This window comes from Deltaproteobacteria bacterium, assembly GCA_016874775.1.
GTDB lineage: Bacteria > Desulfobacterota > Binatia > Bin18 > Bin18 > VGTJ01.
Genome location: VGTJ01000005.1, coordinates 1 through 57,671 on the forward strand (window position 1 = coordinate 1; position 57,671 = coordinate 57,671).

Below are 57,671 nucleotides of genomic sequence, written 5' to 3' on the forward strand. Positions count from 1 at the left end.
GATTCTTGTAGTGGCCAATGTTCTCGTTCTTCTTGGTGTCGACGGAAAGGGCCGGCTGCCCGGCCCGCTGCTGCGCCTTGACGCGGCGATTAATATGCTCGAACTGCGCATTGCGGTCCGGAGGCTTTGTCGCAAAGTTTAGATGAGGACGAGCGAAATCATCACTCATTGTTGTCTACGCGGCCAAGCCATAAAACTGCTCGGCTGGAGTTTGGGATACAGCTCCAGTGGGTGCGAGTTGTCCTTTGCGAATAGCGTGCATGACTTCGATGCCGGCGAGCGTACACCGCGCTGCCCAAAACGATTTGAAGCCTAACATCGGCCGCACCTTGCGTTTCACCACGCGATGATCTTGTTCCACGAGATTGTTGAGATACTTGCACTGTCGGATCTCGATCGTCGTCTTATGAATCTTATTGTAGTGGGTAATCGCTGCTGTATTGCTCCCACTCTGGTCAATAGTTATCTTCTCCGGGAGTCCTTGCGTCCGAATCGCCTTGTGTAAGAAGGCTTCGGCGGCGGCTCTATCTCGGTGTGGCGTCAACAGAAAATCCACCGTATGGCCCTCTTTGTCGACTGCGCGATAGAGATATTTCCACTGGCCTTTGATGCGCACGTAGGTCTCGTCCATCCGCCAGCTCTTCCCTACCGGCTGCTGCCGACGACGGAACTCTTTCTCTATTTCCGGGGCATACTTGCGGACCCAACGATTGAGCGTGGAGTGATCCACTGTTACGCCACGCTCCTGCATCATCTCTTCTAACTGGCGGTAACTGATCGGGTAAGCCACATACCAACGAACACCCCACAGGATAATTTCCTTCTCAAATTGACTGCCTTTGAAGTCGATCATGCCACCGCTCCTCCACCTCATGATAAGGCAAACAGCATAGCGGACTCCCTATCAAAGGAAAAGTTGCGACAGAACCAGTTGTTACGGTTGTTTATGGACGAGGCCTTAGTCGCTGAGCGTCCAAATTTAAAAAAAACCAAGGCCAATGACAATGGAATGAGAGTAGATTTGCATATTGTTGATCAAGAGAGTAAGATGATATTTACTTCTACTGAACAGAGGGTTATCTTTTTCTCATTGGGGGGCATATATAATGGCTGACGCTAATAGTGCAGTTGATAATGGAGTGAAACTACTTGGGGAAGTGGCATTTATTCCAGGAACCAGCTATTTATTGGACGGTGAAATCAAAACAGGAGCGCTCTACGCTGCGATAGGGGTTGCGAGCAAAATTTTGCTTGGCCCTCCGGCTGTCTTGCTGGTTGCGGCTGATTCATTTGCACGCTCGGTGACTGGCCAAGGCTTATTAGATCATTTCAAGAATCAAATCGCGCCTGAATCCGCGAGTAAGGAAGTAAAGAAGTAGCTCCTGTGAGCAGTGTTCTCCTGTTGGGTAGCTGTGTCACGTGGCAAAGGCGGCATAGGCACATCGTTTGTCACTGTTAGATAGAGATTCGCCATATTCCCGTTGCAATCATTTGCTACGCTGGCCGACGGTACGTTTCGCTCCGCTTGAGTGCGGTGCTAGGGGAGAAGTGCTTTGCAAGTGATCCAGAATTGAGGCGGTTGGTTTGCCGCCGAGATGCAGGATAGCGTGCACCTTACCGTCCCCGGCTCAGAGACACGAGGGAGATGGGCGAGGCGGTTCTGACAAGCAGCAGAGAAAATCACTATTTGCGCTCTATACGCAAAGCGGTAGGGGAACAGGTTGGGTGTCGTGGACCAACGCCGATGGTTTAAGCGGGCCGCAAAGAAAATCGCCCACCAGTCTTGCAACGCTTCCAGCTGTGGCAAACATCGAGTGCGCATGTAACGCCAGGGTTGGTTTCTCCTATCAGAGGACCAGCATCGCTTCCATCCTTTTTACGGCTACAAAGGACGCGACGACACATGGCAAACTCGGATCGAGCAACGCGAGAAGAAACCTATAAACAGGCATTACTTAAAGCGACGGATACGATTCGCCAACTGTTGGAGGAAAATGCGGCTCTGCAAAAACGGGAACCTGTTGCAGTAGTGGGCATGGCCTGCCGGTTTCCGGGTGGGGCGAACAGTCCAGAGCAGTATTGGCAGCTCTTACACGATAGGGTCGATGCAATCACTGATGTGCCAGCGACACGTTGGCCAGCGGAGACGTACTACGCCGCGGATCATGCTGCGCCTGGGAAGATGTATACGGTTCGCGGTGGTTTCCTCGACATTCCCGTCGAGGACTTTGATGCTGGCTTCTTTGGGATTTCACCACGCGAGGCGTGCGCCCTGGACCCCCAACATCGGTTGCTGTTGGAAATCAGTTGGGAAGCGTTGGAGCATGCCTGTCTTGACCCAACCCACTTGAAGAACAGCAAAACCGGGGTGTTCGTCGGCATATCCAGTGATGACTACGCTCAGGCGCACCGTCATTCCGGGCAGCCCGAACGTATTGACGCATACTCCATTACCGGCACGACGTTTAGCACCGCTGCGGGGCGCCTCTCCTACACGCTCGGGTTGCAGGGGCCATGTATAGCCTTGGACACTGCCTGTTCCTCCTCACTCGTCGCCCTTCATCTAGCCTGCCAGAGTTTACGAAGTAGAGAATCAAATCTAGCGCTTGCTGGTGGGGTGAACCTCATCCTCTCTCCGCAGTCACATATTTGTTTTTCTAAACTGCAAACGATCTCACCGGACGGCAAGTGTAAGTCCTTTGACGCATCTGCCGACGGCTATGTACGCGGAGAAGGCTGCGGTGTACTGGTCCTTAAGCGTCTGCGGGACGCGCTCAAAGACGGCAACCGTATTCTTGCGGTGGTGAGAGGGTCAGCGATTAACCAGGACGGGAAAACCAACGGACTTGCTGCGCCTAACGGCAACGCCCAACAGGCTGTTATCCGGCATGCCCTGGAAGACGCGGGGATCCAGCCTACGCAGGTTGACTATATCGAAGCACACGGAACCGGGACGGTTCTGGGTGATCCGATCGAAGTCGAAGCGCTCGGCGCGGTGTTCGGTCCCGGGCGGACCGAGCCGTTACGCCTGGGGACAGTGAAGACCAATATTGGTCATTTAGAACCCGCGGCAGGCGTAGCGGGCCTCATAAAGATTATCCTGTCCTTGCAGCATGAAGAGCTTGCACAGAACCTGCATTTTCACCGTCCTAATCCGTACATTGCCTGGGAGCGCTTACCGCTTCAAGTAGTTTCCGAGCGCTCCACCTGGAAGCGATCGGACCGACCACGGTTGGCGGGTGTCAGTTCCTTTGGCTTCAGTGGAACGAACGCTCATGTCATCGTCGAAGAAGCGCCAGCGCTTCCCCCTCACGTAGAGGCAAGAGAGTCAGACTCTTATCTGCTAAGCGTGTCAGCACGAGATGAACACGCGTTGCGAACGCTGGCCACGGAATATGTGACGCTCCTCTCTGGGGAAGCACGTGGGCCAGGCGCTATTGGTGATGTGTGTTTTGCGGCGAGTGTCGGTCGTCGTCATTGGCCTCAGCGTCTCGCGATCGAAGGAACAGACAAAAACGACCTGCATCGGAAGCTAACCTCTTTCCTCCAAAGCCGAGACGAACCAGGTATTATCACAGGGAGTTTCGAGGAGGAAAAAAGTCCAAACCTCGCGTTCTTGTTCACTGGTCAGGGGTCGCAATATCCAGGGATGGGGCGCGGGCTGTACCAGAGTCAGGCGATCTTCAAGCAGGCGATCGACCAATGCGATGCCTTGCTCCAGCCGTTCATCAAGACCTCCTTGGTGCAACTGCTGTTTGCTGGCGAAGCTGAGACCCTCAATCAAACGATCTACGCTCAGCCGACGCTATTTGCGCTCGAATACGCGCTGTTTCAGCTCTGGGAATCGTGGGGTATCAAGCCCAATGTGGTGATGGGCCACAGCGTGGGTGAGTACGTGGCGGCGTGCGTTGCTGGGGTCTTTAGCCTGGAAGATGGCATCCGGTTAATTGCCGAACGAGGCCGACTGATGCAGGCGCTGCCAAGCGGTGGAAGCATGGCCGCAGTGTTTGCCGCACCGGAGCTCGTCGCGGCAGTGGTGGCGCCGTATGGTGGTCGCATCGATATCGCCGCCTACAATGGCCCCCAACATGTTGTGATCTCAGGCGAGACCAAGGCTGTGCAGGAGGTTTGTACGGTCCTCGCAAGCAAAGGCATCAGGACTACCCTGTTGTCGGTGTCCCACGCCTTTCATTCTCACCTGATGGAACCAATGATGGCCGCGTATGAACAGATTGCCCGTCAGGTGGCCTTCTCCTTACCTCGCATCAAGCTGATCTCTAACCTGACCGGAGAGGCAGCCGGTGCGGAAATTGCGTCCCCGCACTATTGGGTGAACCATATTCGCCAGCCTGTGGCCTTTGCTGCCGGTATGAAGACACTCCTGCACGAGGGAATCCACGCATTTGTCGAGCTTGGCTCGCAACCCACGCTACTGAGCATGGGCCGCCATTGTATTGCGAAAGATGACACTGACAAGAGCAAGTGGCTGCCCAGCCTACGACCGCAGGTACCCGATCTGCAACTCATGTACCGTTCACTGGGAGCATTGTATGTGAGTGGTGCCCCCATGAACTGGTCCGGCGTGTATGGAGAGCGCAAATACCGCTGGACAACTCTGCCTTCGTACCCCTTCCAAAGGCAGCGGTATTGGATAGACAGCGTGCGGCCCACTGCCAGCCGCAGCCAGACCGGTCTCGGCGCGACCGAGCACCCCCTTCTTGGACGACGTCTCCGTCTGCCAGCCCTCACAAAAGGAGAGGTGCGTTACGAGCACGAGCTAGACAGCGGGAGTTTTGTGCGCGACCATCGCGTCTTTCAGCGTGCCATTCTTCCGGCTGCAGCGTACGTAGAGATGGCCCTGGCTGCCGCAAGCCGTAACTCAACGTCGTCTCGCTCGTCTGTCGTCCTGTGCTTGCAGGACGTGACGATCCAACAAGCCCTGGTGCTTGCGGAGGGTCAGAACCGGACGATTCAACTGGTTATGACTCCAGACACGGCGCCAGCCGCAGGATCGAGTGACCAGTTTCAAATTTATAGTCTGTGCGAAGATGAGACAGGGCAAGAGCCTACCTGGACATTGCATGCCAAGGGACACATCTCCCATTCAGCGTCTTCTACATCCCCTCCACGCACGGACCTGGAGGCCGCACAGGTTGAATGTGCGAACGAAATAGCGATCGTAGATTTTTACCAACAATGCCGTACGCGAGGGCTTGAGTACGGCCCTGACTTTCAAGCCCTGCAACGCTTGTGGCAGGGGAAGAGCCAGGCACTTGGTCTGATTCAATTGCCGGAAGGAGTGGTTGAAGAGGCGGCGCACTATCATATTCACCCGGTGTTACTTGACGCCTGCCTGCAAACCCTGCTGGTCACCTTCCCCGACAGCAGCAAGAACGAGACGTGGCTACCTATCGGATTGGAACGTTTCCAACTGTATCGCTCGCCCGGTACTCAGCTCTGGTGTCACGCGCGACTGCAGGTGGTCGAAGAAGCTGGTCAACCGCTCTTTCGGGCTGATCTGTGTCTGCTTGACGCGACTGGGGAGACAATTGCGGTGCTCGAGGGCCTCAGGGCGAAGAAGGCTGATCCAACGCTCCTCCTGGGCGACCAACCGGATCTTGAGAACTGGTTGTACGGCGTTGAGTGGCGTCCGCAAGGACTGTGTCATCCGCGGGAAAACGCGCCCCGGTTGCCTGCTCCCTCTGAGCTGCAAGAGGAACTGCGGCGCGAGATGGCGGCATTGGCCAACCAATTCCAGCTCGACGACTACGGCAAAGCATTGGCTGAGCTCGACAAACTGTGTGTGCTTTACGTTGTAGCAGCGCTGGGCGACATGGGCCACGTGTTTCGTCTTCGTGAGCAGTTCTCGACCGCAGAGCTAGCGGCACGCCTTGGGGTCGTACCGACACATCAACAACTTTTTAACCGCCTGTTAGCCATGTTAGTGGAGGAGGGGATCCTCCGTGCACACCAGACTGGTTGGGAAGTCCTTCGCGTGCCCGAAAGGCCTGCGCCGAAGCCCGTGTGGCAATCGTTACGTTCACGCTATCCACAGGTCGAGATAGAACTTGACCTTGTCCAGCGTTGCGCCGTTGCCCTGGCCGATGTCCTGCAGGGGCGCTGTGATCCGCTGTCGCAATTGTTATTCCCTGGAGGGGACGGGTCGGCAGTGGCTGCATTATATCGGCAGACCCCTGCGGCTGAGGCCGTGCATGCCGTCCTGCGTCAAGGCCTGTTAACCGCGCTCAACCGGCTGCCTCAGCGAAGCGGTTTGCGGATTGTCGAAATCGGTGCGGGGACTGGGGGGACAACTGCAGCGTTGCTCCCGCATCTGCCAGCGGCGCGGACTGAGTACGTCTTCACTGATATTTCCACCGCTTTTGCGACGCAAGCAGAAGCAACATTCGCAGACTATCCCTTCGTGCAGTACGCGACATTGGATATTGAAAAGGACCCGCACGCTCAAGGGTTTGCTCCCCAGGGTTACGACATCGTGGTCGCCGCCAACGTTCTCCATGCCACCGAGGATGTCGCGCAGACAGTGCAGCATATCCAGCGCTTACTCGCGCCTGGCGGCATGGTGCTCTTGCTCGAAGGAACAGCACCGCAGCGCTGGATCGACGTGGTGTTCGGCATGACGAGTGGCTGGTGGCGCTTTCGTGATACAGATCTGCGCCCCGCTCATCCTCTACTATCTGCGCCCCAGTGGTGCGAGGTCTTACGCACTCATGGTTTTCAACAAACTGTTAGCCTTGACTGTACGCCCATTCACCAGTCTGTGCTTGTGGCTCAGGCAGATAAGATACCCGACGAGCAACAGGAATCTGAGCATTGGTTGATTTTCGCTGATGCGGGCGAGATAGGTCACGAACTGAGAGAGCAGGTACGTGCGCGCGGATCGAGGTGTACGCTTGTCCGTCCAGGAAGCCACTACGAACCAACCACCGACGACGCCTTCACGATTGACCCCTATGAGCCTGCGCACTATCAGCAATTGTTCGCTGGTCTCGGCACTGCCACCTTACATCACTGTGTGTATCTCTGGGGTCTTGATACGACGCGGACCAGCGACACCACCGCTTCGCTGGTCGCTGCCGCGCGGATGGGCTGGGAGGGCACGCTACTTGTGGTGCAAGCCCTGGCGCACGCTCGTCTCGCTCCGCGACTCTCTATCGTTACTCGTGGAGCCATCTCGGTAGCAGGCGAAGCGCTGCCAGGAATAGCCCTGTCACCTGTCTGGGGCATGGGCAAAAGTATCGCCTTGGAACACCCGGAGTTACATTGTCTACGCATCGATCTCGCTGCAGAGCCACAAGCGGATGAAGTCTCTGCACTCATGGCAGAGCTGTCGCAAGGTGTCTCACAACAGACAGAGGACCAAATCGCGTTGCGTGGTGAGTATCGCTATGTGGCTCGCCTCACGCGCTGCGATGTTCCTACTGACAGGACCAATGCGGAGCTGCTCAAGCTGCCTCAGACCGAGTCGTATGGGTTAGGAATACCAGAGTGGGGCAAGATAGAAGCGGTTGAGTGGCGACCGACGCCGCAGCGTGCGCCAAAATCGGGAGAAGTAGAAATTATGGTGCGGGCTGCGGGGTTCAACTTCAAGGATGTGCTGATCGCGCTGGGCATGGTGCCAGCATCTGGATCGATCCTGGGCGGCGAATGCGCTGGCGAAGTCATTCGCGTCGGGCCAGGCGTGACCAATGTGAAGGTCGGCGAAGCCGTGATGGCGATGGCCCCAGGGAGTTTCGCCCGCTATGTGACAGTCCCGGCCACAGCGGTTGCACGGATCCCGATAGGGCTGAGTTTTGCTGCGGCGGCGACGCTGCCGATCGCGTTCTTAACCACGCTGTATGCCCTAGAAGAGATCGGACAGGTCCGCGCCGGAGAGCGCGTGTTGATCCATGCCGCATCAGGAGGCGTCGGACAGGCAGCGATCCAGGTTGCACAGCGAGCTGGCGCGGAGGTGTGGGCAACCGCGAGTGAGACGAAGTGGGAGGCGCTGCGACGGTTAGGAGTCCGAGAGGTGCTGAACTCGCGGACGCCAGCCTTTGGCGCGGAGATTAAACGACGAACACACGGAGTGGGTGTCGATATCGTCCTCAACTCGTTACGCGGAGAGTTGACGACGGAGAGTTTAAAACTCGTACGGGCAGGAGGGCGGTTTGTTGAGCTGGGGATACGAGATATTCGCTCGGCAGCAGAAGTCACAAGACTGGCACCAGGGGCACAATATACGACGCTCGATTTACTAGAGGAGTATACGAAACGCCCGCCGGTGATTGAACGGTTGATGAGCGAGATCGTGAGGCGAGTGGAGGCAGGAGAGCTTCATCCCTTACCGTACCGCGAGTATGGCGTGGAAGGGGTACGCGAGGCGTTACAGGTGTTGCTGCAAGCGACCCACACTGGCAAGCTCGTCCTCTCTTTCCCGCCACCCACTCGCCCGCAGTTTCGTAACGACGGGACCTATCTCATCACAGGCGGTTTAGGCGGGCTGGGCTTGTTGACGGCTGGCTGGATGGCCGAACACGGCGCAGGTCACCTGGTCTTGGCTAGTCGCCGCAGCCTCACGCCTGAAATTGAAGAACAGATTGCGACACTGAAACAGACTGGCACTGAGGTCACTGTCTTCCAGACGGATGTGGCGAGTGGTAAGCAGGTTGGCCAACTCTTGACTACTATCGAACATTCACTGCCACCACTACGCGGTATTATTCATGCGGCGGGGATTCTCGACGACGGTATTCTCCTTGAACAAGATAGAGAACGGTTTAGAAAAGTGCTGGTGCCTAAGGTTGATGGGGCTTGGCATCTGCACCAGCAAACGCACACCCTGCCTTTGGACTTCTTCCTGCTGTTCTCGTCAGCCACGTCATTGCTCGGAGCGGTTGGACAGTCGAACCACGTGAGTGCCAATGCGTTTCTTGACGCGCTCGCGTATCACCGCCGAGCCCAAGGCTTACCGGCTCTCAGCATCAATTGGGGCGCGTGGTCGGAAATTGGTTACGCTGCACAGGTGCAAGCAGAAGATTTTCTCAAAGCCCAGGGGGTGGGAAGTATCGCACCACGTTGGGGAGTGGCGGCGTTGGAGCGCATCTTCCATGCGAAACAAGCGCAGATCGGCGTTATTCAGATCGACTGGCCAACCTATCTGCAGCGGACAACGCCATCGTCCTATTTGTCTGATTTCCTGCCAGCGAAGTCCGTCCAACCAGAGCAGCGCGCGGAGTTCCGTCAGCTTCTTGAGACAACGCCAGCCGCGGAACAACGTGTGCTATTGGCTAACTACGTCACCTCCCAACTTGCAACCGTGTTACGATTCTCCGCTTCCACGCGTATCGATCCGAAACAGGGCTTTTCCGATATGGGGATGGATTCGCTGACTGCGGTCGAATTGCGCAACAGCCTGCAGACCGATTTAGGTTGTACGCTGCCATCGACCCTGATCTTCGACTTTCCTAACGTGGCAGCTGTCGTCGACTATGTCGCGACAGAAGTGCTGAAAATACATTCAATTGTCGGGTCTCCAACAGTGACAGAGAACGTTGGAATAACCGAAGACCTCCAGATACTGGAACGCCTCTCAGAAGCTGAGGCTGAGACCACTCTCCTCAGGGAACTAGAAGAGCTCGAGGAAAGGGGGTTGTCGTCATGAGTGCTACCCCTTCCCAGCAACCTACACTGTCTCCCACCAAGAGAGCCTTACAGGCCCTACGGGCTGTACGCTCCAAGCTTGAAGCGCTTGAACAGGCACAAAAGGAGCCGATCGCTATCATTGGTATGGGGTGTCGTTTGCCCGGTGACATCGAGACCCCGGAAGCCTTCTGGGAACTGTTGCGCGAGGGGAGGGATGCCATTGCGGAGATTCCGGCGTCGCGCTGGGATGTGGGCCACTACTATGATCCCGATGTTGCCGTGCCGGGAAAGATGATCACACGCCAGGGCGGGTTCCTGCAGCGCATCGACGAATTCGACCCACATTTCTTTGGTATTGCGCCGCGTGAGGCGATGAGCATGGATCCTCAGCAACATCTGCTCTTGGAGGTGTGTTGGGAAGCGCTGGAAAATGCGGGCGTGGTTCCGGCTGACCTCAAAGGCAGTCGCACCGGTGTGTTTGTCGGAATTTGCAATCAGGATTATAGCACTCTCCTTATGTCCCGCGACGAAACCGCGATCGACGCCTATATGACCACCGGCCTGGCGCATAGTGTCGCCGCCGGACGGCTGGCCTACAGCCTGGGTTTGCAGGGGCCTTGTTTAGCAGTTGATACCGCCTGCTCTTCTTCCCTAGTGTCAGTGCACCTTGCCAGCCAAAGCCTGCGTAACCGCGAGTGTGATTTTGCCATCGCCGGTGGAGTCAATCTGATTCTCTGTCCGGAGACCAGCATTAACTTCTCCAAGAATCGCATGCTCGCACCCGATGGCCGCTGTAAGACCTTTGCCGCTACAGCTAATGGCTTCGGCCGCGGTGAAGGGTGTGGTCTTATCGTGCTTAAGCGATTGTCGGACGTTGTGCCAAGTCAGGATCAGGTGCTCGCTCTCATCCGTGGCTCAGCCATCAATCAAGATGGCGCGTCCAGCGGCCTGACGGTGCCCAATGGCCCGGCCCAGCAATCAGTCATTCGTGAGGCGCTGAAAAACGCGGGATTGAGTCCAGACCAGATCAACTACCTCGAAGCGCACGGGACAGGAACCAGTTTGGGCGACCCGATTGAAATGGGTGCGCTCAGTGCGGTCTTTGGGCCAACTCGTCAACCACAAGAGCCGTTGATTGTGGGGTCAGTGAAAACCAATCTTGGTCACCTGGAAGGAGCGGCGGGCATCAGTGGACTGATGAAGCTCGTCCTGGCGCTCAGGCATGAGGAGATTCCTGCTCACCTACATTTTACTGCGCCGAGTCCGCATATCCCGTGGGACACGATGCCGATCGTTGTCCCCAGTCAGGCACGGGCATGGCCCGCAGGCAGCAAGCCTCGCTTAGCCGGAGTGAGTTCGTTTGGCTTCAGTGGTACCAATGCGCATGTCATCCTTGAAGAAGCACCGTGGGTGAGCAAGCGGGAGGCAAAGGCTGAACCTGTCGAGATCTACACCGAACCGGTGCTCGAACGCCCACTCCATATCCTCACCCTCACTGCCCGTTCTCCTCAAGCGCTGCAAGCCCAGGCTGCGAGTTACGCTGCTCACCTTACCGACGCGACTCACGTGTCCCTCGCCGATGTTTGTTATACCGCCAACACCACCCGCTCGGTGTTTGAGCAACGACTGGTTGTTGTTGCTAGTAACACTGAGGAGATGCGGAGCAAGCTCGAGCGCTTCAACGCGGGCCATCGCGAACAGTTAGTTGCCCAGGGTGATGTCCGTACCACTGAACAGCCGCGTGTGGCGTGGTTATTTAGTGGGCAAGGGTCACAATATCCTGGGATGGGCTCCAGTCTGTACCAGACACAACCAGTGTTCCGTCGGGCGTTTGATGAATGCGCCCGTATTCTTGACCCCTTGCTTGGCCGCTCTCTCTCCGCGCTGGTGTTTGACCAAACCTCGCCTGATCTACATCGGACAGCGTTTACCCAGCCGGCACTCTTTGCCCTCGAGTATGCCTTAGCCCAGATGTGGTTGTCATGGGGTGTTCGACCGGATGCGGTCATTGGCCATAGCGTGGGCGAGTACGTCGCCGCCTGTATCGCTGGGGTTTTCACTCTGGAAGATGCGCTCCGGTTGATTGCGACACGTGGCCGTCTTATGCAGGCGCTCCCGCGCAATGGCGCGATGGTTGCCGTTTTTACTGGCCAGGAACAGGTCATTCGGGCCATCGTTACTCTCGGTAGTAATGTGTCGATCGCCGCTGTCAACAGCAGTACGGAAACGGTCGTTTCGGGCGAACGCACGGCTGTGCAAAGGCTGGTGGAGCACATAACAGCCATGGGGATCCGCACGCAAGAACTGAGCGTGTCACATGCGTTCCACTCGGACCTAATGGAGCCGATGCTGGCTGAGTACGAACAGGTTGTTCGTGGCGTTTCGCTGTCTTTACCGCGCATCCGTCTGGTGTCTAATCTGACCGGAGAAGTTGTCTCGCAGCAGGTGACTGAGCCCACCTACTGGTGTCGTCATCTACGCAAGCCGGTGCTTTTCGCAGCAGGGCTCGCCACGCTCCGTCAACACGGCCTACAAGCGTTGGTGGAAATGGGGCCGCATCCCGTCCTGGTTGGCATGGCGCGATCACAGGTTCTCAACCAAGCATCTTCTCCAGCGTTGTATCTGCCGAGCCTGCGCAAGGGGCAGCAGGATTGGATGGTACTGGCACACAGCCTGACTGATCTCTATCTCGCTGGTGTACCAATTGACTGGACAGGTTTCGACGCGCCCTACCAACGACATCGCACAGCCCTGCCAACCTATCCTTTTCAGCGCAAACGCTATTGGTTTACTGAGAACGCAACCTCTCGACGGCAATCCTCTGTACCGACCTCTCCGCTGGTTTCTCTCCTGCAAGAAGGCGACGCCGAAGCTTTAGCCGGGCACCTGCAAGCTAGCGGAGAGCTAACGGCGGAAGAGGTGAAGTGTCTGCCAAAGCTGACCGAGCTGTTGATCCGCCAGCATCACCAGCAACCGCAGGAAGAACAGAACGGCTTGTGCTACCGACTGACGTGGCAGAAAAAGGCGCGTAGCACCGAGCGGCGTGAGGACAAACGGTCTGCCGACCGTCGCACTGGTACTTGGTTGATTGTAGCGCATCCTGACGCACTCGAACTCGCCGAGCCCCTGCGCGACGTCGGACGGTGTTCTTTCCGCGTTGTGCTGGGTAGTGCGGATCAACATGTGACTGCTAAGAAGCGGTTGATAAATTCCCTTGAGGCTGTTCCAACAGGCGAAACCGTGCTTCGACAAGCTCAGTACGAACGGGAAAAGCACAGCGACGGTGTATCTTCTTCCGTTCACCCTGAGCTTGTCGAAGGGTGGATGGCGAATTTGTCAACAGCTTCTAACACCTGGATCATCGATGCGACCAACGAGGACGAGTATCACCATGTGCTGGAAGAAGTCATGGCTAAGACCACGATTGAAGGCGTCGCTTACCTCTGGCCTGCAGAGGTCAGACCCGAGCAGCAATTGCACGGACTGGGGGAAGAGGGTCTCATGCCAGTGGTGCGACTCGCGCGCGCGCTTGCTCGGTTCACGTCTCCACCCCGCCTGTGGCTGATCACGCAAGCGGCCACCACGGCTGGGGATGCGGCGCCACTATCTCCCTTCCCGTCACTTCTGTGGGGCATGGGCCGGTCGCTCTTCCTGGAGCACCCCGCACTGAAGGGTGGGATCGTGGATGTGAGTTCACAGCCGAGTACAAGCGAAATTCAGGCGCTGTGCCAGGAGCTACTAGATTCACAAGGAGAGGACAACATTACGCTGCGCGCGGGCAAGCGCTATGTCGCGCGTCTGCAAACATCACTTGATGTGACAACGACGATGCCCCGACTCAAGTCCGATGGTGCTTACCTTGTCACTGGTGGTTTGGGAGCACTAGGACTACAGGTCGCCCGTTTCCTCGCGCAACACGGAGCTGGTCAGGTGGTGCTCATGGGTCGTCGCGAGGCAACCGCGCAGGCCAAAGAGCTCGTGGACTCCCTGCAAGACCTGAACACGCACGTGGTAGTGGCGCAAGCTGATTGTACCGCTGAAGCAGAGGTACATAGGGTTCTCGACGAGATCGCGGCCAGCGGGTTCACGCTCAAAGGGGTGATCCATGCCGCTGGGGTCCTAATCCCGCGATCCGTCAGTGAACTCGACCACGAGTGTTTGCGTACTGTGGTCGCTCCCAAAGTACAGGGAGCCTGGACGTTGCACCGCGTAACCCAACAACTCACGCTCGACTTTTTTGTCTGTTTCTCGTCGGTCTCCGCTGTTTTGGGTACGGCCTTTCAAGCGCACTATACGGCAGCGAACGCCTTTTTAGACGGCTTGGCTGAGTACCGTCGCGGCCTTGGCTTGCCCGCCCTCAGTATCAACTGGGGGCTCTGGGAAGGACGGGGAATGGTAGATGACGAGTCGGCGCGACGTGTTACGGACACTGGTATTAAAGCACTGTCGTCGCATACGGCACTCGCTCTGTTTGGTCGCCTCCTCAGAACAGATCAGTCTCGAGCCGTCGTGTTGAATGCAGATTGGCAGCGCCTCAAGAGCTTGTATGAAGTTCGCGGCAAGCAGCCTGTGCTCGAGTTTATGGGCAGCACGATGCAGGAGGAAACGACCGCAAAGGCCTCGGCTATCCTCGACCAATTACAAGCGATGACGGTCCGCGACCGGTTCGATTTCTTGGTTTCCTATCTGCAAGAGCAAGTCAGCGCGGTGCTGTATTTTGACGCGAATACTACGCCAGATTCTAAACACGGCTTCATTGATATCGGTCTCGATTCACTGACCGCCGTAGAACTGAAGGGTCGGGTTGAGACCGAATTAGGTTGTCCTCTGTCTCCGTCAGTGATGTTCGATTATCCCAATATCGAGGCGCTCACCAGCCATTTATTGGAGCAGCTTTCAGCGATGACGCCAGAGCGCGAGAGAAAAGCCCAGAACGATAAGGGAGCGGCGGTTGTTGTGGTAGAGGAAGCCGCCGTCCAGGCTGATGTCCGGCAACTTTCTGATACCGAAATCGCGGCGTTCATCGACAACGAGCTCGCGACGCTGACCGACGAAGGATAGCAGCATGGCAATGAAGGACTCTGGCGAACTGACCCCCCTGCAGAAGGCGTTTGTTGCCATCAAGCAACTGCGTGGCAAGGTCGAACGTCTTGAACAGGCAGACACTGAGCCGATCGCGATTATCGGCATGAGCTGTCGCGTGCCTGGGGCCAATGATCCAGAATCGTTTTGGCAGCTGATTCGCAACGGCGAGGATATGGTCACTACTGTCCCGCGTGAGCGCTGGGATATTGAGGCCTATTATCACCCAGAACCCGGACGGCCTGGGAAGACATATACCCGGCATGGGGGATTCCTCAGTGGCGTGGACCGTTTCGATGCGGCGTTCTTTGGCATCTCCGCGCGCGAAGCTGAGGGCATGGACCCGCAACAACGCCTGCTCTTGGAAGTCGCCTGGGAAGCGCTCGAACATGCGGGATTGGTTCCCGCCCACCTCGCAGGAAGTGCCACAGGAGTCTTTGTTGGAGTCACTGCGGGCGACTACGCTATGCTGCAGGTCGAACAGGCAGATCAGAATCAGACCCATCCCTATTTCAATACCGGAACGCCCTTGAACGCTTGTGCAGGTCGGCTGTCCTATATCTTGGGTTTGCAGGGTCCCTGCATGGCGGTTGATACTGCCTGCTCTTCTTCGCTCTCCGCCATTCATCTGGCCTGTATGAGCCTACGCGCCGGGGAGTGCGATCAGGTGCTCGCCGGTGGGGTCAATCTCATCCTCACTCCCAGAGTCTTTGTCACGTTGTCAGCGGCTGGTATGATGGCGCCCGACGGGCGCTGCAAGACCTTCGACGCCACCGCCAACGGGTATGTCCGCGCTGAAGGCTGCGGTATTGTGGTGCTCAAGCGTTACAGCGATGCGCAAGCCGCAGGGGATCGTGTCCTCGCTTTGATTCGCGGTTCGGCGGTGAACCAGGATGGGGCGAGCAGCGGATTTACCGCGCCAAACGGCGTGGCCCAACAAAAATTGCTCTGCCAGGCTCTCGGCAAAGCGAAGGTCGCACCGGCAGAGATCGACTATGTGGAAGCGCACGGGACGGGAACCGCGCTGGGTGATCTGATCGAGACCCAGGCATTGGGTACTGTCCTGGGACAAGCTGAAGCCAGACTGCACCCGCTGTTAGTGGGATCGGTCAAGTCTAATATCGGCCACCTGGAGTCGGCAGCGGGTGTCGCGGGCCTCATCAAACTGGTGCAGGCGTTGCGATATGAGGAGCTCCCGCCCACGCTTCATCTCACACAGCCAAACCCCGACGTCGCCTGGGAGACACTGCAGGTGAAGCCAGTGATTGAACTAACCCCGTGGCCTCGGGGTCAGAAACGCCGCGTGGCTGGGCTCAGTTCATTTGGTGCGACCGGCAGTAACGCACACCTGATTCTTGAAGAAGCCCCGCCGAGCCTGCCGCAGCGTCCAGAAGTCGACCGCCCCATGCATATTTTGACGCTGTCAGCCAAGTCGCAATCGGCGTTGTTGGAGTTAGCCGGTGACTACGAACACTTGCTCGTGCAAGAGACATCGCCAGCGCTTGCCGATGTCTGTTTCACTGCCAATAGTAGTCGAACTCACTTTAAGTGGCGCGTCGCTCTGGGTGCTGCCGATAAGGAACAAGCACGCGCACAGCTTGCTGCCTTTAGTGCTGGCCGATCGGTTCCTGGACTGCTGCTTGGTGGTGAACCGCCAGCGAAACCTCTACGCCCTGCGTGGCTGTTCACCGGACAAGGTGCGCTCTATCCCGGTATGGGACGTGAGCTATATGAAGTGCACTCTGGTTTTCGCCGCGCAATAGACGGCTGTGCGGAAATCCTCGAACCCCTGCTGGAAAAGCCGCTGCAGTCCGTTCTGTACCCAAGTGCGCATAGAGATGACAGCGCGGACCTCCTCCAGCAGGCGGTGTATGTCCAGCCTGCACTATTTGCGCTGCAATATGCTCTGGCCAGTTTGTGGCGCTCATGGGGTGTGGAACCCGAAGCGGTGGTCGGTCACAGTCTCGGTGAATACTGCGCGGCCTGTATCGCCGGGGTCTTCAGTCTTGAAGATGGCCTGAAGCTTGTGGTTGAGCGCGCCCGTCTGATGCAAACGCTGGCTGAGACCGGCAGTATGGTCGCCGTCATGACCAGCGAAGCCCGCGTGGCGCAGGCATTGGCTCCCCATCGTCAGGATGTGAGTATCGCGGCGGTGAATGGGCCGCAAAACGTGGTCGTGTCCGGTCGGACGCCGGTGGTGCAACAGCTTGTCAGTCAGTTTCGTACGGAAGGCATTGAGACCATCCCGCTACAGGTGACCCACGCGTTTCACTCGCCGGTCATGGATCCGCTGTTAGATGCGTTTGAACGATTTGCTGAGCAGATCGATTTTCACGCGCCAACACTGCCCCTGATCTCAAACTTGACGGGCCAACCGCTAACGCCAGGAGTGGTTCCCGATGCTGAGTATTGGCGGCGGCACTGCCGTGAGCCCGTGCAGTTCATGCAGAGTCTGTCTACCCTATTGAATCGCAACCTCAGCCTCTTTATAGAAATCGGTCCTCACCCAGTGTTAAGTCATTTAGGCAAACGCCAAGAGCCGTCGGCTGTGTGGCTCCCGTCCCTGACACGCCACAAGAGCGATTGGTCGGTGTTGCTGAGCAGTGTCGCTGAAGCATACATCCGCGGGGCGAACATTGACTGGTCTGGCTTTGACGCGCCCTTCGCCCGCAATCGTGTGTCCGTGCCAACGTATGCCTTTCAACGCACGCCCTATTGGATTGTCAGAAAAGAATCGATTATGAAAGACAGTCAAGCGAATTCCCAAACTCCCCAGTCTGCCCAAGATAATCGGCAAACTCAACGTGAAGCCATTTTGACGCATGCACTGCAGCTAATTGCCGGAATGCTCCACGTCCACCCCTCCGAGATTGATATTCATGCGTCGTTTCTGGAAATGGGGGCTGACTCGCTCGTGTTAGTCGAAGGGGTACGCACGGTTGAAGATCATTTCGGCGTCAAACTTGAGATCCGCCAATTTTTTGAAGAGATTACCACGATCGCGACCCTGGTCGATTATCTGGTTGATCGCACAACCTTCGGACTCCCTCCGTCCTCACCGGCAGTGCAGCCGACACAAGTCGCACCTCAAGCTATCGCTCCCACCATCATAGCTCCCATCAGCACAGCACCTGTCGTAGCGCATGGCGTGGCCGCGCTTCCTCAAGTCACAACGCGAACAGGTGGAACAGCCCTGGAGCAGATTGTCCTGGCGCAGATGCAGTTGATGAGCCAGCAATTGGCTGCCTTGCAGGGAACTGCACCTGCAGTTAGTGTGCCCGCGCAGATTGCCCACAGCAGCCTGGCAGAAAACGGCGACGCGCCTGAACGATCCGCTGTTGCAGTACTAGCGCCCGCGCAGCCCGCGGCTCCAACAGAACTGCGTCAGTCGCCGAAGGTTGCTGAAGACCGTTCCTCGCCCTTGCGAGCACTGGCGAATCCGATCACCCCAGGCCCCAAAACCACGGACCCGCGCCAGAGTGCGCATCTGGCCGCGCTCATTGAACGCTACGAGAAAAAAACTCCGAAGTCCAAAGCCCTGGCGCAAGCGTGTCGTCCAGGGCTGGCCGACAGTCGCGCCAGCGTCGGCTTTCGCTTTTCCACCAAGGAGATCCTCTATCCAATCACCGGGAGTGAGTCGCTCGGTTCGCGCTTGCGTGATGTCGATGGCAACACCTATGTCGACTTGACCATGGGATTCGGCGTGCTGCTGTTTGGTAGCCGCCCCGAGTTTATGAACGGCGTCGTTGAAGCGGAAGTCCAGCGTGGGTTCCAACTCGGTCCACGGTCAGACGTGATGGCAGAGGTCACATCCCTGTTTACTGAGCTGACTGGGCACGACCGTGTCGCGTTTACCAACTCTGGCACTGAAGCCGTCATGATTGCCTTGCGACTGGCGCGCACTGCCACTGGTCGCTCGAAGATTGCGTTGTTTGAGGGATCATACCATGGACACTCCGATGGCACCCTCGCCAAGACTGTGCGCGTGAACGGCGAACTGCGGTCCGAGCCGGTGGCACCCGGCATACCGCCCAACGTCGCCAAAGACGTTCTCGTGCTTGAATACGGTACGGCGGAAACGCTGGAGACTCTGCGCGCCCACGCCCATGAACTCGCGGCGATTCTGGTGGAACCAGTGCAGAGTCGACGTCTGGACTTTCAACCGGTTGACTTCTTACGCCAACTGCGCGCGCTGACCGAGGAGTTGGGTACCGCGCTGATCTTTGACGAAATGATTTGCGGGTTCCGTGCCCACCAGGGCGGTGCTCAGGGTCTCTTTGGCATCCAGGCGGATATCGCGACCTACGGGAAGATCCTCGGCGGTGGCATGCCGATCGGCGCAGTGGCGGGAAAAGGTCGCTTCTTGGACGGCATCGATGGCGGCGTGTGGCAGTATGGTGATAACTCTTATCCACGCGCCACTCGCACCTATTTTGGTGGGACGTTCTGCCAGCATCCCTTTTCGATGGCAGCCTGCCGAGCCACACTGCGTTACCTCAAAGCGCAGGGCCCCGGCCTTCAAGAACGGCTCAATCAACGCACAGCCGAACTCGCTGAGACGCTCAATGCCTATTTCCTTACAGAGGAATTGCCCCTGCGCGTCTCTTACTTTTCCTCTGCCTTTCGCTTTGAGTTTTCCGGTAACCTCGAATTGCTCTATTACCACCTGTTAGAGAAGGGAGTGTACATCTGGGAGTGGCGCAATTGTTTCCTGTCAACCGCTCACACCGATGAGGACATCGCACAGTTCATTCAGGCAGTGAAAGACAGCCTTGAGGAGATGCGGCACGGTGGGTTCCTACCTGAGCGACGTTCCAGGCATCAGCCTTCGGGGCCCGATGGCAATGGGCACCACGCGACGAACGGTGTAGGGGTGCGTCGGGGGCAGACAACACCGACCCCGCTCCATAGCAAAACTGTACGTTCCGAAGACCCGCGCGGTTTCTGGTATCGACCCAATTCCAAACTGAGCCATCGTGAGACGGTTGTTGATCACCAACCGTTAGTGCGGCAAACTGGTCAACAGGGTCAACGAGCACTCACTTTTGGTATATCGTACTTCGGCCCGTACTCTGCATCCTTTAGCGACGATAAGTATGACCTGCTGCTGGAGAGCGCACGGTATGCGGACAGCGAGGGATTTGCTGCTCTCTGGGTGCCTGAGCGGCATTTCCACGAGTTTGGCGGCTTCTCGCCTAATCCTTCGGTGCTGGCCGCTGCGCTCGCTAGAGAAACCACACGTATCCACTTACGCGCGGGCAGCGTGGTGTTGCCGCTGCATCACCCGATTCGCGTGGCTGAGGAATGGGCACTAGTCGATAATCTGTCTGGCGGTCGCGCAGGCATCGCCTTCGCCTCTGGCTGGCATGCTAATGATTTTGTCTTTGCTCCCGAGGCGTATGGACAACATCGCGAGTTGACGTTCCAGGGTGTAGAAACCGTGCGCCAGTTGTGGCGCGGAGAAACGATCACGCAGCGCGGCGGACAAGAAAGTAAAGTCGACGTCAGTATTTATCCCCGGCCCAAACAAGCCAGCCTCCCCGCTTGGCTCACCATCGTCAACAACCCCGATACCTATCGTAAAGCCGGTGAGCTGGGGGTTGGGGTGCTGACCAACCTGATGGGCCAATCGTTGGATGACCTGGCTGCCAATATCGCCGTGTACCGACGAGCCTTAGCCGAACATGGCCACGACCCAGCGGCAGGACACGTGACTGTCCTGATCCATACCTATTTGGCGGCTGACGCTAGCGAGGCTATCGAGACCGCACGCCAGCCCATGTGTGACTATCTCTTGTCCAGTATCGGGCTCTTCCAGAAGATGGCACAGAGCGAGGGCAAGGCGCTCAATATCGACCGTTTGACCCAAGCGGACAAAACTTTCCTGGTACAAAGCGCGTATGAGAAATACGTCGCATCGAGCGCACTTATCGGCTCGCCGCAAAGCTGCGCGCCGACTGTCGAGCGGCTCATTGATATCGGCGTCAACGAGCTCGCGTGCTTTGTCGATTTTGGCGTTGCGCGCGAAGCGGTGTTGGCAGGACTTCCGTATCTCAACACGCTCAGACAGCAGTACCAGACACACAGTGAGAGTTTATCCAAGCTCGCAGCCAACTCGCAGGAACCCGTCTCCATTCCCTTGAGTGAAGCCCAACAACAGTTGTGGATTTTGGCGCAGCTCAGTAAGGACGGGAGTCGTGCCTACAACGACCCAGCGGCGTTGCTACTGCGCGGGTCGCTCGATCACGACGCCTTGCGGCATGCCTTGCAGCAGGTGGTTACCCGTCATGAGTCCCTGCGCACGACGTTCGACAAAAGCGGAGAACTGCAAGTGATTCATCCGCCGCAGGCGGTGGAATTAGCGTGTATTGATCTCTCGGCAGAGACAGAGCCTGAGGTTCGCCTTGGGGAATGGCTTGCAGAGCATACCCAGCAGGCTTTTGACTTTGAGAATGGGCCACTCTTTTCAGCTACTGTATTCAGGCTCGAAGCAGAACGACATGCGCTGGTCCTGTCAGCTCACCACATTGTCAGCGACGGTCCATCAATGGCGCTTATCCTCAACGAACTGCTGACGCTGTATGGCGCAGCGCGCGGTGGACAGGCTGCCGAACTGGCCACGCCGACTCAGTATCGCGATTTTCTTAGTTGGCAACAGGAACAAAGAGACACCGACGCTATGGCCGGACACGAGCGCTATTGGCACCAGCAATTCGCCAGTCCCATTCCAGCGTTGGATCTGCCGAGCGACCGCGTGCGTCCGCCGGTCATGACCTATAACGGTGCCCGTGCGTCGTGTGAGATCGACTCCACCCTGCTGCAGGCGATACGAAAAGTGGGCGCTGCCCATGGCTGTACGCCGTACATGGTGTTTCTCGCTGCCTATTCTGCCCTCATGCACCGGCTCAGCGGTCAGGAACAAGTGGTGATTGGCGCGCCGTACACTGGCCGGGCATTGGCAGGAGGCAACTCGTTGGTCGGCTACTGCATTCACCTGCTGCCGATTGTCAGCACGGCAAATACGGAGGTCACGTTCGCCGACCACCTGCGCTATATCCGCGGTACCTTATTGAACGCGTACGAACATCAAGACTATCCCTTTGCGCGCTTGGTCAATACACTGAATATGAAGCGCGATAGCAGCCGTCCACCGCTGCTCAGCACTATTTTCAATCTCGAACGTCAGCCCGAGCTGCAAAAAACAGCCGGGCTGCAAGTTGAGGTCTATCCCCAGCCGATTAGCTTTACCCGTGTCGATCTCACCCTGACTGTCTTCTTGCAAGAGCGCAAGGCAAGGCTGGAATGCGATTACAATACTGATTTGTTTGATGCAACGACGATTCAACGCTGGCTTGAGCACTATGTGACGTTACTAGCATCGGCTGCCGCTCAGCCGCAGCAAGCGGTGGCAACACTCCCGTTATTAACTGACGCGACACGTCGCCACCAGCTTGAGGAATGGAACGTCACTGACCCGGCGGCCTCAGCCGCCTGCTTCCACAAGCTGTGGGAAGCGCGGGTTGCCCAACATCCAGACCGAATCGCGCTCGAAGAGGACGGCGAACACGGCAGATGCTTCACTTATAGTGATCTGAACCAACGGGCCAACCAACTGGCGCACTATCTGCGACGCATGGGAGTTGGACCCGATCAACGCGTCGGGGTGTGTCTGCAGCGCTCATGGCAACTCATGGTCGCGATGTTAGCCACGCTCAAAGCCGGTGGGGCTTATGTCCCGTTGGACCCCTCGTATCCGAGTGTACGTTTGAGCCTGATGCAGTCGGATGCGCGCATTACCGTTTTGCTCACCCAAGAGACGTTCCTCGCGCAATTGACCGATCGCCCCAACCAGGTGTGTTGTCTCGATCGCGAGTGGGGGAAAATCGCGAGCGAATCAGCGGCCAATCCCGACATCAACGTCAGGCCCGCTAACCTCGCCTATGTGATCTACACCTCAGGTTCAACCGGCAAACCCAAGGGCGTGATGATTTCCCATCATGGCTTGGTGAACTACCTTACATGGGCCGTGCAGGCGTATGCGGTGCAAGAAGAAGAGGGTGCACCGGTGCTGGGTTCCATCGGCTTCGACGCCACAGTGACCAGTTTGTTCGTGCCGCTCCTGGCTGGCGGTAAGGTCATCTTGTTGACCGAGGGTGGAGAGCTTGAAGCGCTGGCCTCTCTGCACCGCTCGGCGCGTACGTTCAGTTTCATCAAACTCACTCCAGCTCATCTGGAGATTTTTAACACGATGGTACCAGGCCAACCGCCAGCCGATCTGACGCGCTTCTTAGTGCTTGGCGGCGAAGCCCTATCCGGGGCTGCCATACACCCGTGGCTTCAGCATGGCGCAACGCGGATCGTCAATGAATATGGTCCGACCGAAACAGTGGTGGGATGCTGCACGTACGAGCCCGAACATCCTTGCTCCGGCATGGTGCCCATCGGTCGTCCGATCCGCGGCACCCGTTTGCATATTCTCGATAAACACTCACAGATCGTTCCTCCCGGAGTTCCTGGGGAACTCTACATCGGTGGGATCGGGTTGGCGCGTGGCTATCTCGACAAACCCGACCTCACCGCTGGTGTCTTTATACCGGACCCATTCGCCGGAACCGGCGACGGAGAGCCGGGCGCTCGTCTCTACAAAACCGGCGATCGCGCCTGTTACATGCCTGATGGTACCCTGGTCTTCCTGGGTCGCGTCGACCGTCAGGTCAAACTCCACGGCTTTCGTATCGAGCTTGGAGAAATCGAGGCGACGCTGACCGCGCGACCGGAGGTGCACGAGGCTGTGGTGCTGCTCCGCGAGGACCAGCCTGGTCATCCGCGCTTGGTTGCCTATGTGCGTCCAGCCCATACTCCATCGGCGGAGAAGTTTGCCGTCGAGAAACTCCGCGCCGAACTCAAAAGTCTGCTGCCACACTATATGGTGCCAGCGGTCATTGTCCCTCTAGAGGAAATGCCGCTGACCACCAATGGTAAGATTGATCACCAGGCGTTACCGATCCCGGACCAGGTCCGCCCTGAGCAAGCAACCGCGTACGTAGCGCCGCGCACGAACGTTGAACAACAAATCGTTGGCGTCTGGCAAGAGGTGCTCAGTGTGGACAAGGTGGGGATTCATGACAACTTTTTTGATCTGGGCGGTACCTCGCTTCTGTTGCTGCAAGCGGCAAACAAGCTTGAACGTCTCTTGCATCATGACGATGGGGTGATCGAGATCTTCAAATACCCAACGATAGCATCCCTCGCTCACTACTTGAGCAGCGACAAGGGAGCAGCCCAACCCGAGTACAGCCAGATTCGCGACCGTATCGGCCAACAACAGGCGGCTGCTCGTATGCAGGCCCTGCGCAACAAAGCCCAACGTGGAATAGGGAGCTGAGGTTATGAGTCATGAAGAGCCGCGAGTTGAACAAGACGCCATTGCCATTATCGGCATGGCCGCGCGTATGCCGGGCGCTGCGAACCTGGATGCCTTCTGGCGTAACCTGCGTGACGGCGTCGAATCGATCTCGCACTTCTCTGAAGAGGAGTTACTGGAATCGGGTCTCGACCTGGCGACGATCAGACAGCCCAATTTTATTCCAGCCAAAGGGATCATGGCGGACGTCGAGCAGTTCGATGCGTCGTTTTTTGGTATTGCTCCCAGGGAAGCTGAGATCATGGACCCACAGCACCGCTTACTCATGGAGTGTGCGTGGGAGGTGATGGAACACGCCGGGTATGATTCCGAGAGCTATGCTGGCCGCATCGCCGTCTATACCAGCACCGGCATGAATACCTATCTGCCGGTGAACATCCTCTCCAATCCAGGTCTGGCCGAGAGTGTCGGCGGCTTTCAACTGTCGATTTATAACGACAAGGATTTTGTTCCCACCCGCATCGCCTACAGCATGAATCTCAAAGGACCAGGGGTTGATATTGGCACCGCCTGTTCCTCGTCTCTGGTGAGCCTGCACTTTGCCTGTCAGAACCTGCTCACCTATCAGTGTGATATGGCGATTGTTGGTGCCGTGTCGGTCCATTTCCCCGTGAAGGTCGGGCATCTCTGTGAGGAAGGGGCAGCCTACTCGCCCGATGGTCACTGTCGTCCCTTCGACGCGACCCGCAGTGGCTTGATTGATGGCAATGGCATGGGTGCGGTGGTACTCAAGCGCCTCTCGGACGCCCTTGCTGATGGCGACTATATTCACGCAGTGATTAAAGGGACAGCCATCAACAATGACGGCTCGTTGAAAGTCGGCTACGCGGCCCCCAGTATCGATGGACAAGCCAGAGTTATCATTGAGGCCCAGGCGCTGGCTGGGTGTCCGCCTGACACTATTAGTTATATCGAGGCCCATGGCACAGCCACACCGTTGGGTGATCCGATTGAAGTGAAAGCGTTGACCCAGGCGTTTCGCGTAGGCACGCAGCGCAAGGGATTCTGTGGCCTCGGTTCAGTCAAGTCCAATATTGGCCATGTCGATAAAGCCGCGGGGCTGGCCGGTCTGATCAAAACCACGCTGGCACTTAAGCATGACGTGATTCCACCCAGTCTGCATTTCACCGCGCCGAATCCGAAGCTCAACCTGCCCGATAGCCCCTTCCACGTGGTCAACAAGTTGCAGCCCTGGCCCAAAAACGCCGACACGCCTCGGCGCGCGGGCATTAGTTCGTTTGGTGTCGGTGGCACCAATGCACATGCAGTGATAGAGGAAGCGCCGCCGGTGGCGCCGAGTTCGCCCTCCCGTCCGGTGCAGGTCCTGATGGTCTCAGCTAAAACCGAGGCCGCGGTGGAGGCTGCCACAGAGAATCTGGCAACATTCCTGGAACAAGCGCCGGACATGAACCTCAGCGATGTGTGCTACACCTTGCAGCAGGGCCGCCGCCCGTTTGTCTATCGACGAGCGGTCGTTTGCACCTCGGGGACCGAGGGTGTGAAGGCGCTGCGCGCAAGTCAATTCGCCCGTGTCGCCGATGCAACCAATCGCGGCGTGGTTTTTCTCTTCCCTGGTCAAGGCAGCCAGTATCCAGGCATGGGGCACGATCTCTACCGTCATGAGCCGGTCTTCCGCGACCAGGTGGATCAGTGTGCGCATTATCTAGAACCCGAGCTACAGTTGGATATCCGCACGCTGTTGTTCCCAGCCGCAGAAGAGTACGAAGAGGCGGCTACGCAATTAGCCCAGACCGCGTTGACGCAACCAGCCCTGTTCACCATTGAGTACGCCTTGGCGCAACTGTGGATGAGTTGGGGCGTGCAGCCGCGTGCGATGATCGGCCATAGCCTGGGAGAATATGTCGCCGCGTGCATCGCGGGCGTCTTTTCCTTGCAAGATGCGCTGACGTTGATTACCGCGCGCGGACGCATGATGCAGAAGCTACCATCGGGCGCGATGTTGGCGGTTCCCTTGGCCGAAAAAGAGCTACAGCCCTTGCTAGGAGCGAAAATTGACCTGGCCGCGGTGAACGGCCCACAACTCTGTGTCGTCTCTGGCCCCGAGCGAGAGATAGCTGCATTGGACGAGCGATTAACCAAGCAGGGACTCTCCTGTCGCCTTCTCCATACCTCCCATGCCTTTCATTCCGCCATGATGGAGCCGATGCTCCAACCCTTTACCAGCCTGGTGCGCAGCATCACGCTTAAGCCACCGCAAAGCCCCTATCTCTCGAATTTGACCGGGCAATGGATTACCGAAGCACAGGCCACCCAGCCAGAGTATTGGGCCCAGCACCTGCGCCATACAGTGCGCTTCGCCGCTGGCATCTCTTGTCTACTCGATTCTGAGCCGTCGGTGCTGCTGGAGGTCGGGCCAGGACGCACTTTGTGTGACCTGGCCTCTCAAGTGCAAAGCAAGCATCGTGCGCAGTGTTTGCCCAGCTTGCCGCACGCGCGGGAGAAACGCGGCGCGCAACAGTTCGTCTTGCAGGCTCTGGCCGAGTTATGGATGACCGGTGCGAATATGGATTGGGCAGGCTTTTACCAACACGAACGGCGTCAGCGCGTCCCCTTGCCGACCTATCCTTTTCAGCGGCGCCGCTACTGGATTGATCCAGCCAAGCAGGTCACGATGGGAACGGCAGAAAGCACTGCAACCGGTAAGAAACCCGATGTCGCTGACTGGTTCTACCTGCCCTCGTGGAAGGCAACGCTGACACCCGTGGCGCAGCTCGAAGCGATGCCCGCAGACACATGCTGGCTGGTCTTTGCTGACGAACATGGACTGGCTGCGGCGCTTGCGGCTGAACTGGTGCGTGTCGGTCACTCCGTGGTCAGCGTACGTAAGGGCGCTGGCTTTGCGCGCAAGGATGCACAGACCTATACGGTGAACCCGACCGAGCCCGCTGATTTTGTGACTCTGTGTAAGGACCTGCACGATCGCCAAGTGCTGCCGCAACGGATTCTCTACTTGTGGGGCACCACGAGCGACAACCGCACTGTGAGAGACCCGCACGATATCGGTGACTACTGTGGCGGTCTCTTGTCCATAGTCCAAGCGTTTACGCAGCAATCATCGGCGCAGCCGGTTGAGCTCCTCGTCGTCGCTAATCAGATGCGTGATGTCAGCGGGGAAACATCCATTGATCCAGCCAAGGCCGCCCTGCTTGGTCCGCTCAGCACGATTCCTTGGGAGCATCCTGGTTTCACTTGTCGTGCGATCGACATTCCTTCGCCGGGCTTGCGAACCTGGCAGTTACCGAGTCTGGTCACTCGCCTGATGTCTGAACTCGGAGGACCTGCAGCGGAGCGGATTGTTGCTTTGCGGGCCGGTCAGCGTTGGATCGCCGATCTTGACCCGGTCCGCTTGGAAATCCCAAGCGCGGAAAAAAACCTACGAGGCTCCGGTCTGCTCCGCGACGGTGGGGTGTATGTGATTACTGGCGGTCTCTATACCATCGGGTTGCAGTTGGCCCGCCAGATAGCGACTATGGTGCACGCCAAGCTGGTCCTGACCGCGTGCGGTCCAACGACCGGCAATGGATCGCAGCCGTCAGCCGCCGCGCTTGCTCCTATCGCGCCGCAGCTTCAGGAACTCGAATCGTTGGGCTGTGAGGTCCTACCGCTCCACCTTGAGCGCTTCGATACCCTTCACCTCGAAGACGCATTGCGTCACGCCGAACGTCGCTTTGGCCGTATCTCTGGGGTGATTCATGCCGAGGACATGAGTAGTGCGCGCCTCTTCAGTTTCATTCAAGATCTCGATCCCACTGCCCGCGACCACTACTGGAACGAGCAGCGCCAGACACTCGTCGCTCTCACAGAGTGTTTGCAAGAACGAGAGGTAAGTTTTTGCATGGTGATGTCTTCCCTCGCTTCTGAAGTCGGCGGGGTAGGGCAGGTCGCGCATACCACTGCCAGTGTGTATCTCGATGCGTTCACCCAGTGGCACCATCAACAGACGGCGTGCCCGTTGATGGTAGTGAACTGGGATATGTGGAACACCGAAGAAGACCGGGTACCGGCGCACTCGGGCCTCGCCACGCTCGCCATGACCCCCGCAGAAGGGGCTCACGCGTTCCAGCGCATGCTGTATGCCGGCACCTTCGCACGTATCCTTGTCTCCACCACCGATCCGCGCTTGCGCCACGAGGTGATCCGCACCATGCACGCAAAGCACGCGACGCTCGGCCCGACGGAAGAGAGCAACGGACTGACTGGTGCCACGAGAGACCATGCACGTCCTGACCTACTGACTCCCTATGCGCAGCCGCGGAGCGACGATGAGACCGTCATGGCTGAGCTGTGGCAAGAGTGTTTGGGCATAGACCGGATTGGCATTCACGACAATTTCTTTGATTTGGGCGGTCATTCCCTCCTAGCTACAAAACTTGTGTCACGCTTACAGCAGACCTTCCAGGTACGTATGGAATTGGACATTTTTTTCTCCAGTCCGACGATTGCCGAGTTGACCGAGGCGCTACTGCATCAACAGTTAGAGCAGAATGGCGGAGATCAGATGACCCACTTACTCGACCGACTTGAAGAGCTAACCGAGGAAGAGGCCGAGGCTCTGCTGAACAGTAACAGCCTGCCCACGGACCTGCTTGCTGCTCTTGCCGACGAAATCAGTGACGACCGCAATCAGTAGGCCACAATGAACCTTGCTGCAAGAAGGAAGACGAACAGATGAAACACGTGGCAGAGCGTCTCGCTTCCCTGTCGCCCGCGAAACGGGCACTGCTAAAAAAGGTTCAACAGACCATCAGCCCTGAGTCCTTAGAGCAAGAACGCATTCCGCGCCGCACGTCAGGCGCAGCGCTGCCTCTCTCATTCCCGCAGCAGCGCTTGTGGTTCCTCGACCAGTTAGAAGGGCCGAGTGCAGTCTACAACATGCCTAATGGCATTCGCTTGGCGGGTCCGCTCAATTTCGCCGCTCTGCAGGCCGTCTTTCACGAGATCGTACGCCGCCACGAAGCCTTGCGCACTAATTTCATTGAGCAGAACGGTCGCCCCGTGCAAGTCATCCATCCAGAGGTTGCCTGTGCCCTCGCGGTTATCGATTTGCAACCATTGTCCGAGGCACCCCGGGAAGCCGAACTCCTTCGCCTGGCTACCCAAGAAGCCCGCCGCCCTTTTGATCTCGCCCGCGATCGTTTGTTACGGGTGAGTCTTGTCCGGCTTGCGCCCGACCTCCATGTGCTGCTCCTCAATCTGCATCATATAATTTCTGATGGCTGGTCGATTGGGAATGTGTTGCTGCGTGAAGTCACGACTCTCTACCAGGCGTTCTCGCAGGGGAAGCCTTCGCCATTGCCTCCCCTGCCTGTCCAATATGCCGACTTCGCGTGTTGGCAGCGGGAATGGCTGAACGACCCACGCTTGACCAGTCAGTTAGCCTATTGGCAAAAGCACTTGGCTGATATTCCAGCGCTGCTCGAGCTGCCGACCGATCGCCCGCGACCCTCGGTGCGAACCTTTACTGGCGCGACCCACTACTTCACCATTGAGCCTGCCCTCGTCGAGAGCCTCAAGACGCTGGGTCAGAGCTGTGGCGCGACCCTGTTCATGACGTTGTTGGCTGGCTATGGCGCCCTGCTTGCTCGCTATAGTCGGCAGGACACGGTGGTGGTGGGCTCGCCGATCGCTAACCGTCGCAGTAAAGAAGTCGAACCGCTGATCGGTTTTTTTGCCAACACGTTAGTACTGCGCTTGGACTTCGCCGAGAGCCCGAATGGGCGGGACCTGCTGGCTCAGGTGCGCCGCACCTGCTTGGATGCCTACCGCCATCAAGACGCGCCGTTTGAACGCCTCGTCGAGCTTATTCACCCCGAACGTAACCTGAGCTTCTCTCCCCTCTTTCAGAGCATGTTCATTCTGCAAAATCAGAATGATCGTCGGGCTCATCTGCATCTTGGCGATCTGCAGATGTCAGCGATTCCACAAGACACAGCGGCCTCGATGTTTGATTTGACCCTCAAGCTGGAGGAAAGCGAGCAGGGACTCGCTGGGGAAGTTGAGTACAATACCGACTTGTTCGACGCTCCGACGATTGCACGCTTTGTGACCAGGTATCGGACGCTCTTAGCCGGATTGGCCGCTACGCCCGAGTGTCCGGTCGGACGTCTGCCGCTGCTTGATGATGCCGAACAGCAGCAATTACTGGTGGAGTGGAATGCGACGCAACGCACCTATCCTTTGGAGCAAACGGTCCACGCGCTCTTTACTCAACAGGCGCGACAATCCCCAGACAGGATCGCTCTGGTCCATGAAGACACCGTCATCACTTACGGTGAGCTAGAGAGACGAGCGGCGCAGTTCGCGAGCTATTTGTCTGGCCTGGGAGTCGAGCCGGGCATGTTGGTTGGCCTGTGCGTCAACCGCTCGATTGAGATGGTCGTGAGCCTGCTGGGAATTCTCAAGGCAGGGGCAGCCTATGTGCCGCTTGATCCAGCCTATCCGAAGGACCGCTTGGCCTTCATGATCGCGCATGCGCAGCTTTCGCTCGTCATTACGCAAGAGGCCACAGCCGAGGCGTTGCCAGAAGGGACGGTGCAGCGTATTTACCTCGACCGCGATTGGGCTACGATTGCGGAGACATCCCCGATTAGTCTTGCCGTCCCGTTGTACCCGACCTCTCTGGCCTATGTGATCTACACCTCTGGTTCGACCGGCACTCCTAAGGGCGTTGCTATTTCTCATGCGGCCTTGACCAATTTTCTGCTCGCCATGCGCGAGAAGCCAGGGCTCTCTGCCGACGAGACCCTGCTGGCGGTGACGACCATCTCGTTTGATATCGCAGGGCTTGAGCTGTATTTACCGTTGATCGTGGGAGCGCGGATTGTCCTGGTTGCGCGGGACACGGCTGCAGACGGGTTCCAATTGCTGGAAGTGCTGCGACAGACGGAAGCAACTGTCATGCAAGCCACGCCAGCGACGTGGCGACTGATGTTAGCTGCAGATTGGCATGGCCCACTGCCGCGCCGTATTTTTTGTGGTGGAGAGGCCTTGTCCGGAGACCTCGCCGCTCAGCTGCTAGCCACGAACGCTGAGGTCTGGAATCTCTATGGCCCGACTGAGACCACGGTCTGGTCGACCGCAACGCAAGTTCACGCGCAGACCGACACACACGAAGTGAGAGACGGCAAGGAGTCGATCGGGCGGCCCATCAGTAATACCCACGTCTACATTCTCGACCGCTACTTCGAGCCAGTGCCAGGGGGCGTTCCTGGTGAGTTGTACATTGGTGGGACAGGGTTGAGCCAAGGGTATTTGCGCCAGCCAGCGATGACGGCTGAGCGTTTTCTACCTGATTCTTTTGGCACCGCGCCTGGTGCCCGTGTGTACAAAACTGGCGATGTGGCCCGCTTTCTTGCCGACGGACAAATCGCCTTTCTCGGACGCGCTGATCACCAGGTCAAGATCCGCGGTTTTCGCATCGAGTTGGGAGAAATCGAGGCAGCCTTAGACCGTCACCCGGCGGTTCGCAATGCAGTCGTGGTCTGTCGCGAAGATCAGCCAGGACACCAACAGTTAGTGGCGTATCTAGAAGTTGATCCGTGCTGGCAAGGGAACGAGCACGAGTCTGCAGCCCTGGATGTGGCCCACACCGAGAAATGGCATACCGTCTGGGACCACACCTATCACGCGGCTGAGCCTGCGACCGACAGCGCTTTCGACACCAGCGGCTGGCTCAGCAGTTATACCGGGAAACCCATTCCCGCAGCGGAGATGCAGGCTTGGGTCGATGACACCGTCGCTCGTATCCTGGCGCTGCGGCCCACGCGAATCTTGGAAATCGGCTGTGGAACCGGGTTGCTCCTTGCCCGTCTTGCGCCGCAGGTGCAGCACTATGTCGGCACTGACTTCTCGGCATCGGTCTTGGCCCGGTTGCAAAACCAGGTGGAACAGTCGGGAATGACTGGCGTTGAACTGTTCCGTCGCGCTGCCACTGAATTCGCGACTGAACATGTGCGCGCCTTTGACACCCTCATCTTGAATTCGGTCATTCAGTATTTCCCTGGGGTAGACTACTTCCTCGACGTGTTAGCAGGGGCGATCAATGCGGTGGCGGATGGCGGGCATATCTTTTTGGGCGATCTGCGAGCATTGCCACTGCTCGAACTCCAACATGCGTCGGTCCAGTTCTACCAAGCTGCAGACGATTGTCCGCGCGAGGACCTGAGCCGTCGCGTGGCCAGTCAAACCGAGCGTGAAGAAGAGCTTGTCCTCGACCCACAGTTTTTTTCCACCCTGCAGGCACGCTTTCCCCGCATCAGCCATATCTCACTATTGGTGAAACGTGGACACTTCGCCAATGAAATGACTAAGTTTCGCTATGATGTGATCCTGCGCATCGGGTCCTCACCGCAGACTCCAGCGGTTGTGCCCGATGCCGCTTGTATTGACGCAAGCCACGCACTGACGCTGGAAGAGCTGCGGGAGCAAGTGACGCGCCGACTCGCCTCACAGCCTGACCTTTTCCTCATCCGCAATGTACTCAACCAGCGCGTCGCGGATGACATACGGGTGCTGGAATGGTTGGGAGGAGACTCGGGACCTCTCACTGTCGGGGACATGCGTGCGTGCCTGCGTGAAGAGCCGGGGGCAGGAATTGCGCCAGGGACGCTCTGGGCCCTGGGTGAATCTTTGGGCTACACGGTTGCGTGTGGTTGGGCAGCGCACGAGCCTGGGCGCCGTTTTGACGCACTCTTCTATCGTAACAGTGAGGGTGGCAGTTGCACTGGAGTTCCCATCTGGCCCGCCAGCTCTGAAAGTGGCTTCTCTGCCACCCCGGCACAGTACGCCAACGACCCCGTCCAAAGCATTCGCACTCGTGTGCTGCTGAGCGAACTCCGCCCGCAGCTCGAAGCGCAGTTGCCTGTCTATATGCTTCCCTCAGCCTATATGTGCCTGGAGCAATTCCCGCTCACGCCCAACGGTAAAATCGACCGCCGCGCGTTACCCGCGCCCGCGATGGCTGGACGTGAGGTGCAGTACGAGGCTCCGCGTAACGCTACTGAGGAACGACTTTCCAAAGTGTGGGCTGAAATCCTCGGACTCGAAAATGTCGGTGTCAATGATAATTTTTTCAACCTCGGCGGCCATTCCTTACTCGCCATCCAGCTTATTTCGCGGATTCGCGAGGCGTTCGCGGTCGAACTACCAATTAAGGCGCTCTTTGATGCGCCGACCATTCGCCGCCAGGCTGAGCGCCTCGCTGCACCTTCTGGGAACACCCGACCTGTGTTGCCTCCCGTCCCTGTGCTGTCCCCGCAGGAACGGCAAACCGCGCTGTTATCCTTTGCCCAACAGCGACTGTGGTTCCTCGATCAACTCGAAGGCAATAGTGTCAACTATCATCTTTCCGGTGTGGTGCGCATTGACGGACCTCTGGACGTCCCAGTCCTCACGCGCGTCTTGAGTGAAATCGTGCGGCGTCATGAAGTCCTGCGCACAACCTTTCCCGCACTGCACGGCGATCCTTACCAAACGATCGCGCCAGCAACTCCGTTCCCCCTCCAGGTGCTGCGACTCGACACCTTGCCGCTCCACGCCCAGGAATACGAACTGCGTCATTGGCTCGCCACGGAAAACCAATGTCCCTTTCTTCTCGCTCGCGACCCGTCGATCCGCGCTACCTTGCTGCGTCTCGGGGAGGATTTGCATCTGTTGTCTGTGACCCTGCACCACATCATCTCTGATGAATGGTCGATTGGACTGCTCTTCCAGGAAGTGACGGCTTTATATCGCGCCTTTAGCTACGGCCAGCCCTCGCCCTTGCCCGAACTGCCGATCCAATACGCGGATTATGCGCACTGGCAACGCCAGTGGCTGTCTGACGACGTGCTGCAAACGCAATTGCAGTACTGGACTGAGCAGCTAGCTGGTGCACCGGCAGTGTTGGAGTTGCCGGTCGACCGGCCCCGGCCACCAATGCAACGCTACCGCGGAAGCCGACAGTCTTTTCGCGTGGAGGCAGCGCTCACCTCCCAGGTCAAGCAGCTTGGCCAGAGCGCTGAGGCAACCCTGTTTATGACCTTGCTGGCTGCGTATGGCGTGTTGCTGGCGCGCTGCAGTCGGACCAGCGATCTGGTGATTGGCTCACCGATCGCCAATCGCAACCAAGAGGCGCTGGAAGGGCTGATCGGGTTTTTCGTCAATACATTACCGCTACGGCTGGATCTATCGAAAAACCTCACCGTGAGTGAATTACTCAGGCAGGTGCGACAAACAGCGCTGGCTGCCTATGACCATCAGGATGTTCCCTTCGAGCGCATCGTGGAAGAACTGCAGCCGGAACGTAGCCTGAGCTATGCGCCGCTCTTTCAGGTGATGTTTGTGCTGCAGAATGCGCCGGTGTCCGATCTGGAGATTGCAGGCCTGACGCTGGAGATGGTTGACCCCGAGTCTGTCACCGCCAAGTTCGATCTCACGCTCGTGATCGAGGAAAAGGACGGGGCACTCCTGGGCGTCATTGAGTACAACACTGATCTGTTCGATGAGACGACGATCCTGCGCTTCATCGAACAGTACCGTGCTCTGCTGGCCAGCATGGTGGCCACCCCAGAAGCTCCAATCGTAGAGCTGCCGCTGTTGAGTGCCGTGGAACGACAGCAACTGCTGGTCACCTGGAACTCGACGACCGCCGCGGTTCCGCAACAGCGAACTATTGTCGAGCTGTTTGAGGCGCAAGTGGTGCAGTCGCCGGAGCATATTGCGCTCGTGCATGCGGGAGCGGCGCTCACGTATGCCGCCTTGAATCGCGAGGCGAATCGCGTCGCCCACCAACTGCGGAGGTTGGGTGTCGGCCCGGACGTGTTGGTCGGGCTCTATGTCGAGCCGTCCGTTGACATGCTGATTGGCCTCCTCGCCATTCTCAAGGCCGGTGGTGCGTATATTCCGCTGGTGCCACAGACGCCAGCCGCCCGCCTGGCGTTTATGCTGGAAGAGACCGCAGTCCCAATAGTCTTAACCCAAGACTCATTGATCAATACCGTGCCAGCCACACGCGCACGGGTCTTGAGCATTGAGACGCTGCGGTGCGCAAGCGCACTAGAGAGCAATCTCGACCGGCAAACGCAGCCCGGCAATCTCGCCTATATCATCTACACCTCCGGTTCGACCGGCCAACCGAAGGGAGTGCAGGTGACGCATGAAAACTTGCTGTACTCGACTCATGCGCGGCTGACCCACTATCACGCGCCGTTCTCTGGTTTGCTCCTCCTCCAGCCCCTGGGCTTTGATGTTGCGACAGGCTGCATCTTTTGGACATTGTGTCAGGGGGCGTGTCTCTACGTAGAACCGCGCGACCTTGCCCAAGACCCACAGCAACTCTTGACTCGTATTGTCGAGAGCCAAATCTCTCACATTGTGCTGGTGCCGCTGTTGTATGGGCCCATGGTTGACCTGGCGACTGCCGAACAACTTGTGTCTCTCCAGGTGATCGTCATTGGTGGCGAACAGATGCCGGTGGAGTTGGCACGGCAACACTGGGTCAAGGCGCCGCACGTTGCCTTGTTTAACGAGTATGGACCAACCGAAGCGACTATCTGGAGTAGTGTGTTTGCGGTTGAGAGCGAGACGCAACGGCCGCTCATTCCCATTGGTAGACCGACACCGCACAGTCGCATCTATGCTCTCGATGAACGACGCAATCCGGTGCCAGTCGGCGTCGCGGCTGAGCTGTATATTGGCGGGAGACAAGTCACACGCGGTTATCTGTCCCATCCAGCCTTGACCGCCGAGAAATTTATTCCAGATCCGTTTGCCACTGAACCTGGTGCTCGGCTGTATCAAAGCGGTGACGTGGTTCGTTACCAGCGTGACGGCAATATTGACTTTCTCGGTCGGAGTGACCACCAAGTCAAGATTCGTGGCTTTCGCATTGAACTCGGGGAGATTGAGGCACTGCTCACGCAGCATCCCGCCATACGTGAGGCAGTCGTGATAGTGCACGAACGATCTGGTCGCACTGCAGGTGGGAAGCGCGTCGTCGCGTATGTCGTTCCCGCCACCGCTGCCGTACCCGCAAGCCAGGAATTGCGCGACTACCTGAAAGCTCAACTGCCCGACTATATGGTCCCGTCGGCGTTTATGTTCTTGCAAACGTTGCCGTTAACCGCCAATGGCAAGCTCGATAGACGCGCGTTGCCCGTACCGGACCGCGAGAGCCGAGAGTCGGCATACGTGGCGGCGCGCACACCGACGGAAACCCTGTTAGCTGCGATTTGGGAGGAAGTCTTAGGGATCGAGCAGGTCGGGGTTCACGACAATTTCTTCACCTTGGGTGGCGATTCGATCCTCAGCATCCAAATCATCAGCCGGGCCAATCGGACCGGGTTCGGGCTGACGGTCAAACAGCTCTTCCAGCACCAGACCATCGCCGAACTGGCTCAGGTTGCCCCTGAGCGACAAGTGGTCCATGCCGAGCAGGGGACACTCAGCGGTTCGGTGTCGCTAACCCCGATACAGACCTGGTTCTTTGACGGGTCACCAGCCGAGCCGTGGTATTTTAATCAGGCGGTGTTGTTGGAGATCATTGCTGGCCTCGATGCGGCGAAGGTGGAACGGGCAATCCATGCCCTGCTGATCCACCATGACATGCTGCGTGCCCGTTTCTCCTCGTGCAATGATCACGAAGGCGGGGTGGGGCGGTGGGCTGCTGAGGTGATTGGCAGCAGCGCCACGATTCCCTTCACTGTGCGTGACTACTCCACGCTGTCCGCCGCAGAGCGCAGTGCCGCGCTGTTGGCCGACGCCAAAGAGGCGCAGGCCAGTCTGAACTTGTCTGATGGGCCACTCCTACGGGTGGTGCTCTGCCGTATGGGCAGCGGCCAAGCGGATCGCCTCTTGTGGATCATTCACCATTTGGTCGTGGATGGCGTGTCGTGGCGTATCTTGCTGAGCGACCTTGCTACGGTCTTGACACAATTGCAACGCGCCACGCCGATCGCCTTACCGCCAAAAACCACCTCCTTTCAGTATTGGGCCGAGCGGCTGCAGACCTATGCCGGTTCGCCACAGGCTTCGGCTGAATTCGATTACTGGCTAGAACAGGCAGTGACTCCAACCAAGCGACTCTCTGTCGACCTCTCGTCTAGCATGGAGGAAAACACCCTGGCGTCTGCGGACCACGTCACCTTGTCGCTGTCCGCAGAGCTCACCCGCGCGCTGCTGCACGAGACCCCGCGCGCGTATCACACGCAAATCAATGACGTCTTACTGACCGCCCTGGTCCGCGCGTTCTCCGGCTGGACGGGTGATACCAGCTTGCGTGTCCTGTTAGAGGGCCACGGTCGCGAAGAATTGTTCTCTGAGGTTGACCTGTCGCGAACTGTGGGTTGGTTCACCACTGAGTTTCCGGTTGTCCTGCGCTGTGACGATCAGGAAGGACCAGGCACGTCTCTCAAACGCATAAAAGAAACCCTACGGGCAATCCCCAACCGTGGTATTGGCTACGGACTGTTACGGTACCTCAGTCCAGATGCATCGCTACGCACGGCCTTGAGTGCAGCGCCCGAAGCCGAGGTTAGTTTCAACTATCTTGGCCGCTTTGACCAAGAAGCGCACAGTGAGATCCTTTTGGGGGAAGCGACGGAACCGACCGGTTCTGTGCAGAGCCCCGTGGGGAAGCGTCGTTTTGTCCTGGAGATCAATGGCCTGGTGCGCGACGGACAACTACAGTTGACCTGGACTTATAGTGCCAACCTGCACACCCGGCGGACGGTCGAGCGCCTGGCTCAGGGGTTCTTTGCCGAGTTAGAAGACATTATTCGGCACTGCGGCTCAGCCGACGCTGGAGGATATACCGCTTCTGATTTTCCCCTGGCTACAGTGGATGATGCGACGTTGACTTCCCTGTTCCAACGCTGGGGGAACAAGATTGAGGATGCCTATCAGCTCTCGCCTATGCAGCAGGGCATGATGTTTCACAGTTTGTACGATCGTGGGTCTGGCGATTATGTGATCCAGATGGCGTGCACGATGGACGGAGCATTTCAACCCGAGGCGTTTCGCCGCGCCTGGCAACGGGTCCTCGACCGGCATCCGAGCTTGCGTACGGTGTTTCTGCCCGAAGGCGGCATGGAGGCGCTGCAAGTTGTGCTCCCTGACGTCGCTCTCCCCTGGTACGAATTGGATTGGCGCGGACGCTCCTCTTCACGCGACCATCTCACAGAATTTCTCCGGGCAGACCGCAGGCAAGGGTTTGTGCTGGACACGTCGCCACTCATGCGTTGCACGCTGATTCGGCTGGAAGAACAGCGCTGGCAGTTTGTCTGGAGTCATCACCATCTGTTATCGGATGGATGGTGTCTGCCAATTCTGATGCGGGAAGTCTTGCACTGGTATACGGCCTTTATTGGCCATCAGGAGACAGATTTGCCGCGCCCACGCCCGTACCGCGATTACATAGCCTGGTTAGCGCAACAGGACGTGACGCAGGCCGAAGTCTTTTGGCGAGACACGCTGCGCGGCTTTCACGCCCCCACTACCTTTGGCGTAGACCGACCGCCGACTCGCCAGGGGAGTGACACCACCGTACAAGTCGGCATTGGCGAGCCAGCGTCTGTCTATAAGGAGATGACACTTGCCCTTGACCCGAGCCTTAGTCAGTCACTGCAGCAGCTCGCGCAGAGCCAACGACTAACACTCAGTGTGATTATTCAGGGAGTGTGGGCCGCACTCTTGAGTAGGTACAGTGGTGAGCATGACATCCTGTTCGGTGCGACGGTCTCAGGTCGCCCACCTGCGATTGCCGACGTTGACTCGATGGTCGGCTTGTTTATTAACACCCTGCCAGTGCGGGTGCAGCTCGATGTCACACACACCTGCCTGTCCTTTCTTGCAGCGTTGCAAGAGGCGCAAGTGGCGCGCGAGAGCTATACCTACACACCCTTGGTGGAGTTACATGCCTGGAGCGAGGTACCACCGCGCCAGCCCCTGTTCGAGAGCTTGGTGGTGTTCGAGAACTACCCAATGGATGAGTCGTTGGAGGACCTGGCTGGGGTGCTGTCGATGCGCGACCTGCAACTCCGCGAGCAGACCAATTTTCCGCTCACCTTGACTGCTGCGGTCGCTCCCCGCATTCCACTCAAGATCGCTTATGACACCACGCGCTTTGATGAGACGGCCATCGCGCGGATGCTTGACCATCTCAAGAATATGCTCAGCGGCTTGGTCGCCGAGCCACAGCAAGCGCTTGCGACCTGGGCAGCGACGTCACTCATGGGCGAGAAAGAGCGGCTGCACGTGCTGGTGAGCCGCAACCAAACCCAGGTGAAACATCCCGACCATTGCAAGACGTTCCCAGAGTTGTTTGCGGTTCAGGTTGAGCGCACGCCGTCCCGCACTGCGGTGGTGTTCAGCGATCAGCACCTGAGCTATGAGCGGCTCAACCAACGGGCCAATCAGCTTGCGCATTACTTGCGTGCCTTAGGGATCGGCCCCGGCGTCTTGGTCGCCCTGTATATGGAGCGTTCTGTGGAAATGGTGATTGGCCTGCTGGGCATTCAAAAGGCGGGAGGCGCGTATGTGCCGCTGGATCCGACCTATCCGAGCGACCGCATCGCCTTCATGCTGGAGGATGCGCAGGTCGCGGTGGTCCTTACGCAACCGCAACTCCGTGACGCCTTACCCAAAACCGACGCACATCTAGTGTGCCTGAATGGCACTGGGGATGAAACAGTCGGTTACTGCGCAGAGAACCCTGTCCCGGTCTCGGGCCCCGATGACCTTGCCTATGTCCTCTACACCTCTGGTTCGACGGGAAGACCCAAGGGGGTACAAATTACGCAGCGTGCGTTGGTCAACTTTCTGCTATCGATGGCCAAAGCACCGGGACTCAGCGAGGCAGATGTCCTCCTCGGGGTGACAACGATCTCTTTCGACATTGCCGCGCTTGAACTGTATTTGCCCCTGTTGGTCGGGGCCAGGCTGGTGCTGGTGAGTCGCGACGTGGTCGCCGATGGTTTTCGCTTACTGACCGTTCTCGAAGAGGCTGGCGCTTCTGTCATGCAAGCCACGCCAGCGACGTGGCGCCTGTTACTAGAGGCAGGGTGGCAGGGGGCACCGCTGCGGCGGGCACTCTGCGGTGGAGAAAGTTTTGCCCGCGACCTGGCCGCGCAGATGGTAGACCGGCACGTCGAGGTCTGGAACATGTACGGTCCGACCGAGACCACGGTGTGGTCGTCGATCCATCCAGTCTCACGGCAAGTGAATGACGACGTATCCGAGCCGATTGGTCGTCCCATCGACAATACCCAACTGTACGTCGTCGATCGCTCTCAGCAACTGCTGCCGATCGGCGTACCTGGCGAATTGCTTATTGGTGGGACCGGCTTGGCCCTGGGCTATCTGGGCCGTCCCGCTCTGACGGCAGATAAATTTGTTCCTGATCCATTTGCAACCACGCCCGGTGGTCGTGTGTATCGCACCGGAGATCTGGTCCGCTACCGCGACGATGGCCGCCTGATCTTCCTCAGTCGCCTTGACCACCAGGTCAAAATTCGCGGCTTCCGCATCGAACTGGGTGAAATAGAAGCAGTCCTCAACCAACGACCGGAAATCAAGCAGGCAGTGGTCACGACCTGGGAGGCGAGTGCCAACGATCAACGCCTGGCAGCCTACTTGCTCGCGGAGCCAGGCCACACGCTTGAGCAAGACACCGTCTGGACCTGGCTGCGGGCTAAGTTGCCAGCGTACATGGTTCCCTCGGAGTTGGTGTTTGTCGATACGCTTCCACTCACGCCGAACGGCAAGCTCGACCGTCGGGCGCTGCCTACGCCTCATCGTCAGCAACAGATCGCTTATGTGGCCCCGCGTACGCCGACCGAGGAACACTTGACCCGCATTATGGCAGCGGTGCTGTCCGTGGAACGGGTCGGGATCACCGATGATTTCTTCGCGCTGGGTGGTCATTCACTCCTGGCCACGAAATTCATCGCGCGTATCAAACACGAGTTACGCATCACCGTGCCCTTGCCCTTGTTGTTTAGCGAACCGACGATCGACTGGCTGGCAAGTTATATTGACGTCACCCTGTGGGCCGCGCAGCAACACCGTATGGCGCCTGAGATCGCATTACACGAAGATGAAGAGGAAATCCGCCTGTGAGTTCCATTGACGCACTCATGTCTCAGTTGCGTGAGCTCAATATCACGCTCTGGGTCGACGGTGAGCAGTTGGGTTGTCGAGCTCCCAAGGGGACCTTGACCGCGCAGTTGACCAAAGAGTTATCCGCACGCAAGAGCGACATCGTGCGCTATCTGCAACAGGCGGAGGCGCTGACCGCAACCGCAGGCAGTAGCATCAAGCCTGTGCCGCGACATCAACCGCTCCTCCTCTCATTCGGACAACAACGCTTGTGGTTTCTCGATCGTCTTGAAGGCCCTTCACCAACCTATACGATGCCACTCGCTTTCCGACTCGACGGACCCGTGGATGCCAATGCGTTGCAGCGGGCATTGGTCGAGATCACCGCCCGCCATGAGGTGCTACGGACAAATTTCACTGTCCGTGATCAACACCCAATTGTGCAGATTCACCAGACGGCAGAAGGGTTCTTTACTGCTCGCGCATTGGACGAGCCGTTATCGAGCGCTCGCGCTGAACAAGAGCTGGCGGTTCAGCGGCTGGTCCAGGAAGAAGCGCAGCGCTGTTTCGACCTCAGCGCGGATCGGCTGCTGCACGTGACTTTGGTGCGGCTGAGCGATAGCGCTCACCTGTTGTTACTCACCCTGCACCACATTGTTGCTGATGGCTGGTCTTTGGGGGTGTTCATCCGCGAACTTGCCAGTCTGTATGCGGCCTTCAGCCAAGGGCAGCCCTCTCCTCTGCCGCCACTGCCGCTTCAGTATGTCGATTATGCCCATTGGCAACGTGAGCGCTTACAAGGCGATTTCCTTGCTTCGCAACTCGCCTATTGGCGGACGCAACTGGCTGGAGTTCCCGAAGTGCTTGCGCTACCAACTGACCGCCCCCGGCCCCCGATCCAAACCTATCGCGGCTGCAGTCTGAGTGAGCTGCTGGACGCTGGATTAACGACTCGGCTGTACGCGCTCAGCCAGACTTCGGGAACAACGCTGTTCATGACCCTCGCTGCCGGGTTCGCGATCCTGTTGTCGCGCTACAGCAGCCAGCCCGATATTGTCATTGGTACGCCGATCGCAAATCGCAATCACCCAGACCTTGAGGGCTTGATTGGGCTGTTTATCAATACTCTGGTGCTGCGCTTCGATCTTTCCGGCGATCTGTCAATGCAGGATTTCCTCGCCCAAGTGCGGCAGACCTGTCTGCAAGCGTATGACCATCAGGATGTACCCTTCGAGCAACTCGTCGATGAACTGAAGCCACCCCGCACGCTCAGTCACTCGCCCCTCATCCAGGTCGCATTTGACCTGCAGAATACGCCGATGGACAAGGTCGAGATGGCTGGCTTGACCGTGCGATCTCTGACTCAGCCAGCGATTGCTTCAAAGTTCGACCTGAGTTTGTCGATAGAGGAAACCGGTGCGCAACTCTCTGCACTGTTGACGTATAATCCCGATCTGTTCGATGAGGCGACCATCCGCCGCATGATGAGCCACTATCAGGTGCTCTTGGCAGGAATAGTCGCTGCTCCACAATCGCCTCTGTCCCACCTGCCCCTTTTGAGCGAGGAGGAACGACATCACAGTGTGTATGCCTATAACGAGACAAAGACGACGTATCCGAGTGAGCAAACGGTGCTCACCCTGTTTGAAGCATGGGCAGGCCAGGTGCCGGACCGTGTGGCGCTGAGCTTTGCCGACCAGTCGCTGACTTATGGTCAGCTACGGCAACGGGTGAACCAAGTGGCCGCGTATTTACAGACTGTGGGTGTCGGTCCAGAAGTACTCGTAGCCTTATGCATGGAACGCTCACTGGACATGGTCATCGGGCTCTTAGGTATCCTAAAAGCCGGAGGAGCCTATATTCCGCTTGATCCAGCCTATCCGCAGGAACGGCTCGCGCGCGTACTTGAGGACGCCCGCCCGGCGGTGATTCTCACCCAGGAATATCTGGAAAGCGGCTTACCGAGAAGCGCAGCCCAGGTGATTTGCCTCGACCGCGATTGGCCTGTCATTTCCGCTTTGGATCGAGGCTGTGTACGTCCGTCGCTCACACCCGACAACATCGCTTATGTGATCTATACCTCGGGCTCGACCGGGCGACCCAAGGGCGTGCAGGTCAACCATCGCGCCTTGCTGAACTTCCTCGTTTCCATGCGCGAGGAACCTGGGTTCACCGAACAAGATGTGATCCTCGCGATCACCACCATTTCCTTTGATATTGCTGCACTGGAAATCTATCTGCCCCTGACCGTGGGTGCGCATCTCGTCGTGGCCGGACGTGAGACTGTCCGCGATGGCCGACAGTTACAAGCTGTGCTGCAGAGCCGGAGTGTGACGTGCATGCAGGCGACGCCAGCTACGTGGCGCGTCCTGGTTGAAACAGGGTGGGAACCGCTGTCGCCCTTCACTGCACTGTGCGGCGGGGAAGCATTACCTGTCGCGTTGGCTCAGCAACTCTTGCGCAAGGGCGTGCGACTGTGGAATCTCTATGGTCCGACCGAGACCACGATCTGGTCGGCTGTCCGTGAGGTCAAAGACAAAGAGTCAGGGGACACTGATGGGCGTGTCACAGAGGGTGTCGAGCCGATCGGCCATCCGATTAACAATACGCAACTCTATATTGTAGATTTGCATACGCAGCCCCTGCCCATTGGTATCCCTGGAGAGTTGTATATCGGCGGCGACGGCCTTGCGCGTGGCTATCTGAACCAGCCCACACTGACAGCCACCAGCTATGTGCCAGACCCGTTCTCTACTGTTTCTGGGTCACGTCTGTATCGCACCGGCGATCTCGTCCGCCGTGTCCCCGATGGGCGCATCGATTTTCTCGGACGGATCGACTTTCAAGTCAAGATTCGTGGCTACCGCATTGAATTGGGAGAGATTGAAACGGGACTGAGCCAGCAGCCGGGTATCAAATATGCCGTTGTCTTAGCTCGGGAGGACACACCGGGTGACAAACGTTTGGTGGCCTATCTCCTTGCCTCGGACGAGCCACCGCCTGCAATCGACCAACTCCGCGCGCGCCTGAAGGACATCCTCCCGGAATATATGGTTCCCGCCGCATTTGTCTTTCTCGACGCCATGCCGCTGACACCCAATGGCAAGGTTGATCGTAAAGCACTCCCTGCGCCAGACCAGGGTCGACCGGAGTTGCATGCGTCCTTTCTCGCGCCTCGCAGTGAGTTAGAACGGACGATCGCCGATATTTGGCGGCAGGTGCTCAAGGTCGAACACGTGGGTATTGACGATAACTTCTTTGATTTGGGCGGTCACTCGCTACGCATCACCCAAGTGCATGAGGCCTTGCGTACGCAGGTCGCACAACCGTTGCCTTTGGTCACACTGTTTCAATACCCCACAATCCGCACTCTTGCCGGATGGTTGAGCCAAGAGGAGGCGAGCGCTCCTATTCACCTGCGACCGCGGGCACGCAGCATCAGCAACCAAACCCAGGAGATCGCCATTATTGGGCTTGCCGGTCGCTTTCCGGACGCAGACGATCTGCAGACCTACTGGCGCAACCTGCGTGAGGGCCGCGAGTCGATTCGCTTCTTCTCTGACCAGGAACTCCTTACTGCTGGTGTTGAACCGGAGCTGATCTCCCAGCCGAATTACGTCCGTGCTAACGGCTGTTTGTCTGATATCGCCAGTTTTGATGCGGCCTTTTTTGGCTTCACGCCAGCCGAGGCCGAGGTGATGGACCCGCAGCATCGGCTCTTTCTGGAAAGCGCCTGGCATACCCTCGAACATGCCGGGTATGGGGTGACGCAGAACGGCACCAGGATCGGCGTTTTTGCCGGATGCAGCCATAACGGCTATCTGATACACAATCTGTTACCTCACCTATATTTGACTGAGCAACCCGGTATTTACCAGGTCATCCTCGGCAACGATAAAGACTTTCTCCCAACCCGCACCTCTTATGCCTTGGACCTGAAAGGACCGAGTGTCAACGTCCAGACTGCCTGCTCGACCTCACTGGTGGCTGTGCACTTGGCCTGCAAAAGCTTACTCGACGGCGAGTGCGAGATGGCGTTAGCTGGCGGCGTAGCGCTGAAGATTCCCCAAGTGTCTGGCTACGTCTATCAGGAGGGCATGATCCACTCACCCGATGGTCACTGTCGCGCCTTCGACGCCAACGCTCAGGGGACGACCTGGGGCAGTGGGGTCGGCATTGTCTTGTTGAAACCACTTGCCGCCGCCCGTGCTGATCGTGACACCATTTATGCGGTGATCAAGGGCTCCGCGATCAATAACGATGGCGCAGTGAAAGTCGGGTTTACTGCGCCGGGAGTGCAAGGCCAGGCGGAAGTCATTGCCGAGGCGCAAGCGCGGGCTGGGGTAGACCCCGACAGTATCTCGTATATCGAAGCGCATGGCACCGGCACGCCTATGGGCGATCCTATAGAAATCGCGGCCCTCACGCGGGCGTTTCAGGAGGGGACGCAGCAGCAACAGTTCTGCGCTGTGGGTACGGTCAAAACCAATATCGGCCATCTCGACACGGCAGCCGGGATTGCCGGGCTGTGCAAAACCGTGCTGGCCCTCCAGCATCAGCAAATTCCCCCGACCCTCAACTTTCACCACGCCAACCCGGAGATTGACTTCGCGCATAGCCCTTTTTACGTCAACGACCAGCTTCGCGCCTGGCCGGTCAATGGCACACCTCGACGGGCCGGCGTGAGTTCATTTGGCATCGGCGGAACCAATGCCCATCTGATCGTCGAGGAAGCTCCTGCACCGGAACCCTCTTCTTCCTCGCGACCGTGCCAGCTCCTCATCGTATCAGCGCGCAGCCAGACGGCAGAGAGCGATATGCGTAGCAATTTGTCGGCGCATCTTCGCAACCAACCTGGTCTGGCGATTGCCGACGTTGGTTACACCCTCGCAGTGGGGCGTCGGCAGTTCGCCCACCGGAGCGCAGTGGTGTGTCGTGATGGCGAAGATGCGGTGGTGGCTCTGCACGCGAGTGACCGCCTGCGGTCTGGCCAGGTACAAAAAGTAGGAACAGAACAAACGGTGATTTTCATGTTCCCCGGTCAAGGCGCGCAATATGCGGGCATGGGAGCGGAACTCTACCGTACGGAAGCGGTCTTCCGCCAGCAGATCGATCAGTGTGCAGAACTACTGCAGGAGGAGCTCGGGCTCGACCTCCGCCAGGTCCTGTATCCACAACCGCAAGACATGGCGGCTGCGACGGCGCAAATGGCACAAACGTGGCTGACCCAACCAGCGCTGTTTGTCACGGAGTACGCCTTGGCGCGTCTGTGGATAGCGTGGGGAGTGACGCCACGCGCCATGATTGGCCACAGTCTGGGCGAGTACGTTGCTGCCTGTCTGGCTGGAGTGTTCGACTTGAAAACCGCGCTGCAGCTTGTCGCCCGCCGAGGGAGGCTGATGTGGGAACAACCACAAGGAGCGATGCTCGCGGTTTCCCTGTCAGCAGCGGATGTCCGCCCCTTACTCACAGACAGTGTCTCGATCGCTGCAGTCAACACACCTGGGGAGTGCGTGGTGTCCGGTCCGACTCCGGCGCTTGAGGCGCTGGCTGCGCGGCTCGAAAAGGACGGGGTTCCCTGCCGTTTCCTGCAGACCTCGCACGCTTTTCACTCGGCGATGATGGAGACGGTGGTCACGCCCTTCACCAAGATCTTGGAGAACGTACAACTAAATCCGCCGACATTGCCGTTTGTCTCCAACCTGACCGGCAGGTGGATTCGCGCCGATGAGGCCACTGACCCACACTATTGGGCACAGCACCTGCGCTGCACAGTCAACTTCGCAGCAGGGATCGCCACCATATTGGACCAGCCGAATCGACTCTTGCTGGAAGTTGGTCCGGGGACCACCCTGGGTGGCTTTGCGCGACGGCAACCCTTAGCCAAAAATGGCCATACGGTACTCGCGTCTCTCCGGCGTCCGGACCCCAAGCGACACAGCGACGGACGTAGTGGAGAAACATGGACGCTCCTCGATAGTCTGGGGCAGTTGTGGACCGCAGGAGTCGAGGTTGATTGGTCGGCGTATTATGGGCACGAACGCCTGTCGCGCATTCCGTTGCCTGGCTATCCCTTTGAGCGACAGCGTTATTGGATCGACGCTCCTGATCTCGCAACGCTCACCCGTCAACACAACCCACACAAAAAGCAGCCGTTCGAGCAGTGGTTTTACCTCCCTGGTTGGAAGCCGACGCTCACTCCGCGTGCGATTGGCTCTGAAGATTTCGCGGGCGCGTCTCGCCTGTGGCTGGTACTGAGTGACAATACCGAACTGAGCCAGCGAACGATCGCCAAACTGCAACACGAGGGCCAAGAGGTCATCACTGTTTTCCAGAGCAATCGTTGCGAGCGAAGCGGGCAGACGTTTTGGCTCCGACCCCTCGCGCCTGACGATTACGAGTTCATGATTCAAGCCATAGGTGAGCGCTCCATCTATAAGATCCTCCATTTGTGGAGTCTCTCGGTGAGTGATGAACAGGGGCCGGATTATTTTGCCCGAGCTCAGGAAGGGGGCTATTACAGCCTCTTGTTCTTGGGGCGTGCCCTCGCCAAGCAGCAGTCGTGCCCAGGCACGACCATAGCGGTGATTACCAACCATGTGCATGATGTGAACGGTCTTGGCGAAGTCTGTCCAGAGAAGGCGACGCTCCTCGGCCCGTGTTTGGTCATGCCCCAAGAAATGCCGCAAATAACCTGTCGGTGCTTGGACATCGTACTTCCGCAGCAGGGGAGGGACGTACCAGCCAGTGATGTTGAGAGTCTCGTGGGTACTGTGCTCGCGGAACTTGAGGTTGGGCCTGGCGATCCGTTGGTTGCCTACCGAGGCCAGCGCCGACTGGTGCCGCGCTTCGACCGTGTGACGCTCGATGCCGAGGTGAGCCCTGTCAGACGGCTGCGCCAGCAGGGAGTGTATGTCATCACTGGCGGTTTGGGAAATGTGAGCCTGAGGCTCGCGAGATATTTGGCTGAAACAGTACAGGCGCGGATTGTGCTTTTGGGCCGGTCATTTTTTCCCGCACCTTCGCAGTGGGATCCTTGGCTGCAATGTCATCCCGAGCACGATGAGCTCAGTTGCAAGATTCGCCTGATGCGAGAGATTGAGGCGATGGGAGCTGAGGTACTCTTGGTGCGCGCTGATGTGGCCGACGAACAAGAGATGCGCGCCGCATTCGCAGAGGTGCACGACCGCTTTGGGGTGATTCATGGGGTTATTCATGCGGCTGGTAGTCTCGATGATTCCTCCTACGTCACCGCGTTCACGGACGTGGGGCAAAACGAATCGCAGGTGCAATTTACCGCCAAGGTGCACGGTCTGTATGTCCTGGAAAAGCTCTTGCAGGGACACGCCCTCGATTTTTGTCTGGTGACCTCGTCGAATTCCGCGGTGTTAGGCGGTGTGGGATTTACCGCGTATAGTGCCGCCAATAGTTTTATCGACGCCTTTGTTGCGAGACAGAACCGACAGGGAAGAACCCCGTGGCTCAGTGCCAACTGGGATGCCTGGCCTGCTGAGCAGCCTGCACAGATGTCGACTGCGACAGAGTTGTCCATGACACCGGTAGAATCCGTCAAGACGTTTCAGCGGCTGGTTTCTTGTGTCGCGGCTGGCCGCCTGATCATTGCCACCGGTGACCTCCAGGCGCGATTCGACTACTGGGTACGTCGTCAAGGTGATCTGGCAGGACACCGCACACCTGCGCCGGGTGCTGACCACGTACGGCCCGAACTGACCACGACCTACGCCGCCCCGACCGGCGAGGTGGCAAGTCAGCTCGCGGCGCTGTGGCAGCAGCTTTTGGGATTCGCCACCGTAGGCATCCACGACGACTTCTTTGAGTTGGGTGGCGACTCGTTGATGGCTATTCGACTCATGGCCATGATCAAAGAACGCTTTGGCAAACGGTTACCGATTAGCGTGTTATTAGCGAACCCCACCATTCACCACTTGGTGGAAGTCTTGGAGGAGCCAGAAAGCGCATTTGCCTTCTCACCACTGGTGACGCTGCAAGCTAAAGGTACGCGCCAAGCGTTTTATTGTGTTCCCGGAACCGGGGGGAACGTCCTCTATTTTCATGAGTTCGCGCGCTGCCTGGCAGAATATGGCCATCCGTTTTACGGGTTCCAAGCCTTGGGACTTGACGGTCATATCCCACCACTGACCAGGATTGAGGAGATCGCCGCGCAAAACATCCACGCGCTGCAACAGGGGCAACCCCAAGGACCTTATTATCTGGGTGGACACTCGTTTGGCAGTTGGGTGGCGTTGGAGATGGCACGGCAATTACAAACAAATGGTCACCAGGTCGCCATCGTCGCCATTCTCGACACCGGGGTGCCGTCGGTACGAGATCTCTCGGCGATGGGAGGATGGAATGACACGCGGTGGCTCATCGCGCTCGCCGATACGCTGAGCCGGATGTACGAAAACCCCGCCTCTTTGCACTATGACGACCTCGCTGCCCTGACCTGGACTGCGCAAATCGAAGTGCTCACTCGTACGATGGAAACGCTCGGTATTATCCAACCCGGGACTGACGCGAGCGAAATCCGTGGCTTTGTGGAAGTGTACAAAACCCAGGCGCAGATCCGCTATCATCCCGAACCCTCTCCTCGGGTCCGTGTGGCGTTGTTCCGCGCCCGCGAGCCGCACGCTGATTTTTTATCGGGCATGCCAGAATCCGTGAAGAATGATGAAACCTGGGGCTGGCAGCGCTACAGCGACGGGCAACCGATCGTGGAATATGTTCCAGGCAATCATCTCACTATGATGAACCAGCCCCACGTGCGTCAGCTTGCGGAACGCTTACATGTGGTGTTGTCTGGGATATAGAGGGGCGCAGAATTCCCTACACTATTGTAGTATTAGGAGAGACGTGGATACCCTATCCCCGCTCCACGCCGGTCTTTTTCACATAGAGTTACTGCAATGGTAATCGCTCTTCCTCAACTACCTCAAGGTGCCCCTGTCCAGTCAGCGTGGTCAGATCGATGTCGGCGATGCAGCGCACTTTCACGAAATTGAGGGTGACCCCGCCGACGAGGCGAGCTATGCCAGTTTGCTTGTCAAAGTCAGCGCGACTCAGATCACTCGCCTGGGGATCAAGTCTCACTCCGAACTCTGTTCCCCCTTTGGTTGCGGGAAACTTTATTTGTACATATCCTCTGTCGATACATTGTTGCAGGATCTTGGCTGTTTTCTGCGGACGAAGACTCACTTCGACTGGGTGGCTTCCTGCAGCTAAGCGTTGCACCAGGTCATCCTTGGTACTTTCTTCGGTCGCCTTCCCACCAGCATGGGGCTCGGGGCGGGGGGCGCGCGCGGCCTCTGCCATTTGTTTGCGCAGACTCAGTGGTCGCATGTCGGTCCATACAGTTTCGATGTGAGCCAAACATTCGGCTTTAAGCCCGCTTTTCCCGGCGTCTTTCCAACCTAGCGGGTTCTCACGATCGGCGGGAAGGATGGAGTATTGCTCTTCGTGATTCACTACGACCTTGTAGATGGTGGTATCTTCTTGTTCTTCTCTTGGCATGTGCTCCTCCTACTTGCTTGATCAAGGATGATGTGGATGGCAATCACTAACTGTTTATGAGTTCTCTGAGTGTGACGAGTTGCGCTATGTCATATTTTCAGTCCGGCTGATACATCTCATTCTACGCCAATACGCTCGCAATCGATCGTAGCAGCACGTCGCGGTCTGAACGTAGGAAGAAATGATCTCCGGGAAACAGATGCAGTCTCGCGACTCCCGTCGTATGTTCTCTCCAGACCTCAACTTCTTGTGGCAACACCTCGATATCTTGGCGACCGGCGTACAATATGAGGGGGCAATTGAGTGGTGATTCAGGAACAAAGCTGTAACGGTCGCACATGGTAAAATCCGCACGCAACACCGGCAATGCGAGCTTGCGCAGTTCTGGATGTTCAAATACCCCGTCGGGAGTGCCGCCAAGACGACGCACTGCTCGGATGAATTCTCCATCAGGCAGACCAGAGAGGGGTTGTCGACGTAACGGTAAATGCGCGGCCCGGTGAGCTGAGAGGAAGAGAGCGCGCGGCAAGGGACCGTCGTGTCGCCGCAAAGCCCTGGTCAGTTCGAACGCCAATAGCGCACCCATGCTGTGGCCGAACAGGGCGAATGGTTTCTCAGCGTAGGCGAGGATCTCGTGAGCAAGGCGCTCGGCTAACACTCCGACATTGGTGTAGAGCGGTTCGCTCAGGCGATTCTCCCGTCCGGGAAGTTGTATTGGGCATACTTCGACCATCTGGGGAAGTGCTGGTCCCCAGGTGCGATAGATCGACGCAGCGCCCCCAGCAAAGGGGAGACAAAACAGCCGCACTTGAGCCGTTGGCTTGGGGAATGGACAGGTAATCCAAGCGTTGAATTTCGTCTGTCCCGGTGGTGAAGAGGTCCCTATAGTACGACCAAAAGAGGAATCGGGTAACAAGCGCGGATTTCGTGTGTGCTCTCCCATCGGTTCAGGCCTCGTCACTGAGAAGTTCGTTGAGCTCCGCCAACAGCGCTTGCGCAGTAGCGAGCGGAGAGTTGTTACTGGGTTCGGGTTGCACGGGATTGCGCGGCGGTGAGGTCGCTGGCTCAATGTCGGCGAAGAATTCACCCAATTGTGTCTCGACGTAATTGACGATGTCATTCACAGTTGGATAGTTAAACACCAGACTCACCGGCAAAGGCCGTTGCAGGTCGCTGGCAATGGCATTGCGCATTTGTACTGCCATCAAGGAGTCCAAGCCTTGATCGATCAGCGGTTTAGTGAGATCCAACGGCTGGGAGTCAGAGACACCCAGAACCCGCCGTACGGTATTGTGCACGAAAGTGCTCAGAATATGTTTGCGGTTTTCTGGCAGGGCGAACCTGAGAGGGCCCAGTATGTCTGGTGAGCCGGTGCCATTGGTCGTAACCGTCGCTGATACGACGGTACTCAAGCTATGATGGCGATTTTCTGGCAGGGGGTGCTTGAGCTGGCCGAGTATCTCCGGTGAGCCGTTTCCGTTGGTTTCGCTCACGACTAATCGAGACGTGCGCATCAGCTCTGCAAACAGGCTGTGTGGCTCAGTGAGTTGACTGAGATAGGTTTGCCAATTCCAATTCATGGCGATGACCTGCGTCACGTCACCGGTTACAATCTTCCCCAACAGCGCAAGCCCATCACCAGGTTTGATACCAACAAAGCCCTGGCGGCTCATGCGCTGCTGAATAGCGGGGTCAGACATCGCTATGCCGATCTGAGCCCACGGTCCCCAGTTGATACTGGTGGCGACCAATCCTTTTGATCTCCGATAGTGGGCTAGCTCATCGAGAAACGCGTTGGCAGCGGCATAGTTTCCCTGGCCCTGATTGCCCAGCACGGAAGCAGCCGATGAAAACAAGACAAAAAAATCTAAGTCAAGGTTCTGAGTATGCTCGTGGAGCAACCAGGCCCCATCGACTTTCGCCGGCAGGACGCGCTGGAAGCGTTGCCAGCTTTGTTCGATGAGCATACCGTCTTCAATGCCTCCGGCACAGTGAATGACTCCACGTAAACTTGGCAGGCTCTTATGGATCTTGCCGAAGACCTCGGTCATGGCATCGCGATCGGAGACGTCAGCCTGAACGACATGGACCTTAACCCCCGTCTGTTCCATATCCTTGATGGCTTCTCTCGCTATTTGTGAAATCTGGCGACGAGCCACGAGGATCAGGTTTCGCGCCCCCTGTGTTACCAGCCATCCCGCTGTGCGGAGTCCTAAGCCACCCGTACCACCGGTGATGAGGTAACTGGCATCCGCGCGGACAACTGTCTGATTGCCGCTCGCGAGTTCAGGCTGCTGGAGCAAGCGGGTGACATAGCGAACGCCCTGGCGCCACGCTATCTGCGCCCCTTCATCAGCAGCGTTGAGGGTTGCCAACAGGTCAGTAGCATCAGGTGCACTCGCTGTCGGGTCGAGGTCGACACAGGTGCACTGTAGTTCAGGGTGTTCAAGCCTCACAACTTGACCGAGTCCCCATAACGGTGCCTGCTGCAGGTGGGGGAGGGCAGGTTCAGTGCCCACCGACTGTCCACCACGGGAGATCAACCACAGCCGTGGTTGGTGAGCCCAGTTCGCCTTGACTAGAGCTTGGACCAGATACAAGGTGCTTGCACACGTGAGAGTTTGGCCTTGGAAGCGCCAATCCTCACACTCGAGGCTCGATTCGTCTACGCTCCACAAATGCACCACGCCGTCATACGCCCTCGCCTTGCCAACACTCTCTACGAGTAATCGCGTAAAATCCTGCGGCTGCGTTGGGTTAATACAATAGTCATCGAGCGCATTCACGGAATAGATCTGGCCTGGAGCCACAAGCACGCAACGTGCGCCTTGCGCTCGCAACTGTTGCGCCAGCTGATAAGCGGTTCCCTGCTGGTCCGCGAAAATCAACCACTGCCCTGGCTTATCAGTAAGTCGGCGTGGATGGTCAACGGCTATCGGCAGCCAGGATCTCTGGTACAAGCGGTCATCGGCCGTGACAGGCAGATGTCGCAGGACGGCGTCATGCTTGGCAGGCCGTGCTTCCAAGCCAACGAACTCCAGCGTCGCCTGCCCATGCTGATCGTATATCCGCACATCGGCAACGAGACGGCGTGTTTCTCCGGCATCACGCAAAGTGACGTGCGCCCACGATTGCGTAGGATCCGGCTCTTGGTGCACGCGCACTTCCTCAATGCGGAAGGGGAGCCAGGTCTCACCCTCTGCCAGATCCGCAGTGACCAGTGCTAAGCTCAAGCAAGCATCGAGAAAACCTGGATGGAGCAGCTTCGCATCGAGCCCTCCCAATGATTCGGGAACGCGGAGCCTGCAGACCGCCTCTCGCTCTCCCCGTCGCAGGCCCTCGAACCAGCGATAACTCGGGCCTAGGTCGATATGACGAGCGGCCTGGGTAGCGAAGAACGTGTCAACCGAGACATCTTGCTGACAGCGTTGCCAGACGACCTGCTGCGCCTCGACATTGGCGCGAGTGACTTGATGTCCCCAATGGACGACAGCTTCGACGTGGGTGGACACGCTGGGCTCGGCTTCATATGTTGCCTCGGCAAAGCTCACGAGTTGCAAGGTCGTGGTTTCTCCTGCTGGCGTGAGTATCACTTGCACAGTCCGTGACTGCCCTTCAGGAATAATGAGCGGTTGCAGGAAGTAGATATCTTTCACCGCATACGCGCCGTGACCGCGGGTTTGTGAGATGGCCGCCAGGAGCATTGCAATATAGCTGGTGCCAGACACGAGCGTTTTACCGAACACACGGTGATCTTGCAAGAAAGGTAAAGCCTGTGTACTGAAGTGATTTTCGTAAATCGTGATCTTCAGTGTTGGCAGATGCAGCTTCGTACCCAGGAGTGAGTTTGTGCTGATGTGGCTCTGGGAAGAGATATGTACTTCACGGTCTGCGCTGGCCGGTCGATCAAGCCAGTAGCGCTGGCGCTCGAATGGATAGGTCGGTAGTGGGACCCGACGGCGCTGATAATCACTGTCGAAACCTGTCCAGTCTACCGGGGCGCACACGGCCAAGCGGCCCAAGCTAAACAAAAGTTGCTGCCAATCCGACTGTCCCTGACGCAGACTCGGAAGCCAGACAGCCGTATCCGACTCTACACAGCGCGCCCCCATGCCGAGTAACGTGGGCTTTGGTCCAATCTCGATAAACGTTTGGTATCCCCGTTGAGCAAGAGTCTCCATACCAGACCGGAATTGGACAGGCTGCCGGATATGGCGACACCAGTACTCAGGGGAGGCAATCTCGTCGGCTATGACCTCACCAGTGAGGTTGGACACGATCTCGATCTGTGGCGCCGCATATGCGATCTGTGCAGCAACGCGAGCGAAGTCATTGAGCATGGGCGCCATTAGCGGCGAGTGGAAGGCATGCGAAGTATTCACTTTCTGTGTTGTAACCCCGGCCTCATGCAATCGACTGCGAATGCTTGCCACTGCCTCGGTGCGACCGGAAATCACAGTATGGTCAGGACCGTTCTCGGCGGCAATGGCAACCTGACTGCTAAAAGGAGCGAGACATGGCTGAACCTGGGCTTTACTTGCAAACACAACGAGCATCTCGCCGTCGTGCGGCAATGCCTGCATCAGGCGAGCTCGGTGCGTCACCAACGTGAGTCCGTTCTCCAGGCTGAATACTCCAGCAATACAGGCGGCAACATATTCACCGAGACTGTGTCCCATAACGATGGAGGGGGTAATGCCCCACGACTTCCATAGTTGGGCCAGCGCATATTCCAGCGCGAAGAGTGCGGGTTGGGTGTAGGCAGTTTCGTTGAGGGGTGAGGTACTGGGGTCCGCCGGATACAAGACGTCGAGTAACTGCACGTCGAGCATGGGCCGCAAGATTTCCGCACAGTGGTCGAGGTGTTGGCGAAAGATGGGCTGGGTCTCATAGAGTTGGCGTCCCATTCCCACACACTGTGATCCCTGGCCGGTAAAGAGAAACGCGATCCGATCGTGCGCTTGGGTGGTTGCCTGGCCTCGTATCGCGCGGCTCTCGCCGCTGGCTAGTCGGCTGAGGTCGTCGCGCAGTTGTGCAACGGACTCGGCAACCACTGCCAAACGGTGCTCAAAGAGCTTGCGACCGGTATTGGCGGTGAAACAGATATCCGCCAGTGAGGTTTCGGGGTGATCCGTGAGAAACCGAACGTAGCGGCTGGCCAACTCCGACAAGGCCGTCTCCGTACGTGCGGACAGCACCAGGATGTGCTGCGGACGTTCTACCGTATTTTCCACCGCCGCCATGGGTGGCGCTTCCTCAAGAATGACGTGGCTGTTGGTGCCACCAATACCCAACGAGTTCACCCCAGCACGCCGCGGGGAACTTGTCGCTTTCCATGGCGTGGGCGTCGTGGCAACGTAAAATGGACTGTTCTCGAAGTCGATGCCAGGATTGGGTTTTTGAAAGTGGAGGGTTGGCGGGATCATCTGGTGTTGGAGCGCAAGGACAGTCTTAATGAAACCGACCATTCCTGACGCGATCTGCAGATGGCCGACATTGGTTTTGACTGAGCCAAGGGCGCAAAATCCGCTTTCCGTGGTGTGCGCGCGAAACGCCTGGGCCAGAGCATTCACTTCGATCGGGTCGCCCATCTCAGTGCCAGTACCGTGAGCCTCAACAAAGCCTATGGTATCGGGGGCGACATCAGCGATTGCCATCGCCTCGGCGACAACAGTCGCCTGCCCCTCGGCGCTGGGCGCCATATACCCGACCTTCATCCCACCATCATTGTTGACGGCAGAACCTTTGATGACCGCAAAGATGTGGTCGCGGTCGCGCACCGCATCTTCTAATCTTTTGAGTAACACCACGCCAACACCACTGCCGAAGATCGTTCCTTTGGCCTGTGCGTCAAAGGCGCGACAGTGGCCGTCGGGAGAAACAATCATGCCGTCCTGAAACAGATGGCCTGCGCGATGCGGCACTTGCACAGACGATCCAGCCGCGAGGAACATATCGCCTTCGCCACTGAGGAGCGACTGGCAGGCAAGGTGGATCGCGACCAAGCCGGTGGAACAAGCAGTTTGCACATTGATGCTCGGACCGCGCAGATTGAGTTTGTAGGAGAGTCGCGTTGTCAGGTAGTCCTTGTCATTGGCGACCATGAGTTGGAAGCCGCCCATCGAGTCCAGGGTCGTTACCCGCAGGCTATCGTGTGTATCCAGGGTGTCGCGGTTGGGGTAGACATTGTTGAGTAGGTAGGTGTTCATGCTCGCCCCGGCGTACACACCAATTGCTCCTGGATAGGTAAGCGGGTTGTAGCCTGCAGTTTCGAGCGTTTCCCAGGCGCACTCAAGTAACAGTCGGTGCTGTGGGTCCATCAATGTGGCTTCGCGGGCGGTATAGCCAAAAAAACCAGCGTCAAAGCTTTCGACATCCGACAAGAGGGGACTCGCCGGCACATAGTTCGGATGGCGGGCGACGGCCGGATCAATTCCTGAGCCGAGGAGTTCATCCTCGCTAAAGAACGTAATCGACTCGACTCCTGTAGCGAGATTACGCCAGAAGTCATCCAGGGTGTCGGCTCCGGGAAAGCGACAAGCCATGCCAACCACCGCGATCATGCCTTTGTCCTCGGAGACGCGGAAGCGGTTGCGCGCTTGCGCGCGTTCCATCCCGCGTTGTGGTGCTGTGTCTTGAGAGCCGCCATTGCTCAGCAGTTGGACGAGTGAGTGGATGGTCGGACATTTGAAGAGATCGACCAACGTGAGTTGCGAGCCAAACATCTGCGTGAGCCGAGTGTGGGCCTGGACCAGAAGCAGCGAATGGCCGCCGAGTTCAAAAAAGTTGTCATGGACCCCAACCTCGGGCACCTCCAGAATGTCCTGCCATACCTTAGCGATCTGCAGCTCCATCTCAGACACCGGCACCTGGCGCGCTGCCGCTTCCGGCTCCTGCC

At 57.8% G+C, this 57,671-nt stretch carries 11 protein-coding genes (1 of these 11 running past the window's edge); 7 read left to right on the forward strand and 4 right to left on the reverse strand.

What is annotated here, in order from left to right; genetic code table 11:
- Positions 1–175: 175 nt before the first annotated feature.
- Positions 176–853 carry an IS6 family transposase gene (locus tag FJ147_01420; protein MBM4254537.1) on the reverse strand — a complete coding sequence of 226 codons (678 nt, stop codon included), beginning with the start codon at positions 851–853 and terminating at the stop codon, positions 176–178.
- Between the two features lie 253 nt (positions 854–1,106).
- On the opposite strand from FJ147_01420, the gene FJ147_01425 reads away from it, so the two are divergent.
- The 7 genes from FJ147_01425 to FJ147_01455 all read left to right on the forward strand — a co-directional run bounded on the left by FJ147_01425 (position 1,107) and on the right by FJ147_01455 (position 50,073).
- Entirely contained in the window at positions 1,107–1,379 is a 273-nt protein-coding gene (locus FJ147_01425) for a hypothetical protein (protein MBM4254538.1), read from the forward strand.
- A gap of 524 nt (positions 1,380–1,903) precedes the next feature.
- Positions 1,904–9,661 (forward strand): SDR family NAD(P)-dependent oxidoreductase, encoded by a 7,758-nt coding sequence (locus tag FJ147_01430; GenBank protein ID MBM4254539.1) that lies wholly within the window; start codon positions 1,904–1,906, stop codon positions 9,659–9,661.
- On the forward strand, positions 9,658–14,703 hold the full coding sequence (locus FJ147_01435; protein ID MBM4254540.1) for a type I polyketide synthase: 5,046 nt from the start codon (positions 9,658–9,660) through the stop codon (positions 14,701–14,703). The genes FJ147_01430 and FJ147_01435 overlap by 4 nt, the downstream gene beginning before the upstream one ends.
- A gap of 4 nt (positions 14,704–14,707) precedes the next feature.
- The gene (locus FJ147_01440) at positions 14,708–24,109 is read left to right on the forward strand and encodes an amino acid adenylation domain-containing protein (protein ID MBM4254541.1); all 9,402 of its coding nucleotides are present in this window, start codon (positions 14,708–14,710) and stop codon (positions 24,107–24,109) included.
- A 4-nt stretch (positions 24,110–24,113) separates the two neighbouring features.
- Positions 24,114–28,799 (forward strand): acyltransferase domain-containing protein, encoded by a 4,686-nt coding sequence (locus FJ147_01445; GenBank protein MBM4254542.1) that lies wholly within the window; start codon positions 24,114–24,116, stop codon positions 28,797–28,799.
- Between the two features lie 38 nt (positions 28,800–28,837).
- A complete protein-coding gene (locus tag FJ147_01450; protein ID MBM4254543.1) occupies positions 28,838–41,263 on the forward strand; it encodes an amino acid adenylation domain-containing protein in 12,426 nt (4,141 codons plus the stop codon).
- Entirely contained in the window at positions 41,260–50,073 is an 8,814-nt protein-coding gene (locus FJ147_01455; protein ID MBM4254544.1) for an amino acid adenylation domain-containing protein, read from the forward strand. The genes FJ147_01450 and FJ147_01455 overlap by 4 nt, the downstream gene beginning before the upstream one ends.
- 88 nt (positions 50,074–50,161) lie before the next feature.
- Here FJ147_01455 and FJ147_01460 read toward each other — a convergent pair whose 3' ends face one another.
- From FJ147_01460 to FJ147_01470, 3 genes are all read right to left on the reverse strand, one after another.
- Positions 50,162–50,773, reverse strand: coding sequence for an MbtH family NRPS accessory protein (locus FJ147_01460; protein MBM4254545.1), 612 nt, complete (start codon positions 50,771–50,773; stop codon positions 50,162–50,164).
- A gap of 121 nt (positions 50,774–50,894) precedes the next feature.
- On the reverse strand, positions 50,895–51,716 hold the full coding sequence (locus FJ147_01465) for a thioesterase (protein ID MBM4254546.1): 822 nt from the start codon (positions 51,714–51,716) through the stop codon (positions 50,895–50,897).
- Positions 51,717–51,720: 4 nt separating this feature from the next.
- Positions 51,721–57,671, reverse strand: the 3' portion of a protein-coding gene (locus tag FJ147_01470; protein MBM4254547.1) for an SDR family NAD(P)-dependent oxidoreductase. Its footprint extends 5,074 nt past the window's final position; 5,951 of the gene's 11,025 nt are visible here — the last part of the coding sequence; the start codon falls outside the window, past its right edge — the gene reads right to left on this strand; the stop codon is at positions 51,721–51,723.

Bases quoted from the DNA above. Each gene is read 5' to 3' on its own strand.
- FJ147_01420 (MBM4254537.1), bottom strand. From the start codon at position 853: ATGATCGACTTCAAAGGCAGTCAATTTGAGAAGGAAATTATCCTGTGG.
- FJ147_01425 (MBM4254538.1), top strand. From the start codon at position 1,107: ATGGCTGACGCTAATAGTGCAGTTGATAATGGAGTGAAACTACTTGGG.
- FJ147_01430 (MBM4254539.1), top strand. From the start codon at position 1,904: ATGGCAAACTCGGATCGAGCAACGCGAGAAGAAACCTATAAACAGGCA.
- FJ147_01435 (MBM4254540.1), top strand. From the start codon at position 9,658: ATGAGTGCTACCCCTTCCCAGCAACCTACACTGTCTCCCACCAAGAGA.
- FJ147_01440 (MBM4254541.1), top strand. From the start codon at position 14,708: ATGGCAATGAAGGACTCTGGCGAACTGACCCCCCTGCAGAAGGCGTTT.
- FJ147_01445 (MBM4254542.1), top strand. From the start codon at position 24,114: ATGAGTCATGAAGAGCCGCGAGTTGAACAAGACGCCATTGCCATTATC.
- FJ147_01450 (MBM4254543.1), top strand. From the start codon at position 28,838: ATGAAACACGTGGCAGAGCGTCTCGCTTCCCTGTCGCCCGCGAAACGG.
- FJ147_01460 (MBM4254545.1), bottom strand. From the start codon at position 50,773: ATGCCAAGAGAAGAACAAGAAGATACCACCATCTACAAGGTCGTAGTG.
- FJ147_01465 (MBM4254546.1), bottom strand. From the start codon at position 51,716: ATGGGAGAGCACACACGAAATCCGCGCTTGTTACCCGATTCCTCTTTT.